We start from the raw sequence: 44,808 nt of genomic DNA, 5'->3' as shown, positions 1-44,808 counted from the left end.
TCGAATTGGCAAACGCACTCGTCCAGCAAAACCGCAAATGGACACCGAAAACAGCTTGATCAAGACGGATACTCTAAGCGTCCACCGTTACTTGCGGTATCACAGCAGAGACAAAGACCGAACTGCCTGTACTCACATTGAATCCCGGCACTGTTTTTCGCGCCTTGTGAGAAACCTTAGCCCAGATTTTGCGATACGCAAAGGGCAATCCCGTTGGGGTTGAGTAGCAGGGCATAAACGCACTGCGCCCCGGAAAGACCGGGGCGCAGGCTAATACTGTCCAAGCGAGGGCCGGTCAGTTGGCCTTGGCGAGGTTGCGCAGCACGTAATGCAGCACGCCGCCATGTTCGATATATTCGATCTCGATGGCGGTATCGATCCGGCATTTCAGCATGATCTTCTTGGTGCTGCCGTCGGCCATTGTGATCTCGCACGGGACTTCCTGCAGCGGCTTGATGCTATCCAGCCCGGTGATCGACACGGCTTCCTCGCCGGTCAGACCCAGCGACTTGCGCGTGTCACCGCCGGTGAATTCGAACGGGATAACGCCCATGCCGACGAGGTTCGAGCGGTGGATGCGCTCGAAGCTCTCGGCAATTACCGCTTTCACACCCAGCAGTGCCGTACCTTTGGCAGCCCAGTCGCGTGATGATCCCGCGCCGTATTGTTCGCCGCCAAAGATCACCAGCGGCGTGCCCTGTTCCTGATAGGCCATCGCGGCGTCAAAGATGGATGTCTGCTTGCCGTCCGGGCCGTAGGTATAGCCGCCCTCGACGTTATCCAGCATCTCGTTGCGGATGCGGATATTGGCAAATGTGCCGCGCATCATCACCTCGTGGTTGCCGCGGCGCGATCCGTAGGAGTTGAACTCGCGCACCGGCACTTGGCGTTCACGCAGATACTGACCGGCTGGCGTGCTTTCCTTGAAGCTGCCGGCGGGGCTGATGTGGTCGGTCGTGACCATGTCGCCCAGCAGGGCCAGAACGCTGGCGTTCTCGATATTGGCGATCTTGCCCGGTTCCGCCGGCATGTCCTTGAAATAGGGCGGGTTCTGGACATAGGTCGATTGCGGCGGCCAGTCATAGGTTTCGCCCTCGGAGGTCTCGATGGCCTGCCATTTCTCATCGCCCTTGAACACGTCGGCATATTTCGACTGGAACGCCTCGCGTGTGACGGTCTGTTCAACCAGATCGGCGATTTCTTTCGTGGTAGGCCAGATGTCCTTGAGGTAGACATCCTTGCCATCGGGCGTTTGCGCGATCGGATCACGAGAGATGTCGATATTCATGTCACCGGCCAGAGCATAGGCCACCACGAGCGGCGGCGAGGCCAGATAGTTGGCCCGCACGTCTGGCGAAATGCGGCCCTCGAAGTTGCGGTTGCCCGACAGAACCGAGGTAGCGATCAGGTCACCTTCGGAAATCGCTTCCGAGATTTCAGGCTGCAGCGGGCCAGAGTTGCCGATGCAGGTGGTGCAACCGTAACCCACAAGGTTGAAGCCGATCTTGTCGAGGTCCTCCTGAAGGCCGGCGGCCTCAAGATAGGCGCTGACGACCTGGCTACCGGGCGCCAACGAGGTTTTCACCCACGGTTTGCGGTTCAGACCCAAGGCTGCAGCCTTGCGCGCCACAAGGCCGGCGCCGATCATCACATAGGGGTTCGAGGTGTTGGTGCATGACGTGATCGAAGCAATCACGACAGAACCATCGCGAAGCTCGTAGTCCTCGCCTTTGACTTTTTGCGATTTGCGCGGGTCAGCCGGGGCGGTGATCGTGTCGCCTTCGGATACCATGTCGCAGGCTGCTTCGTGGGTATCAGTACCGCGATAGTCATGGACCACATCCAGAAAAGCGGAGGAGGCATGAGTGAGCGCTACATAATCCTGTGGGCGTTTCGGACCAGAGATGGCAGGGACGATGGTCCCCATGTCCAGATGCAGCGTGTCCGTGTAAATCGGTGCGTAATCATCGCCGCGCCAGAGCCCGTTCGCCTTGGCATAGGCCTCGACCAGTTGCACACGAGCCTCGTCGCGCCCGGTGTTGCGCAGGTAGCGCAGCGTTTCGCCGTCAATCGGGAAGAAGCCGCAGGTCGCGCCATATTCCGGCGCCATGTTGGCGATGGTTGCCCGGTCTGCAAGCGGCAGGGTATCAAGGCCCGCACCGTAGAATTCGACGAATTTGCCGACCACGCCGCGCGCACGCAGCATCTCGACAACTTTCAGCACCAGATCGGTGCCGGTGGTGCCTTCGACCATCTTGCCTGTCAGCTCAAACCCGACGACTTCGGGGATGAGCATCGAGATCGGTTGACCCAGCATCGCGGCCTCGGCCTCGATTCCGCCGACGCCCCAGCCCAGAACGGCGGCGCCGTTGACCATGGTGGTGTGGCTGTCGGTGCCCACCAGCGTGTCGGGATAGGCCACTTCCTCGCCGTTCTGGTCCTTGTCGGTCCAGACCGTTTGGGCAAGGTATTCCAGGTTGACCTGGTGGCAGATGCCGGTGCCGGGCGGCACGACGCGGAAGTTGTTGAACGCGCCCTGACCCCATTTGAGGAACTGGTAACGCTCGATGTTGCGCTCATACTCGCGGTCGACGTTCATCTGAAAGGCGCGCGGGTTGCCGAATTCGTCGATCATCACCGAGTGGTCGATCACCAGATCAACGGGGTTGAGCGGATTGATCTGCTCGGCCTTGCCGCCCAGTGCCACGATGCCGTCGCGCATCGCCGCAAGGTCCACGACCGCGGGCACGCCGGTGAAATCCTGCATCAGCACGCGGGCCGGGCGATAGGCGATCTCGCGCGGGCTCCGGCCGCCATTGGCCGCCCAGTCCGAGAATGCCTTGATGTCATCGGTGGTGACGGTCTTGCCATCTTCAAACCGCAGCATGTTCTCCAGCACCACCTTGAGGGCAGCGGGCAGGCGGCTGAAATCGCCGAGACCGGCCTTTTCGGCGGCTTCGATCGAGTAGTAGGCGACGGATTGGTCGCCCGAGGTCAGTTTCTGGCGGGCTTTGGCGGTGTCATGTCCGACATTGATCGGCATAGGAGCATCCTTTCGTCTGGCATTTGAGCTGGCTTGGTCGGGTTCTGGCCCATTTGCACAAGGGCGGCAAGGGGTTTTACCCGTTTTCGGTATACTATTGCACACAATTATCCTTGTCCAGCCACCCCACGGCAGTATCGCGAAACATTGATTGGTTTTTTGGGGGCTGCATGGCTAGATGGGGGACATGTTACGCCTGACCCAGCCCGAAGAGCCCACATGATGCGATTCCTGACCTATCTGATCCTTGTCCCGTTCCTGTGGGTCAGCAGCGCAAGCGCCGGGGAGCGGCCCGTGCTGGTGGAGCTTTACACCTCGCAAGGCTGTTCGTCCTGCCCGCCGGCGGACGCGCTCTTGCTCAAGTTGGCGGCGCGCGACGATGTGATCGCGCTGTCGCTGCACGTGGATTACTGGGATTACATCGGCTGGAAGGACATCTTTGCCGACCCGGCCCATACGGCGCGCCAGCGTGGCTATGCCAAGGCTGGGCACAGGAAAATGGTCTACACGCCGCAAATGATCATCAACGGCACCGATCACGTGGTCGGCAACCGGCCCAAGGATGTGAATGCGCTTATCCGCCGTCACCAGGCGGCGCCGGACCGCGTGGCACTGAGCGTGGTCCGCAAGGGCGATCAGGTGCAGATCGAGGCGCGGGCGACCGCGGCCATCAACACGCCGCTGGTGGTGCAGATCGCCCGGTTCACCCCGCAGCGCACGGTGGCCATTGAGCGCGGCGAAAATGCCGGTCTGACCCTGAGCCATGCCAATGTGGTGACGGACCTGAGCGAGTTGGCGCGCTGGAACACGGCCCGGCCTCTGACGTTGAAAACGCCGGTCAATCCGGATCAGCCGGTGGTCGTGATCGTGCAGCGCCCGGGATACGGCGCGGTTGAGGCGGTGGCGCAGCTGCGCTGACGCGGCTCACTCCTCGCCCAGCAGCTTGGCGATGCGTTCGGCGCCGCGATCGGCCATGTCGCCGGTGCCATCTTTCCAGCGGCGGTGAATCCAGAACCACTGATCCATGTGGGCGCGGACCTGGGCTTCGAGCCGGTCATTGAATTCCTGGGTCATGGTGACGGGGTCGGACGGCTCAATCGGCGCTTCGACAATCACATCGAAATCCAGCCCGTTGGCGCGCCGGATGCCCCAGACCGGCACCAGCGGCGCGTCGAATTTCAGCGCCAGTTCGGCGGTGACGAGCGAAGTCAGCGCCGGTTTGCCGAAGAAATCCAGCGGCACGCCGCCATGGGCGTTGATGTCGGTCAGGATCGCCAATGTACCGCCTGCACGAAGATGCCGGGTCATCTGGACCATGCCGCGCTTGCTCTGTTCGAACATCGGCTGACTGAGCGCGGTCATCGCCTTGGAGTAATGCGCGTTGAAATAGCGGTTCTTGAGCGGGCGATAGAAACCGCCCAGCTCGATCCCCTGTTCGACCATGGCGACGCGCGCGGCGTTGAAGCTGCCGAAATGGCCGGTCACGAAGATCAGGGGCCGCCCTGCGGCCTTGGCGGCGCGCACCGCGTCCATGCCGGGGCCGGTCATCGGTGAATGGCGGGCGCGGGCGGTGAAGGCGCGGGTCGAATACATCTCGATCATGCCGCGCCCGGCATTGTCGGGCACCGCGCGCATCAGGCGGCGCACTTCGGCCTCGGGCAGGTCGGGGCAGACATGCGCGAGGTTATCGCGCACGCGGGCCGAATAGCCTGCCAGAGGGGCGACGATCCGCGAGGTGATCCAGCCCATCGCGGGCACGCGCCAGCGATAGGGCATCAGCCCGGCCAACCCGATCAGCCCGCGCAGGATCAGATTGACGCCATATTCGCCCGCTCGGATATGAAATGGATCGCTTGGGGTACTCATCTGCGCCGTCATTCATGGACTCGCCGCAAGACATAGAGCCGGGCAGGGCAGGGTACAAGCGCCGGGTTGCGGGTGGCAGGACCGGCGGCCTGCGCGTGTGGCGGCTGCGTGGATCAGGCGGCTTCTTCGCCGTCCTCCACGGTGGCCAGCACAAGGTTGCCTGCCGCTTCGAGCCTGCGGATGGTGTTGACGACCTCTGTCATGGCGTCTTCGCCCGGACCTTGCTTGACCGCGCCGCGCTCCTCCATTTCCTCGCGCAGGGTATCGGTCAGGCGGCGCGACATGTTGTTGAGCAGGAATTCGACGACGTTTTCCTGCCCCGTGGATTTCGCCGCGGTGAGCGCGGTGATGAGCACCGATTGCTCCAATGCGCGGATGACCTGCGGCACGTCGGTCCGCGCCAGCCGGTCAGGTATGTGCTGAAAGGTAAAGATCGCGCGCCGGACCTGGCTGGCGAAATCGCCGTCCGTTTCGTCCAGTCCCGAGAGGACATCATCACGCAAGGCGGAACTGGAGGAGTTGAGGATCGCACCGACGCGCTGCACCGGACCGTCGTCAAAGGCGATGGGCGGGCGATCATCGATCTGCGCGGCGAGCACCAACCCGATCCGGTCGACCGCTTCGGGCGTGACGGCCACTGTGCGGGAGATCGCAACGGTGATACGGCGCGCCTTGTCCCCCGGCAGACGGCCGAGCAGTTTGGCCGCGAAGGGCACGTCAAGCTTGGACAGGACCACGGCGGCCACCTCGGCGCTTTCGGCCAGGATGATCGGCACCAGCGTGTCGAGATCGGTGCGCTGGATCTGCTCCCACGGATCGCCGTATTGGCGCACGCCGGCTTCCTTGCGCAGGCGTGCCGCGGTTTGCGGGCTGATCCGGCCATCGAGTGCGCTGATCGCGCCGGCGATCCCGTGCGGAAAGGTCAGGCCCATCCCCTCAAGCTCGCCCGCGAATTCGGATACGACGCTCATCAGCGTGGCGCGGTCAACATAGCACATGGTGCCCATCTGGGTGGTCAGCGTCGCCTGTAGCGCATCGGGCAGTTCGGACAGCGGTACATCGGCCCCCTCGTTGAGCAGGAACCGCACGATGATCGCGGCCTTCTGCCGACGCGTCAGACGGGCCGCTGTGCGGCCTGCGGGCGGCGTAGGTGCCACCCGGGCAAGAGAATTTGTCTGGCTCATTCTGCGCCCTCCATCGGTTTGGCCGACGATAGGCTGCAGAGCGTGAAAAAGCGCTAAGGCACTCTGTGAATCAAGGCATTTCCGCGCCGCGCCGATCAATTCCTTGGTGTCGGGGCGGCTGCTTTGCGGATTGCCCTAGCCGCTGACGACAGGAACGCAGGTCGCGGTGGCGGCATCGTACATCGTGCCGCCCGCGCAGGACTGGGACTGGGTCTGGGCCTCGGTGGAGCCGTGCGTACAGCCCATCGCGAGGACGGCGCCCGGCGCCAAGGTCATGAAAAAGGCGGCGGCGATCAATCTGGGGAACATGGTGGCCTCCTACAGCAGGTGCGCCAATCATAGCGCATCCTGCTGCATTTCACCAAATCACGTTTCGGCAGTGTCAATCCTTGCCGAATACCCGCGCAAAGATCGTGTCCACATGTTTGGTATGGTAGCCGATGTCGAATTTCTCTTCGATTTCCTCGGCGCTCAGTGCTTTCAAAACGTCCGCATCGGCCAGAAGCTCGGTCTTGAAATCCTTGCCTTGCTCCCAGACTTTCATCGCGTTGCGCTGCACCAGTTTGTAGGCATCCTCGCGGCTGACCCCGGCCTGGGTGAGTGCCAGAAGAACGCGCTGCGACATCACGAGGCCGCGGAACTTGTTCATGTTGGCCAGCATGTTGTCGGGGTAGATCACCAGCTTGTCGATGACATTGGTCAGCCGCGACAGCGCGAAATCCAGCGTGATCGTGGTGTCAGGCCCGATGTTGCGCTCGACCGATGAGTGGCTGATGTCGCGCTCGTGCCAGAGGGCGACATTCTCCATCGCGGGCACGACGGCCATGCGCACCAGACGCGCCAGACCGGTCAGGTTCTCGGTCAATACCGGGTTGCGCTTGTGCGGCATGGCGCTGCTGCCCTTCTGGCCGGCGGAAAAGAACTCTTCGGCCTCCAGCACTTCGGTCCGCTGCATGTGGCGGATCTCGATGGCGACGTTCTCGATGCTGCTGGCGACTACGCCGAGCGCTGCAAAGAAGGCCGCGTGCCGGTCGCGCGGGATCACCTGAGTGCTGATCGGCTCGGGTTCCAGCCCCAGTTTTTTGCAGACATGTTCTTCGACCGCCGGGTCGATATTGGCGAAGGTGCCAACCGCGCCGGAAATGGCGCCGGTGGCGATCTCGTAGCGGGCTTTTTCCAGCCGGTTCAGGTTGCGGTCCATCTCGGCGTAGAAGCGGGCAAAGGTCAGGCCCATCGTCGTGGGTTCGGCATGGATGCCGTGGCTGCGCCCGATGCGCACGGTATCCTTGTGCTCGTATGCGCGGCGCTTGAGAGCGGCCAGCAGACCCTTCATATCCGCGATCAGGATGTCGGTGGCACGCACCAATTGCACGTTGAAACAGGTGTCGAGCACATCCGACGAGGTCATCCCCTGGTGTACGAAACGCGCCTGGTCACTGCCCACATGCTCTGCCAAATGGGTCAGAAAGGCGATCACGTCATGTTTGGTCACGGCCTCGATCTCGTCGATGCGGGCTACATCGAATTCCACATCCTTGGCTTTCCATACGGCCTCGGCGTTGGCGCGCGGGATCACACCCAGATCGGCCATCGCGTCGCAGGCATGCGCCTCGATCTCGTACCAGATACGGAACTTGGTCTCGGGCGACCAGATGTCGACCATTTCGGGGCGGGAATAGCGGGGAATCATGTGTGTGGGCCTCTGGCTATGTCAAATGCGGATGCGCGCGGTGTAAACCGCGCGCAGGCTGGCAGCAAGCCGGGCCTCCTCGCGGTGGTGGTGTCGCCTCTTTTGGTCGCAAGTACCCCCGCCGCAGGCATCAGCGTGGCGCCTCGGGCGGGGAGACGTATGAAGACAGCGAAAACCTTTGCGCCCGGCGCCGCTCAGTCGGCCAATATGGTTTCGATACGTGCGCTGGCCTCCAATGTGCGGTGCACCGGGCATTTGTCGGCAATCGCCAGCAGCCGCGCGCGTTGATCGTCGCTGAGGTCGCCGTCTAGGTACACGGTCCGCTTGAACATATCCGCGCGGGCGTCCTGGCCGGCTTTGGCGTCCTGGGCATGGACCTTGTCATGGCAGACCTCGACCCGGACCTGGGTAAGGGGCCAGCCTTTGCGCCGCGCATACATGCGGATCGTCATCGACGTGCAGGCCCCCAGCCCGGCCGAGAGGAAGCCGTAGGGCGACATGCCCCGGTCGGTGCCGCCATAGGCCGCAGGTTCATCCGCCAGCGTATGGTGGCGAGGCCCGGAATAGACGTCTTGCAGGAACCCGTCGGGGTCCGCCTCGGTGACGCGCACGATGCCTTCGGGCGCGCCGGGGGGCGGCGCGGGCGCCTTGATATCAAGGTAGCGCGTGGCCCATGCGGCGATCACCTGGGCGGCGTATTCGGCGTCACGCGGTCGGGAGATCAGATGGTCGGCCTCGTCGAGTGTGACGAAACTCTTGGGGTGTTTGGCGGCGCTGAAGATACGCCCGGCGTTTTCGATCCCTACCACGGCGTCGCGCGGCGCGTGCAGGATCAGCAGCGCGCGGTGCAGCTGGGCGATTTCGGTCTGGAGCGTTTCGGCATTCACGTTTTCCACGAAATCCTTGCCGATGCGGATGGGGCGGCCGCCAAGATTGACCTCGGCCACGCCGTTCTTGTCGATCTCGGTCAGGGCGTCGCCGAAATTATGGGTCACATGGGCGGGGTCAAAAGGCGCGCCGATGGTGACCACGGCGCGAACGCTGTCGATCTTGCGTGCGGTGGCCAACACCGCGGCTCCCCCCAGCGAGTGGCCGATCAGCAGTGAAGGCGCCATGTCGCGTGCCGCCAGCGCCTCGGCCGCCAGCAACAGGTCGGTCGTGTTGGAGGTGAAAGTGGTATTCTCGAACTCGCCGCCCGAATGGCCAAGCCCGGTGAAATCAAACCGCAACACGGCGATGCCCGCGCCGGCAAGGCGGGCGGCGATCCGGCGTGCGGCGGGGATATCCTTGGAGCAGGTGAAGCAATGCGCAAAAAGCGCGGTGGCCAGGTGCGGCCCCTCGGGCAGATCGAGCCGCGCGGCCAGTTCGGAGCCATCATGGCCGGTGAAAGTCAGGCGTTCGGTGGGCATGGGGTGGTCCTCTTGTGCTACGGCTCAAGAGTAAGCGGCCACAAGTCCGGTTGCCAGACATGTGTCAGCGGCGTCACACGAAGGTGAGGTTTGGGCCGGGTTGGGGATCAGGCGTCTTGGTGCCGATACAGCCGGTCATCGCCCAGGTTGCCCAGCAGACTGTAGCCCAGATCGTGCAGCAGGGTTTCGGCGCTTGCGGTGCCTTCGTGGCCGCGAAACGCGTCTTCGCGCCATTCCAGGTAGATCAGTTTGGGGCGCACCTTGCCGATGCTGCGCAGCACCGACAGTTCGGCCCCTTCGATATCCATGTGCAGCAGGTCGATCCCGTCGATGCCTGCCTCGGCGCAGAATGTGTCAAAGCGTTTGCCGTCCACCTCTATCGGGTCTTCGGCCTGTTTCACGAAGGTGAACCGCTTTTGATACGCGTCGCTGTGCTGATAGAGCGAGCCCTGGGCATTGGTTTCGCCGTTGACCGTGGCGGTATACCATTCCACCGGTCCGTCCTGATCGCAGGCGGCGAAGTTGTAGATTTCCACATCCGAGGCTGCAAGAGCCGCGCGCACGATGTTGATCCGGTCGGGATCTGCCTCGACGGTGATCACGCGGGCGTTCGGAAAGGTCTGTTTCATCCGCCAGGCGTCGCCGCCGTCGAACGATCCCAGATCAACAATCACCTTCGGGTCGATCCCGGCCTCAGGCAGCCAGTTCAGATTGAAGCGTGAATGCTGCACCTCGTGCGGGGTGCCGTTCACGTCGATCCGGTACATCCGCTCGCGCAGGGCGGGGGATTTCAGGCCGTTCAGCCGCATTTTCAGGCGGGAGATGAGGCGGTTCAGCATGATGGAACTCCGAGGATCAGACCCCTATGCGGGTAGAGAAACATGGGCCGGAGATCAAGAGATGGCTTCGGCTTTGGCTATGACTGCGCCGTGCGGTTCACCGGGGGAAGGACGGGGAGCCAAGGGCGCGGCGGCGAGCGCGCTGGCTGCTTTTGTCACAAAACATCAAGGATTGTGATGTTTTGGCAAATTATAATTCATTTTGCGAATGTTCTGGGGCGCACTAGCTATTTCTTACAACTGCTATTGAACCCTGAGGAGGGCACCATGCTCCAGAATATCACGCTCTTTCCCCCGCTGCGGCGGAAGTCGTTGTCGGTCAGCGCAATCACCTTTCTGTTGGCCGGTTTGCTGGTCGGACTCCTGTTGTTGTCGCTGGCATCGCAACAGGCGGCAATTGACCCCGGCCAGCCCACGAACGCGGGCCTGCCGGACTGGCATGGCAACGTCATGCGCTCTGCGCAGTAGAAGAAAAGGGGGCTGGCTCGGGCTTGGGTCAGCCCCCCATCAATGCCGTGTCGAACGGGTATTTCGTCAGGTTTTCATACCCGTCCTCGGTGATCAGAACCTGATCTTCGAGCTTGATCGAGAAAGAACCGCCCTCTTCGCTGACGAGCGCCTCGACGCAGAGCGTCATTCCGGGCTCGAGCGGGTAGTCAAACGCGCCGGCCACGGCTTGATCGGGGTAGGCGACCAATGGCCACTCGTCGCACAGGCCGACGCCGTGCATCAGGCAGCCATATTTCTGTTTTTGGTACCTGGCGTCCAGCACATGGGTGTTTGCGGTCAGTTCGGGTATCATCACGCCGGGTTTCAGCATCTCCATGTTGGTCTGGATATGCTCGACGGCGTGCTGCATCGCATAGACCATGTCGGCAGGAGGCTTCTGATCGCCGATCCACCAACTGCGCGAGATGTCGACGCAGATACCGTAACTGCCGATCAAGTCGGTGTCGAAACTGACGATTTCGTTCATTCGGACGATGCGCGGGCCGCATTCCTGAAACCACGGGTTGGTGCGCGGGCCGGAGGAGAGCAGGCGGGTTTCGATCCATTCACCGCCGCGGCGGATGTTTTCGGTATGCAGAACGGCCCAGATGTCATCCTCGGACATGTTGCCCTGCGGAACGCCGGCACGGGCGGCGTCCTCCATTGCCTTGACCGCGATTTCGCAGGAATGCGACGCGCAACGCATTGCCAGTATTTCGTCCGGGCCTTTGACCGAGCGGGATTTTTCGGTAACTTCCTCGCCTTCCATGATCTCGAACCCTTGCGCCTCGAGCGCGCGCAATCCGTGCACCATTGGCTTGTCCACGGCGAGGCGCATGTTGCCCGGAGCGTGTTCGGTCATCAAAATGCGCACCTCGTTGGCGAACACGTCGGCGGCGATGTCGATCTTGTCACCCCGGTCGAAATAGAAGAGATCCGCGCCCGACCTTTGTTCGCGGACCAGCGGATTGAAAGCGCTGAGAAACGGCGAGTTCTTGTAATCCCAGATCAGCATGTAGCCATCCGCGCAAAGCAGGACCGCGCGGAACGGGTTGTGTGTGTTCCAAAGCTGCATGTTGGTGCTGTCGGTGGCGTAGCGGATGTTGAGCGGGTCGAACATCAGCAACCCGCCATAGCCACGATCCACGATGTGCCGGGTCAGGCGTTGCCACCGGTATTCGCGCATCGCCTGAAGGTCGGGCAACTGCAGACCCGCGGCCTGCCATTCCGCAAAGGCCAGTTGCGTCGGCCCGATTTCGATCCGGTCGGCGTCGTTGGGGGTGTTGTCGCCAAGACGGTCTCCGCGTGTCGGGTCGATCTTGCGCGTGTCGCGGTAGTGATTGTTCATTGCAGGCTCCGTCGCGTGTTTTCTCGCGAAGTCTGCTGTGGCGCGCCGGGACTGTCCGGTCTGATTGCGACATGGGCCCGTTTTTTTGAACTACCCGAGGCGACGCGGTGAGTTTTGCGAAAATATAGGCGCCGCAAGGGGTTCGCTGCACCGATCGTGCAAGTTTATGGGGCTGATCCGAGTGGATGTGGTCAAGCAACGACGCCAAGAGCCCCTGTTTCAAGGCTCTTGGTAAACAGCTGGGTCAGGGCACTCGCGATGCCGGATTCAGAGCGCGATGGACGAGATCAACTGGATGGTCTGGGCTGTGGCCCCGACGCTGTTGAGGCCGACAAACAGCCCCGTGAGCGCCGCCGTCTGTGCCGCCAGCCGGACGCTTTCGCCCTTGAACAATGTCAACAGGATCAATGTGGTGCCGACCGGCAGGGCGATCATCGACACTGTCAGTGCCATGGCCCAAGCGGTCAGCCGCTGCGGAATTTCCTCGACGATATCCGGGTCTGGCAATTCCCAATGAATCTGGGTCTGGGGGCCATGGTCCACGCCGTCCTCGCGCGGGGCCATCCCGAAGGTGTCGAGACGTGCGCTCAGGTGGTCGCAGGTATCCTCGATCCCGGGCAGGGTGCGGCGAGGCACAACGAGGTCGGTCATGTCGACCGGCTCTGGAGCGGCGGCCGATTCTGCGGGGGCAACCCGTTCGATTCGCGGGCGCTGCCCGGCCTCGACCGCTTCGCGGAAACCCGCAATCGGCAACCAGACCGCATGCCCGTCCCATTGCACCAGTTCCACGGGCAATGTGCAGATCAGCCGTGCCAGCATTGCGCCGGCCTTGCCCAATCCGGTTTCGGGGTTGATCGGATGTATGACCAGCCTCATGACAGGTGCCGTCGTCGATCCATCCGACTTCTTGCCGACGCCCTGGGTGATCCAGAGCACGTGCTGTGGCGTTACCAGACAGGCCGAGCGATCCGTCAGAACCCGACCCTGGCAAAAGCCCGGATCCAGATCTTCGGTATTGCACGAAATCTGATGAAGCATATCCGCGATCGAAACGGTATTTGCTTTCGGCATGATAAGCCACGCCGTTATGATTTCATTTTTATGCGTCATATGCCCGTGTTTCGATTTTTACCTCAATCGCACCATGCCGAAAAAAATTGTTTCCGTTAGGACCGAATCATGACGGGTTTCGGGCAAATGTTCGTCAGGCCATCTTCATAGGAAAGGGCGCCCGAAGACGGACGCCCTTTAAAACTTAGGCTTGAGGCAATTTCGCGAAACTCGCGTTTAACGTGTGTGGCGAAATTGTGGCAGAAATCCTCAGCAGCTGTAGTACATCATGAACTCGACCGGGTGCGGCGTGTGCTCGTAGGTTTGGACTTCCTCCATCTTGAGCGCAACGTAGCCGTCGATCTGGCTCTGGGTGAAGACATCACCTGCCAGAAGGTAGTCATGATCGGCCTTCAGTTCTTCCAGCGCTTCGCGCAGGCTGCCGCAGACGGTGGGGATGCCTTCCAGCTCTTCGGCGGGCAGGTCATAGAGGTTCTTGTCCATCGCTTCGCCGGGGTCGATCTTTGATTTGATGCCATCAAGACCGGCCATCAGCAGCGCTGCAAAGCACAGGTAGGGGTTGGCAGCCGGATCGGGGAAGCGGGCCTCGACGCGCTTGGCCTTGGGGCTCTCGGTCCACGGGATACGCACACAGCCCGAGCGGTTGCGCGCGGAATAGGCGCGCAGCACGGGGGCCTCGAAGCCGGGGATCAAACGCTTGTAGCTGTTGGTTCCGGGGTTGGTGAAGGCGTTGAGCGATTTGGCGTGCTTGAGGATGCCACCGATGAAATACAGCGCTTCCTGGCTGAGATCGGCATATTTGTCGCCCGCAAAGAGCGGCTTGCCGTCCTTCCAGATCGACATGTTCACATGCATGCCGCTGCCGTTGTCGCCATAGATCGGCTTGGGCATGAAGGTTGCGGTCTTGCCATAGGCCTGTGCCACGTTGTGGATGACGTATTTGTATTTCTGCAGTTCGTCGGCCTGCTTGGTCAGCGAGCCAAAGATCAGGCCCAACTCATGCTGGCAGCTGCCGACTTCGTGGTGGTGCTTGTCCACTTTCATGCCAAGGCGCTTCATCGTGCTCAGCATCTCGCTGCGGATGTCCTGCGCGTCGTCGGTCGGGTTTACCGGGAAATACCCGCCCTTGAGGCCAGGGCGGTGGCCCATGTTGCCCATTTCATACTCGGTATCGGTGTTCCAGGACCCATCCTGCGCATCGACCTCGTAGGAGACCTTGTTGATCGAGTTCGAGAACCGCACATCGTCAAACAGGAAGAATTCCGCCTCGGGGCCCATATAGGCCACATCGCCGATACCCGTGGATTTCAGATAGGATTCTGCTTTCTGGGCGGTGCCGCGCGGGTCGCGGTCATAAGCTTCGCCGGTATCGGGCTCGACCACCGTGCAATGCACGCACAGGGTTTTTTCGGCATAGAACGGATCGACATAGGCGCTCTCGGTGTCCAGCATCAGCTTCATGTCCGAGGCTTCGATGGATTTCCAGCCGGCAATGCTGGAGCCGTCGAACATGAAGCCTTCTTCGATGAAATCCTCATCGACCAGATCCGAAACAAGCGTCACGTGCTGCAGCTTGCCGCGCGGGTCGGTGAAACGGATATCGACATATTCGATCTGTTCATCTGCGATGGTCTTGAGCAGGTCTTGTGCGCTCATGTCTGTGTTCCTTTGGTTTTGTATTGTTCGAATGGATGATGCGGGGCAGGCGTTACAGTGCCTCGGAGCCGGTCTCACCGGTCCGGATGCGGATCGCCTGCTCGACCGGGCTGACAAAAATCTTGCCGTCGCCGATCTTGTCGGTCTTGGCCGCGTTCACGATGGCCTCGATGGCGGCATCGACCTGATCATCGTCGAGAACCACGTCGATTTTCACCTTGGGAAGGAAATCCACGACATATTCCGCGCCGCGATACAGCTCGGTATGGCCTTTCTGGCGGCCAAACCCCTTGACCTCGAGCACGCTCAGGCCCTGAATGCCGGCCTCCTGCAGCGCCTCTTTCACTTCGTCCAGTTTGAACGGTTTGATGATTGCTTCGATCTTTTTCATCACTTGGCCCCTTCGCCCTTGCGTCGCGCCCGTCAGAGCACTTCTCTTGATGAGGCTCAATCGGGTAGGCTGTGCAGGGCGGTGCTGCGCGGGTGATGTATTCCGTTATGCCTAAAAAATAGGCAGAGTGCTGGCCGAATGGGCAAATTTGAATCGCTGACATGAGGAAACCATGACCGAACTGTTAACCGCAGCGCAGATGCGGGCCATTGAGCAGGCCGCGATCAACTCGGGTTCCGTGAGCGGGCTGGAGCTGATGGAACGGGCCGGGCGCGGCGTCGTCGAGGCGGTTTTCGAGGAGTGGCCCGAACTGGCCGCGACGTCGTATCGGGCGCTTGTGCTGTGCGGGCCGGGCAACAATGGCGGCGACGGCTTTGTTGTTGCGCGGTTGTTGAAGGAATGGGGTTGGGAGGTGGAACTCTTTCTTTACGGAGAGGTCGAGAAATTGCCGTCGGATGCCAGGGCGAACCATGAGCGGTGGTGCGCATTGGGGCGCTGCCAGACGTGGGACGACTCCCTGATTGAAGATCTGCTGGCGCGCCGGTCCGCGGACCTGGTGGTGGACGCGCTTTTCGGCACCGGGCTAACGCGCCCGATGCCCAAGGATACCGAGAAAGCCCGGCGCGGGTTCGTTTCCGCGATGTCCGATGACGTTTCTGCAACTCGTCCGAAATTCGTGGCGATCGATGCGCCCAGTGGGTTGTGTACGGATTCAGGTGCGAATTTCGGGACGTTTCCCGCAGATCTGACCGTCACGTTTCATCGTGCGAAACTGGGGCATTTCCTTTTGCATCAGGGGCACGAGGGGGGCGGCCCCGGGCTGAGCGGAAAAATTCGCGTCAAGGATATCGGCCTTGGCGGACAGCCTGAGGGGGACGCGGTGCGCCTGCTGTCAGGCGCGCCGAACATCCGGCCCAAAGGGGCCATCGCGCATAAATACGCGCACGGTCACGCGCTGATCCTGTCGGGTGGTTCTGGCAAGACGGGCGCGGCGCGGCTGGCAGCCAGAGGCGCGCTCAGAATCGGGGCAGGGTTGGTGACGCTGGGCGTGCCGCCCGCCGCGCAGTTGGAGGTGGCGGGGCAGATCACGGCGCTGATGCTGACGCGGGTGGCGGACAAGGACGGGCTGGCCGAAGCGTTGCAGGATCAGCGGATCAATGCGCTCTGCCTTGGTCCGGGAATGGGGGTAGAGCGTGCCCGGGACGCGCTGGATGTGATCCTCGGCTCTGCCGGGCCGGAAGTGCGACCAACGGTGCTGGATGCCGATGCGCTGACGGCGTTGGCGGGGGATGCTGCGCTCTTTGGCCGGCTTCACGGCCGTTGCGTGCTGACCCCGCATGGCGGTGAGTTTGCACGCCTTTTTCCGGATATCGCGAAGAAGCTCGGGGAGGCGCCGACGCGCGGCCCTGCCTATTCTAAGGTTGATGCGACCCGGGATGCGGCACGCCGTGCTGGCTGTACTGTCCTGTTCAAGGGGCCGGACACGGTGATCGCTGCGCCGGATGGGCGATGCAGCATCAACTCGGCGCATTTCGAGCGCGCGGCACCCTGGCTGGCCACCGCCGGGTCAGGCGATGTGTTGGCCGGATTCATTACCGGGTTGCTTGCCCGCGGGGTGATGCCGATGCAGGCGGCAGAGACGGGCGCCTGGCTGCATGTCGAATGCGCACGCAGCTTTGGCCCCGGCCTGATTGCCGAGGATATTCCCGAAGAATTGCCAAAGGTGTTCCGCGCGCTCGGCCTTTGATGCCGCGCTTTCGCGCCCTGCGGGCGGCCTGTCAGGCGACTTGGGACCGTGCCTCGGGGCTGGCCTGCGCGGCGAGTTCCAGACCGTCCGCATAGATCACATGCGGGGCATCGAACCACAGCTGATACAGGGTCAGCGTTCGCAGCCCGTCATGGGTGATGAATTCGCCATCCACCAGCGCGCGCGCGGGCGCCATCGCCTGCGCCTTGCCAAAGAGCGCCATTGCGCGCCAGTCGCGGATCAGCAGTTTCTGGTCGGCGGGCAGAACCACATCGCGGTCAGGGCGGGTGTCGCCCAGCGAACCGGCAAGCACACGCACGGTGTGGGTCGTCAGGCGGCACTTGCGGATGTCATCCACCGTGGCCAGACCGCAATCGCGGGTGATGATCCGATCCCCCGGCGCGATGTCCTCGACCAGCGTTTCGCCAGCTTGCGTCAAAAGGATGCTGCCGGGGCCGACCCCGGCGCATATGGAAGGCGCCCGTGCGGGATATGTCCCGCCGCTGCGCCCGACCGTTTTCGGTTTCATGGCGACCTGCTATTTTTTTAGTCTGCTCGTTATTGAGGCCGATGATATGTCAAGTTTCGGTAAATGTCCTGCCTTTTTCATCACCGCGCCGGGGCAATGGGTTTTTTGCTCGCATCCCGGCGCGGGCTTTGCTAGGAGACACGTCAGGTTGCGGCCCATGGGGCCGCGCCGAACGCGGGTGTGGCGGAATTGGTAGACGCACCAGATTTAGGTTCTGGCGCCGCAAGGCGTGGGGGTTCAAGTCCCTTCACCCGCACCACTAAAACACATTAAAGTGTTGTTTTTATAGGAAAAAAGTGAGCCGAAGTCGCGGCCCACCAGCTGGCCTACCAGGGCACGCCTTGCTAGGCGTCAGCCGCCTCGATCAGTGTCACGGGAGCGCTTCGATTTTTACTGACCCAACCTGTTCAGGTCGGGTGCGGCGCCTTGAAGTGTGATTGAAGGCTTCAGCATTGTTCATGCAATGTGGCGTTCGGACGACATGGAATTACCAGATCAGGCAATCCCGTAGCGAAGCTGTAGCCGTCGAACCATCCGCCGGTAGAGCCGATGCGTCAGACCGTTCAGGCCCAAACGGATCAACACCACGCAGGGCAGGATAGTCCCCCAATAGATCCCGCGCAGGACACGCCCCCCGGCCGCATCTGCGTTGATCGCGCGACAAATCTGTGGCCCGAGGCGATAGTATTCGCCGATCTCGCGTGCGCCCTCGGTCGAGGCGGCCAGATAGCCATCGCGAAACCGGCGAAGGGTCGATAGTTCCAGCCCATTGTCCGGGCGCCCGTAGTGCCCGCAACAGGCCGTGGTCAGAAAGCATCCTTCCTCTTGATAACAATCCGCACCCTCGGATTGCTGGGAAAGACGCGCGCCCATCTGGTCGGAGGCACGGCTTGCGGCCAAGAGATCATCAACACTGATGTCGCTATGCCAAATCTGAACCATGGCGCCGTCGTGTTCGATGTAATAATTCAGGTCGACCGCATTTTCGCGCTCAAGCGCATCAAACAAAGCGAAAATGTCATTCAAATCGCGACCAAGATCAATCGACGGCGAAACATAGCCGGTATAATTAAATTCCAGGCTTCCATATCGGGTCCAGAGGAAATCGCTGTTTCTTCCGCGAAGATCGACCCGTACTCGCGCTTCGTAATTGCCCGACTCGGACTGTTTCGCGCGGGCCGTGAATTCTTCCTTGATGCTCTGGATATACTCGAATTCATCAATGCCTGAGGCCCAAATCGACATGCCGCCTACAGGGGCTTCAGAGCTGCGTTGAAGTATGTTGATCTGAAGGCCGCTGGTTGTGTCACGCAGCCTTTGGCTCCACACCTCAACGGGGACGCCACCGTAGTCGAGCTCCTGTACCCGTGTGAAAGTGGCCGCCCAGATGCCGAAATTCTGTTCGACTGTGCAGGCGTCATCGAACGCATAAGATGGCGCCGCAAGTGTTCCCATCGTCATCGCAGCCGCGCCGCCCATCATGCTCCGGCGATTCATAAGGGGTCCAGTCATCTCTCGCTCCTTTTTCGGACGGCACAGATGTGTAAAAAAGTGATCTGCGAAGGCAAGGAAAAATTCGCGCGCCCCGGGCTTGCCCGATGGCAAGCTGTGGTTTCGGCAGATGGTACCGGGCAGAAACCTATGGCATGTTACGTAAATGGAAGAACTGCACCGAACGATCAGGTTGCTCTACACGGGTCAGAGCCAGCGTGCCCGTCGGTTTCGCTATGGGTTGATCGTTTTCGATGCGCTGACGGTCGTCTATTTCATTGCAACGGCTGCGCTGCCCACGACACCGGTGACGACAGCGCTGAACACCGGGCTGGGACTGCTCATCGCTCTGGACCTCGCGGCCCGGTTCTGGATCTCTGACAACCCGCGCCGTGAGCTGATGCGCATCTACACCATTGCTGATCTGATTGTCGTGCTGACCCTGCTACTGGCGCCGCTTGTCACCGCGAACTTCGCCTTCCTCCGCGTGCTGCGGGGCCTGAGGCTGATCCACGCCTATCAGCTGCTGCGTGACCTTCGGCGCGAGAGCCTGTTCTTCCGTCGCCACGAGGACGCGATCCTCGCGGTGGTCAATCTCTTTGTCTTCATCTTCGTCACCGCGTCATTCGTCTTCGTGCTGGCCTTTGATGAAGAGGCGGGCATCCCCGGCTATGTTGATGCGCTCTACTTCACGGTGGCGACGCTCACGACGACTGGCTTTGGCGACATCACCATGACGACAACCGGGGGAAAGCTGCTGTCGGTTTTCATCATGGTCGTGGGCGTCGCGCTTTTCGTCCAATTGGCGCGCGCCATCTTTCAGCCCTCGAAAATCAGGCACAAATGCCCGAAATGCGGCCTGAACCGGCACGACACGGATGCGGTTCACTGCAAGCATTGTGGCGAACCGTTGATGATCGAGACGGAAGGCGACACTGGGACATGAAGCTGTCGCAGTCTACGGTTTACCGTCCGTCATTGCAGTTGAGTGGACTGTAAGGCGAGGGGGGACGCCCGGCCATGTTATCCCAGCGCGCGAGCTTCTCGGTGATCTTTACTATGAGCTGGGTCGCATCGACTCCGCCGCTGAATCTTATCGCGAAACGCTTGTTCTTTCGCCAAACCGCGCTCGAAGTCTCGCTGCTTTGAAGTGATCCGCGAGGAGCGCGCGCCACGGTGTGATTGATCTCTCCTCCACACGGGTGCGGTGCGCTCCGACCGCGCCAAGGCCGCAGAACGGCCTATGACATTCCGGGATATCTTTGGCGGCTCTGTTCGGGCCATCTGGCCCTGCATCATGGCAGCGGGTAACATAGGGGCATGACCAAGCTGCTGATTGTTTACCACTCCCGGACCGGCGGCAGTCGGCAGATGGCCGAGGCCGCTGCCGGGGCGGCGCGCGCTGAGGCGGAAGCCGTACTGAAACGCGCGGAGGATGCGGGGCCGGACGACCTGCTGAATGCCTGCGGCTATATCTTCTGCGCGCCCGAAAACCTTGCGGCGATGTCGGGGGTGATGAAGGATTTCTTTGACCGCTGCTATTACCCTGTGCTGGGCCGGATCGAGGCGCGGCCCTATGCGCAGATGATCTGTGCGGGATCGGACGGCGAGAATGCCGTGCGTCAGATCGCGCGGATCGCCCAGGGGTGGCGATTGCGGCAGGTGCAGGAGCCGCTCATTGTCTGCACCCATGCCCAGACGCCCGAGGAAATACTGGCCGAGAAGACAATCCCCAAGGCGGAACTGGAGAAGTGCCGCGATCTGGGCATGGCGCTGGCGGCCGGGTTGAGCATGGGCGTGTTCTGAGGCGAGCGACAGGTTTCAATCCGCGACCTGAGACGTATCGGCCAAGGCGGCTGCAAGGGTTCGTACAGCGGTGTCGATATGCGCGCTCAACAGGCTGATAGCGCGATCCGCGTCGCGAGCCCGGCAGGCGCGCAGGATCGCGTGATGTTCGCTATGCGAGGCCCCGGCATAATCCAGTTTTTCCACCGCACGCCGCAAGTAACGCTCGGACAGCAAGCCGAGCGCGTCGATATGCCCGATCAGGCGCGGGCGCCCGGCAGGCAGGTAAAGCTGACGGTGAAAGGCGGCGTTGAGTTCTGCGAATGCGGCAGGGGGTGCGGCCTCCATCCGGGTCTGGATGGCCTCTGCCGCAGCGATCTGTGCATCGCTGAGATGGGGCATCGAGCGGCTGAGCGCCAAGGTTTCGGCGGCGACGCGCATTTCGCCCAACTCGATCAGATCGGCAATGCGCAGGCGCGTGACCCGCGCGGTCTTGTTCGGCTCGATCTGCACCAACCCATCATGTTCCAGAAGACGCAGGGCCTCGCGCACCGGCAGGCGGCTGACGGAGAATCGCGCGGCGATCTCTTGTTGTCCCAATGCCGTGTCGGGGGGCAGGACGCCAGACAGGATGTCGGCACGCAGGGCGGCGGCGATCTCGGCGGCCTGTTCGCCGCGTATCGGGAAGGGAGGACGCATACCGGGCTTTCTTTGGTGTTGCCGAATAGTGTATCCAAAAAATAGGATTGGATACAAGTTGAGAATCGCCATGCGTATTTCCATCATCATTTCCGCTCTTGTCGCGGTGCTTGTGGGGTTCGGCGGCTCGGTCGCGATCGTCCTGTCGGCGGCGGACGCGCTGGGCGCGAGCGAGGGGCAGAAGGCCACGTGGATCACCGTCCTGTGCCTGTCGATGATGGTCACGACCGGATATCTAAGCCTGCGCCACCGGCTGCCCATCGTCACCGCATGGTCCACCTCGGGGGCGGCATTGCTGGCCGGGGTCAGCGGCACATCGCTGGAGGTGGCGGCGGGGGCGTTCCTGCTGGCCGCGCTGATGCTGATCGCTACCGGGCTGGTGCCGATGCTGGAGCGGGCGGTGTCTCGGATCCCCGGCGCGGTGGCCTCGGCGATGCTGGCCGGGGTGCTCTTTGCCTTTGTCGCCGATGCATTTCGCGTGGTGCCGGGAGCAGAGGCGCTGGTGCTGCCGCTTCTGGCGCTGTTCTTCGTGGTGCGATTGTTCTCGCCGATCTGGGCGGTGCTGGCCGTGCTGGCGGCGGGCGTGCCGCTGGCTATGGTGCTGGGGCTGGCGCAGCCGCTCTGGCAGGGCGGGTTGCCACCAATGGAAATCATCGTGCCAAAGTTCGAGGCGGGGGCGGTGCTGGGCATCGCCGTGCCGCTCTACCTCGTAACGATGGCCTCGCAGAACCTGCCGGGCTTTGCCGTGCTGCGAGCCGAGGGGTACCCGGTGCCGGGCCGCTCGATCCTGCTGGTCACGGGGGCGGCCTCTGCCATCTCGGCGTTTTGGGGCGCGCATTCCAGCAACCTGGCCGCCATCACCGCGTCGATCTGCACCGGGCCTGACGCGCATCCCGATCCGGCGAAACGCTGGTTGACCGGGCCGGTCTACGCGGCGGGCTATGCCGTGATCGCGCTGATAGCGATGCCTCTGGTCCTGCTCTTTGCCAGTTTCCCGCCTGCCTTGATCGCGGTTGTGGCGGGCGTGGCGCTGCTGGGACCGTTCATCGCTTCGTTGGGCGCTGCATTGGCGGAAGGCGCGCACCGGGCCCCTGCGGCAGTCACCTTTGTCGTGACCGCATCCGGCCTCAGCCTGATGGGTATCGGTGCTGCGTTCTGGGGGTTGGCGGCGGGGCTGGTGCTGGTGGTGATCGAAAGTGTCCAGCGTCCTGCGCCCCGGTGAGCGCCGTTATACAGGCCACGATGCGCAAAGACTCTGCTTGCGCCTGCACCCGGCCACCCATAGAAAGCCCCTGATTTTGACCGCTGCGGACGCCTCCGCGGCCCAATGCAATGGATGAGGACGAACAATGCAGGTCACCGAGACCCAGAACGAGGGGCTGAAACGCGCCTACACGATGTTGCTGACAGCCCAGGAGCTGGACGCGAAAGTCATCGAAAAGCTGAAAGAAGCGCAGCCCGAAGTCGAGATGAAGGGCTTTCGCAAGGGCAAGGTTCCGCTGGCGCTGATGCGCAAGAACTTTGGCCAGCGCGTGATGGGCGAGGCCATGCAAGAGGCCGTCGACAGCGCGATGAAGGCACATTTCGAGGCCAGTGGTGACCGCCCCGCGGGCGAGCCGTCGGTCAAGATGACCAACGAGGACTGGAAAGAGGGCGACGACGTCCAGGTGGAAATGTCCTACGAGGCGCTGCCCGAGATCCCCGAGCTGGACATGAAATCGGTCAAGCTGGAGCGGCTGAAGGTTATCCCCGACGACGCAGCGGTGGACGAGGCGCTGGCCAACCTGGCGGAAAGCGCTCAGGAATTCGAAGATCGCAAGAAAGGCTCCAAGGCCAAGGACGGCGATCAGGTCACGATGGATTTCGTGGGCCGCGTCGACGGCGAAGCGTTCGAGGGCGGTTCGGCTGAGGATTATCCGCTGGTGCTGGGATCGAACAGCTTTATCCCCGGCTTCGAGGAGCAGCTGGTCGGCGTGAAGGTTGACGAGGAAAAAGACGCGACCGTCAAATTCCCCGACGATTATCAGGCCGCGCATCTGGCTGGCAAAGAGGCCGTGTTCAGCTGCACGATCAAGGCCGTGAAGGCCCCCAAGGCTGCCGAGATCAACGACGAATTGGCGCAGAAATTCGGCGCCGAGGATCTTGAAGCTCTCAAGGGTCAGATCCGCGAGCGGCTGGAGGCGGAATACGCCGGTGCTGCACGTGCCGTGATGAAGCGCGCGCTGCTCGACCAGCTGGACGAAATGGTCGATTTCGATCTGCCGCCGTCGATGGTCGACTCCGAGGCGAACCAGATCGCGCACCAGCTGTGGCATGACGAAAACCCTGACGTGCAGGGCCACGATCACCCCGAGATCGAGCCTACCGAAGAGCACATCAAGCTGGCAAAGCGGCGCGTCCGGCTGGGCCTGTTGCTGGCCGAACTTGGCCAGCGCGCCGAGGTGCAGGTGACGGATGCCGAGATGACGCAGGCGATCATGGAGCAGGCCCGTCAGTATCCGGGCCAGGAACGCCAGTTCTTTGAGTACGTCCAGCAGAACCCGCAGATGCAACAGCAGATGCGCGCACCGCTCTTTGAAGAGAAGGTTGTCGATTACGTGGTCGAACTGTCCACCGTGACCGAGAAAGAGGTCTCGAAGGACGAGTTGCAAAAGGCCATCGAGGCGCTTGACGACGAGTGATCGCAGCGGCGTGAGCCCTGTGGAAAACGGAAACGGGAGGCTTGATGCCTCCCGTTTTTTTGTTTGCTACGCCAATGTAGCTCAATGTGAGTAAGTCCGCGATATGCGGAATATCTGCATTTTCCGGCGGGTATTATGTGGGCGAAACGGCCCCCGTAGTTGAGAGGGCCGCATCAAAGCGTATCGTCTTAAGCCTGAGCCATCAGTCAAAGGCGAAACGCTCTAGCGGCAATGTCGCGCGATTTCGCGTTCCAGCAGGCCGGTCTCTACCAGTTGGCAGCGGTCACGCGCCTCGTAGTAGTAGCCGCGTGCGTACCACATCACGGCCTCGTCCATGTCACCGTCCGACACCAGCCATGCGCCGCGCAGGTATTTCACCGCCCACCGCAGATTGGTTTCCGCATCCAGCAGGTCCTTTGGCTGGCCTTGAAATCCCATGCCGCGCGCCGTGGCGGGCAGGATCTGCATCATGCCGTAATAGGGGCCGTTGCGCGCCTTGGGGCGGTAGTCGCTCTCGCGCTGGATGACCTTGTGCACCAGCGGGCGGGGGACTTCGTAGTGATCGGCATACTGGTTGACCAGTTGGCGGATCTGCGGCGTCTCGCCCGGGTAGAGGTCGAGGCGGGTCGTGGTCTCGGGCTCATTTATCGCGCCGCAGGCGGCGAGGAGCAGAAGGCAGGCGGGGATGCAGAGGCGTGCGAACATTTGCGGTCACGTGTCCCGTGATGGTTGATCGCCGCACAAAGGCCGCAGAACCGCGTCAAGATCAAGCACCCTGAACCGGGCTTGGCGGCTTTCCGCCAGCGCAGGTCGCGCGCCCGGTCAGTCGCGGGTGCCGGAAAACCGCGTTTGCCAATCCTCGCGCTGCTCGTCCGTGATCTTGGCAAAGAGCACTTCGGGCACGGTAAAGGCATGGCCGGGTGGCAGGGCTTGCAATGCGGCGGGGACATCATCGGGCCAACTGTCGTCATCCGTCTGCATGCCGGCCAGCATCGCGGCGGCAGCGTCGGGGATGAAGGGCGCGCTGAGCACCGCGTAGACCCGGATCAGGTTGAGCGCGAGGCGGATCTGCGCGGCGGCGCGGTCCGGGTCGGTCTTGAAGGTGGTCCAGGGGGCGACGGTTTGCAGATACTCGTTGCCCGCAACCCAGATGGCACGCAGCTCTGCGGCGGATTTGCGGACCTCCATCGCCTCCATATGAGCCTCGTAGGCGCGGATGCGGGTGGTCAGTGTCTCGATCAGCGCGGCTTCGTCCGGCCCCGGCGTGCCGTTCTCGGGCACGCTCTCGCCGAATTTTGCGCGGCAGAACTTGGTCACGCGGGACACGAAATTGCCCAGCACGTCTGCCAGGTCCTTGTTCGCGGATGTCTGGAAGTTCTCCCAGGTGAATTCGCTGTCGCTGCTTTCGGGCGCGTGGCTGAGCAGCCACCAGCGCCAGTAATCGGCTGGCAGGATCTCCAGCGCCTGATCCATGAATACACCGCGCCCCTGGCTGGTGCTGAACTGGCCGCCATCGTAGTTGAGGTAGTTGAATGACTTGATGTAATCCACCAGCTTCCACGGCTCGCCGGACCCGAGGATCGTCGCGGGAAAGCTGAGGGTATGGAAGGGTACGTTATCCTTGCCCATGAACTGGGTGTAACGCACGTCATCCGCGCCCATGTCGGTGCGCCACCAGCGTTGCCAGTCGGCGTCGGTCAGGCCGTGGGCCTGTGCCCATTCACCGGCGCAGGCGATGTATTCGATGGGCGCATCGAACCAGACATAAAAGACCTTGCCCTCCATGCCGGGCCAGTCTTCGGTGCCCTTGCGCACCGGGATGCCCCAGTCCAGATCGCGAGTGATGCCGCGATCGCGCAGGCCTTCACCATCGTTGAGCCATTTGCGCGCGATCGACGTGGTCAGAATCGGCCAGTCTGACTTGCTGTCGATCCAGTCATTGAGCTGGCCGCGCATGCCGGACTGCTTGAGGTAGAGATGCTTGGTTTCGCGCACTTCCAGATCGGTAGAGCCGGAGATGGCGCTGCGCGGTTCGATCAGGTCGGTCGGATCCAGTTGCTTGGTGCAGTTCTCGCACTGGTCGCCGCGGGCCTTGTCATAGCCGCAGTTGGGGCAGGTGCCCTCGATATAGCGGTCGGGCAGGAACCGGCCATCGGTATTGGAATAGACCTGCTTTTCGCTGACTTCGGCGATCAGCCCGTTCTCGGCCAGCTTGCCGGCGAAATGCTGGGTCAGAGCGTGGTTCTGCGGGCTGGAGGAGCGCCCGAAATGATCAAAGCTGAGCCGGAAACCGCGTGCGATTTCGGCCTGAACGGCGTGCATCTCGGCGCAATAGTCGGCGACCGGCTTGCCCGCCTTGGCGGCGGCCAGTTCGGCGGGGGTGCCGTGTTCGTCGGTGGCGCAGAGGAACATCACCTCGTGACCGCGCTGGCGCTGGTAGCGCGCATAGAGGTCTGCGGGCAGCTGACTGCCGATGAGGTTGCCGAGATGTTTGATCCCGTTGATGTAGGGGATCGCCGATGTGATCAGATGTCGTGCCATTTTGTGCCTGTTCCTGCGTCGCGCCGCCATCCTTTAACGCAGCTTGCTCAAGGGTGCCAGAGCGCGGTTAGTCAGAGTCCGGTGAGTCATGGTCGCGGCTTTGCTTTGTAAGGCGCCCAATGATGAAAGATGTGCGCGGCGACCAGACATAGCGGGTGCGATAACCGCGGGTGGGGCGTGCGCGCATCCGGGTGAGGCCAAAGAGGATGAGGGCGGCGTGTCCTACGGCGATCATCACGAACATGGCGGACGGGCCGAAATCTTCGATCAGTTTGGACGCTGCCAGTGGTGCCGCGATGGCCCCTATTGCGTAGAAGAACATCAGCGCTGCCGACAGTTCCACCCGTTCGTCGTTCTTGGCAAAATCATTGGCATGGGCCGCAGAGACCGAATAGATCGGAAACGAGGTGAGGCCAAAGAAGAATGCGGCCCACATGACGCCGTTCCGCCCCAGATCGGGAAGAAGCGCGGTCGCGATGCAGCAGATGATTGCCGCGCCCGACAGGCCGATCAGCACATGGCGCCGGTCGAACTTGTCCGCCAGCCAGCCCGCAGGATACTGCGCCAGCGCTCCGCCCAACACGAATGCCGCGAGGAACCAGGCGATCTGGTCGACCGCCAGCCCGACCTGCTGGCCATAAAGCGGGCCGACCATGCGAAAGGTCGAACTGGAGAGGGCAGCGACCACGACGCCGAAGGCCGCCAGCGGAGAACACGCGATGGCGAGGCTGGGGCGCAGGCGCGGTGCGGTGGGGGTTTCGGGCTGCCGCGCCTTGGTCAGCGTCATCGGCAGCAGCGCGGCACAGCAAATCAAAGCGAGGATGTTGTAGGAAACATACGAGGCAGGCTCCAGCACCGAGATCATCATCTGCGCCACAAGTGACGCCCCCATATCCGCCACGCGGTAGATGCCCATCGTGCGGCCGCGGCTCTCGTTCGTGACCTTGGACTGTAGCCAGGCCTCGATCACCGTGTAGCAACCGGCCACGCAGATGCCGGTTGCTACACGCATCAGAGCCCAGGCGTAGGGGTCTATGACCAGCATATGCGCCATCAGCCCGATCGTGCCCGCCGCCGTCAGTGCGGCGAAGGCACGGCTGTGCCCGACGCTGCCCATCAGCCGCGGCGCCCACCAGCACCCTATGAAGAATCCCAAAAAATGCGCCGAGCCGAGAAGGCCGATCTGTGCCGTGGTGAAATCAAGCGCGAGGCCGCTCAGGGCATCGAGCGGTCCGACACCACCTGACGAGAGCTGCATGAAGATCACGGATAAAAAGAGGGCGGCGAAGGAAATAATTGTGCGCATAATTTCGCACATTGTCACGAAGCGCGGCGGGCGCGCCATGTGTATTCGACATCAGGGGGTCGTTTTCAAACTTTTCCCTCTGTCGAGCCTTACCTTTCGATCTGTACGATGATCCGCAGATCAATCTGGTCGCCGACAAACCCCGAAAACCCGCCCGCGCCAAAGGCCGCGCGGCTGACCGTGCCGGTCAACATCACGGTCAGCTTGTCCCGGCTGCCCTCGGGCGTGCCGCGCTGACGGTAGAGCCCTGCCTCCAGAGTCACCGGCAGCGTCACGTCACGGATCGTCAGATCGCCCGAAATTCGCGCCCCGGCCAGATCGCCCACGATCCGGGTCGAGCGGAACCGGATATTGGGAAAGCGCGCGGTATCGAGCACTTCGGGCCCTTTCATCGTCTGAGTGAGAAAGAAGGCGCCCATTCGCGCCCCAGCCGCATCGAGGGTCACATCAACCTTGCTGGCCGGTACGTTGTCCAGATCGATCAACATCTTCGCTGCCTTGACGGGCATGACGCCTGATTGCCGGGACCCCTCCGCGACGATGGTAAAGCGGACTTCGCTGCGGTCGATGTCGAGCCGATAGGGCTGCGGGGCGGCGAAGGCCGCCTGCACGGTGAGTGTCAACGCAAGTACGGTGGCCGCTATGCGAGCGAACATGAGGGATCCTTTGTTTGGGGCTAGACGACAGTATGGGGCATGGAGCGTGAAAGTAACAGGAAACATTGCCGATGCGCCGCGCCGCCGGTGAACGGCGGGTACGATGCCAGTGGCGACGTTTGCGGGTGACGCGCGGCGCAAATCCGTTAAGTTGCGCCCCGAACCGAGATTGAACGCACATTTGCAGGAGCGCGAAATGAAGATGAATCCGCTGGGCCGCACCGGCCTGCTGGTGAGCGAGCTGTGCCTGGGCTCGATGACCTGGGGCACCCAGAATACCGAAAGCGAAGGCCACGCGCAGATTGATCGCGCATTGGAACGCGGCGTGAACTTCATCGACACCGCCGAGATGTATCCGGTCAACCCGCTCAGTGCGGAAACGCAGGGCCGCACCGAAGAGGTGATTGGCAACTGGTTCGCCAAGTCGGGGCGGCGCGGTGATGTGATCCTGGCCACCAAGGTTTCGGGTGCGGGCTACAAGAACGTGCGCGATGGCGCGCCGATTTCGCCCGCGACCGTGCGGCAGGCTGTCGAGGGGTCGCTGCGCCGGTTGCAGACGGATTACATCGACCTCTACCAGCTGCACTGGCCCAATCGCGGCAGCTACATGTTTCGTCAGAACTGGCTGTACGATCCGTCGCAGCAGAACCGCACCGAGACGCTGGCGCATATGGAAGAGACGCTGGATGCGCTGTCCCGCGAGGTCGAGCGCGGCACCATTCGCCATATTGGCCTCTCGAATGAGAGCGCCTGGGGTACGGCTCAATGGCTGCGGATCGCCGAGGCGCAAGGCGGACCGCGCGTGGCGTCGATCCAGAACGAATATTCCCTTCTGTGCCGCTTCTTTGACACCGATCTGGCCGAACTCAGCGCCCATGAGGATGTCGGGCTGCTGGCCTACTCGCCGCTGGCCGCCGGGCTGTTGACCGGGAAATATCAGGGCGGCGCAGTGCCTGACGGCTCGCGGATGTCGCTGGTCAGCGATCTGGGTGGGCGCAAGACCGACCGGGCCTTTGTGGCCGTGGACGCTTATCTGGCGATTGCGCAGCGTCACGGGATCGATCCGGTGCATCTGGCGCTACGGTTCTGCCTTTCGCGGCCCTTCATGGCCTCGGCCATTTTCGGGGCGACGGACATGGTGCAACTGGACCGCGCACTGGGGGCCAGTGAGGCCGTGCTCAGCGATGACGTGCTGCACGAGATCGACACGGCACATCGGGCCAATCCGATGCCTTACTGATCCGCCTGGTCCATTTTGGCTATGATACCGCGCAGGTGGCCGGGCATGTCGCGGGCGGTGATGGCAGCCTCGCGCACGAGGTGGTCGAAATGTTCGGTGATGGCGCGGACACGTTCGGTATCGCGGAACGCCATGTAGTTGCGCCCGATATAGAGCACCGCAAGCAGCGGGCCGAAGATCGTGATCGGCGCGGAATAGACCCGGCGCGCATCATAGAGGTAAAGCCGCAGGCTCGGGTAAAGCTGCTCTGTCATCTCGATCAGACGGCTCATCTGGGCGCGCCGGATTTCGTAGGGCAAATCGCGATAATACCCCTCACCCTGCGCGCAACTTTGAAGCTCGTGGATCGGCAGGGCGATTTCATAGTCTGACTGCGCGCTGCGCATCCAGGTCAGGCGATCCTGCGACGCGCCGATGACCTGATCGGTACTGCGGCCCAGATGGGGGGTGTATTCCCATTCCAGCATGGCGCGGGTTTTCAGCATATCGGGCAAGCCGGCGGGCACGTGGCGGATCTTGTAGCCTGCAGCCTCCTTGTGCCACTGAAAGATCTGCTCATCCACCAGCGCGCGGGGGGCCTCGGTCAGGGATAGCGAGTTGGCCAAGATATCGGCGGCGGTTTCGGGCCGGTCGGTGAGGCCCAGCAGCCAGTCCGCAGAGATACCCAGCACCCGCGCGCATTCGCCGACCACCTGTGCATTTGGCAGGCGCGGGCTGTCGCCCGACAGAAGCTGCGAGATTGTCGAGCGGTCGACCCCGACGGCACGGGCCAGCGCGCTCTGGTTCATGCGGGTGCGCTGCATCGCTTCGGTCAGACGCCCGCGAAAGAGCAGGGATCGGATGCGTTTATCAGTTTTTTCCAACATAAGTTTAATATAATCACAGTTGCGGAAGAATGTTAACTAGATACGGAATGCCCTCCTGTCAGTTTCTGACGTAACGCTTTTGTGAGCAGTCAGTGGAAACCGGAACAGGAGGACGTATGGAACGACCCGTGGAATGGCCAACGCTGATCATGCTGGCGCTGGTCTATCTGCTCTGGGCGCTGGGGGTTACGTGGATCGCCGCGCTCTGGCTGCCGCTGGGGATGGTGGTTGTGACGCTGTGCATCGCGCAGCATTCTTCGTTGACGCATGAGGTGTTGCACGGTCATCCGTTCCGCAATCAACGCCTGAACGAGGCGCTGGTGTTTCCCTGCCTCGGGCTGCTGGTGCCTTACCTGCGGTTCCGGGATCTGCATCTGGAGCATCACCGCGATTCACTGCTGACCGATCCCTATGACGACCCGGAAACAAACTACATGGACCCCAAGGTCTGGCACCGGTTGCCGCGCTGGATACGCGCGGTGCTGATGTTCAACAACACGCTGCTGGGGCGGGTGGTCGTTGGCCCGCTGGTTGGACAGATCATGTTCATGCGCGCCGACTGGCGGGCGATCCGATCCTGCGATGCGGCGGCGCTGCGCGGCTGGCTGTGGCACATTCCGGCGGTGGCGCTGGTTCTGTGGGTTCTGAGCTACGGCGTGATGCCGATTTGGTCTTACCTGATCTGCACCTATGTCGCCTTTTCGATCCTGAAAATCCGCACGTTTCTGGAACATCGCGCCCATGAACGTTGCAGCGGGCGGACGGTGGTGATCGAGGATCGCGGGCCGCTGGCGCTGATCTTTCTCAACAATAACTATCACGTGGTGCATCACATGCACCCCAAGGAGCCGTGGTACCGGCTGCCCGGTCTCTATGCGCGCAACCGGGCGCATTACCTGAATCGCAACGACAATTACGTCTATCTCAGCTACGCTCAGATTATCCGACGCTATTTCCTGCGCGCGAAGGATCCTGTGCCGCATCCGCTCTGGCCTAAGCCCTAGTTTAGGTGCATGTGGGGCGGATGGAAGCCTGGATCATTCTTGCCATCGCCGCCGCCGCGTTTCAGACGCTGCGCTTCATGCTGCAAAAAACGCTGAGCACCGCCACGCTGTCGGCCGGTGGCGCGACCTTTGCGCGGTTTTTCTATTCCGTGCCTTTCGTCCTCACGCTGGCCGCCGGGTATCTGGTGTGGACAGGGACTGCGCTGCCGGGGTTTTCGGGGCGGTTCTGGATATTCGCACTGGCAGGTGGGCTGGCGCAGGTTCTGGCGACATGGTGTGTTGTGGCGCTGTTCTCGCAGCGCAACTTTGCGGTCGGCATCACGTTCAAGAAAACCGAAGTCGTGCAGACGGCAATTGTCGGCCTCATCGTGTTGGGGGACCGGATCAGCCTGCTGGGCCTCAGCGCGATCGTGCTGGGCCTTGTAGGGGTTCTGATCCTGTCCGATACGCCAGATCTGACCGGGCGCTGGCACCGCCGGATCGTCAACCGGGCGGCGGGGCTTGGTCTGTTGTCAGGCGCGCTCTTCGCCATATCCGCGGTGGGCTATCGTGGTGCCACGCTGGAGATCGCGAGCGACGATGCATTGATGCGGGCGCTGATTACGCTGGCGGCGGTTACTGTCTCGCAGACAATCGGCATGGCGGCGTGGCTGGCGTGGCGTGAAAAGGGGCAGATCACCAGCGTGGTCGCGGCGCGGCGCACGGCGGTCTGGATGGGACTGACCGGCATGTGCGGCAGCCTGTGCTGGTTTACTGCCTTCACGTTGCAGAACGCGGCCTATGTCTTTGCGGTGGGGCAGGTCGAGGTGATCTTCTCGCTGGCAGCGTCGGTCTTGTTCTTTGGCGAAAAGGTGACGGCGCGCGAAGGCGTCGGGATCGCGCTGATCACTCTGTCGGTGATGGCTGTGGGCGTCTTCCTTTAAGGCGCAGGAAGAGGCTTTCTTCGTCATCGTTGCGAAAGAACGGAACCGATGCAGGCGGTTCGGGATCACCGGCGCGCGCCGCGATTTCGGCCAGTACAACTTCGGTGATGAAGGGCAGGTCAAAACGCCGCGCGTCCTTCAGCGGCACCCATTGCAGATGCGACAGCTCTTCGCAGGCGGCGCTGAAATCGTCGAGGTCGCTGGCTATGTGGTCTGCATCCGCAAGAAAGAACCGCGCGTCAAACCGGCGTGGTCGGCCCGGCGGGGTGATCGCCCGAAAGACGAACTGCAGCCCCGAGGCATCCGGCAAATGCCCGGTCTGCGCGTAGCTCTGCCAGTCGGTCGGGACTGTACCGTCCCAGTCGCCCGGCTGGCCAAGGATCAGGCCGGTTTCCTCCCACAGCTCGCGAATCGCGGCGACAGCCAGCGGGTGCGCAAGGTCGCGCGCCGTGTCCTCGCAGAGCCGTTCGGCGCAGAGCGGGGGCAGGGGGCGGGCCAGAGGTATATCCGTGTCCCCGGCATCGACCGCGCCGCCGGGAAACACGAACTTGTTGGGCATGAACGCCGCCTGCGCGCCACGCTGTCCCATGAGGACATGCGGCGCGGAGGTCGGATCGCGCAGGACGATTACGGTTGCGGCATCGCGAAGCCTGGATTTGTCTACTGTCATGCCCGCCTTCTTTCCGTATAGGATCGGCGTCAGGTGTTGTTTCCGAACCCGTGCATCTGCCGAGCCCATTGAAACGCCACGACGCAGCCTTTCAGTCTGGGCAGAAGGTAGAGTGACAAGCTGACGCAGCCAATAGCGAATATGGTGAAGAGCACCATAGGTTCGGGCCGGAACTGCACGAAAGCGATATGCAGCAACGGGGCCATGATGTGCCCGACGATCAGGATGGTAAGGTATGCCGGGCCATCGTCAGCGCGGTGGTGCGACAGGTCCTGGCGGCACACGGTGCAGGTGTCGCGGACCTTGAGATAGCTTTTCATCAATGGACCAGAGCCGCAATTGGGGCATTTGCGGCGAAACCCCCGGCGCAGCGCAGGCCAGAGTTCGCGCTCTTGCGCGGGTGCATCAATGATTTCGGCGGTGTTATTGGACATCGGGAGCCTCTGATTTATCTACTTGGAAAATGGTCGATCACGCGCCTGAATGAAAGGGGTTGCGACGCCTTGCGTCGCCATGTCGCGCGTTCGACGGCGTGATCAGGCATCGGTGATCGTCAAGATTCCGGAGGGTCGCGTCGCCCACCGGGCTGCCAGAACTTGCCGAGGCGACGCGGTAGAAGTTGTCCGAATCTGTTACGGGGGCATCGTGCCGATAGCGAAGCGGCGCAAGCCGCGCAGCATCCGAAGCCGCGCCTCAGGCGGCGGATGTGGCGCTGTAGGTGACCGTGTTGCGCCCGCGGGCCTTGGCCCCGTAGAGCGCGCGGTCGGCGTCCTCAAGCACGTTATCCAGGTCGAGCGGTCCGCGTGCGCCTTCAGCGCGATTGTCATGGACCAGTGTCACGCCGATGCTGACCGTCACATGTGCGGGCGGGGCACCGCCCGGCAGAGCGATGGCCGCAGCGCCGATGATCTGGCACAGCCTGTCCGCCGTCCCCCGCGCCACGGCGCTGGGTGTGTCGGGTAGCACGATTAGAAACTCCTCTCCGCCGATGCGCGCGATCATGTCACCGTCACGCAGATTTCCCTGCAAGAGCGCCGCCACCTGGCGCAGAACGGCGTCGCCCGCCACCTGGCCGAACGTATCGTTAACCTGTTTGAAATGATCGAGGTCGGCAACCATCACCGCGAAAGGCTTGGGGTGTTCATCCGGTGTCTCGATCAGTTGCCGCAGGAATGGCATGGCAAAACGGCGATTGTAGAGTCCGGTCAGCGGGTCGATCAATGCGGCCCGCAGCCCGTCCTGAACACGACACCGGAGATGATCGGCAACCTTTTTGCGCTGCATCTGGTTGTTGATCCGCAGCGCCAGTTCGGATGCATCGGTGGACCCGGTCATGATGTCGCTTGCTCCCATGTCGAGCAATGTAGCGGTCAGGCGCGGGGCGGTATTCTGGACGACGACGATGATCTTGCTGTGGCGTGTGTCAGGTGACGCCCTCAGTTCTGCCATGACTTTCAGCCCGGTCTCGCGGTTTTCCCAGTTGGTGAGGATCACGAAGATGTCGGTCCGGCGCGCGCCGACCTGCGCCGACATGGGTTGATCGGTGGCGATGATCGCCAGGCGGTGCGTGGTGCACTGCGCCAGCCTGGCCCGCAGGGCCAAGGCCTCTGCCCGGTTCTGGGCGACGATGGCAATCTGGCCGCGGTTGGCAAAACTGCTTTGGGCCTCGGCGAACCCGGCGGCACCGCCGGGGCCGGCGTTGAGGCGCAACTCCTGCAGGTTGTGATGCTGTCGCAGGAGGCTGCGGATTTTTGCCATCAGGACACGCTCATCCATCGGCTGCGACAGAACATCGTTTGCCCCGGCCCTCAGGGCGGCGATGCGGCCCGGCTGATCATCGACGTTCAGCAGGATGACGACGGGAATGGCGGCCAGATCGGGCCGCGCGCGCAATCGTTCGATGAACGCAGCACTGTCCGCGTCGGGCAATGTCGCACTTGCAATGATCATATCGGGCGGGGTGATCGTGGCCGCGCGCAGCGCTTCGGCGGCGCTGGCGGCCTGGCTGACGCGGAAATGAGCCGCGGTCAGCTTGACCTTCAGGACGATCCTGTTGGTCGCGACGGCGTCGACGATCATGATGTTCCCTGACATGGGCCGTTGCCTTTCTGACTTGCCCTTTTTGCAAGTCCGACTATCCATGGGAGAAGTTAAGAAAACCTTTCCGGGATTGTTAAGAATGGCTCAAACGCAAGAGTCCGCCGAAACGATCGGCCTGAAATGTCTGGCCTGGCTGATCGGCAACGAGGATTTGCTGCCGGTCTTCATGGGCGCATCAGGCGCGTCCGAGGCCGATCTGCGGGCCGGTGCGAACGATCCTGCCTATCTTGGGTCGGTGCTGGACTTCGTGTTGATGGATGATGCCTGGGTGATTGGTTTTTGCGAGGCCGAAGGTCTGCAATACGAGGCATTGCGCCACGCACGCGCGGCCCTGCCGGGCGGACAAGAGGTAAACTGGACATGAGCAGCGCACGCGATATCGGCGGGATCGTCTTTGACAAGGACGGTACGCTGTTCGACTTTCACACCACCTGGGCTGGTTGGACGCTGCGCCTGATGCAAGCGTTGTCAGAGACCCACGGCGTTCCGATGCAGCGCCTTGCCGATGCGGTCGACTTTGACCTGGTTGCGGCGCGCATCTCTCCCAGCAGCCCGCTGATCGCCGCCACCAATCGCGACTGTGCCGAGGCGTTGGCCGCCGCCCTGCCGGGCATTGATATCGACGCGCTGGAGCGTGAAATGATGCTCAGTTCGGCGGATGTGCCACTGGCGCCATCCGTACCGCTGTCGCCTTTCCTCGTCGGGCTGCGCGGGCGTGGTCTGCGCCTTGGCGTGATGACCAATGACACAGAGTACGGCGCGCATGCCCATCTGCGCAGCGCGGGTGTGCAGGACCTGTTCGATTTCATCGCCGGTTTTGACAGTGGCCACGGGGCCAAGCCCGCGCCTGACCCGCTGCTGGCCTTTGCCCGCGCCGCCGGGGTCGCGCCAGAGCGGGTCGTGATGGTCGGCGACAGCACCCATGACCTGATCGCGGGCCGCCGTGCGGGTATGCATACGATCGGCGTGCTGACCGGCATCGCCGCGCAAGATGAGCTGGCGCCGCATGCCGATGTCGTGCTGCCCGATATCGGCCATATCCCTGCCTGGCTGGACGCGTGACGCGGCATCCGCTCTTTGGGCTGGGGCTGGCGCTCTTCGGGGCGCTGGTGCTGACGCCGGATGCGATGCTGATGCGCCTGTCGCAGATGGACGGCGTGCAGATGATGGCCTGGCGCGGGCTGAGCATGGGCAGCGTGATGGTCGCCGGATGGGCCCTGTTCAGCCGCACGCGGCGCGCGGATATCGCGGCTGGGGCCACGTGGTTCGGCGCAATGATCGTGCTGTGCCAATCCGTCAATTCGGCGCTGTTCTGCCTCGGCATCGCCACTGCGCCGGTTGCAGTCGTGTTGTTCGGCGTGGCCACCGTGCCGGTATTTTCCGCCCTCTTTGCCTGGGCTCTTCTGGGAGACTGGGCGCGCCCGGCCACCTGGCTGACGATTGCGGCAGTGCTGACCGGCATCGGCGTCGCGGTCTTTGGAAGTCATTCGGGTGAGATCGGGTTCGATTGGGCATCAGCGCTCGGGGCAGCGGCCGGGCTGGGGGTCGCCATGGCGCTGGCGCTTAACTTTGTCGTGCTGCGGGCGCAGCCCGATCTGCCGATTGCGCTGTTGATTGGGCTGGGCGCGCTTTGCAGCGGGGTGATCGGCATAGTGCTGACGGACATAGAGGCGATGCCCGATGGCCGGCTTTGGGCGATGATCCTGACCGGGGCGGTGGTGCTGCCGATCTCGTTCTTCTCGCTGTCGCTTGCTACGCGTTACACGCCCGCGTCCAATGTCAGCTTGCTGTTGCTGCTCGAGACGGTGTTGGGGCCGCTCTGGGTGTGGCTGGCGCTGGGTGAGGCGGCGAGCCCCACGATGCTGTTGGGCGGCGCGATTGTGGTGCTGAGCCTGGCGCTCTATCTGCTGAACGAACGTCGCGTGGTTCTGCGGTAGCGTTGCGTCGGCTGAACAGCCACGCCTCGGCGCGCGATCGCGTTGAATGCGTTTTTATCCTCCAAAAGCGACCGGTTTCGTCGCAAAGCGTCGAACTGCGCCGCGTTCAGCGTGCTTGTCTTGGGGCAGGCAATGGATGAGGAGACCAAGCATGGCCGATTCCCCCAAACGCAGGAAACGTGGCGGCGGCCGCGCGGGCAACGCAGACCGTCGTGGCAGCGCCGTGATCGAGCAGATGCCTTGGGCGCCGCCGATCAACCTGGACCGCCCCACCGAACCGCTGGATGAAGAGGGGGTCATGGCGATCCATGACGGCGCCATGCGGATCCTCGAAGAGATCGGGATGGCAATCCTCAACCCCGAGGCGCTGGAGGTGTTTCGCGCTTCGGGGGGCTGTACCATCGACGGTGAAAACGTGCGGATGGGCCGCGATTTCGTGATGGAGCATGTAGCCAAGGCCCCGGAAGAGTGGACGATCACCCCGCGCAACCCGGACCATGCCATCACCCTCGGCGGCAGGCATCTCAACTTTGGCAACGTCTCTTCGCCGCCCAGCTACTGGGACATGGAGATCGGCAAGAAGGTGACCGGCACGCGCGAAATGTGCCAGAACTTGTTGAAACTGAGCCAGTATTTCAACTGCATCCATTTCGTCGGCGGGTACCCGGTGGAGCCGCAGGACATCCATGCCAGCATCCGCCATCTCGATGTGCTCTATGACAAGCTGACACTCACGGACAAGGTGGCGCATGCCTATTGCCTGGGCCGCGAACGGGTCGAGGACGTGATGGAGATGGTGCGCATCGCCGGGGGGCACAGCCACGAAGAGTTCGAGACCGGCCCCAAGATGTACACCAACATCAATTCGACCTCGCCGCTCAAGCATGATTACCCGATGCTGGACGGTTGGATGCGGCTGGCGCGACGCAATCAAGGCCTTGTTGTTACACCATTTACCCTGGCTGGCGCGATGGCGCCGGTCACGATGTCGGGCGCCGTGGCGCAGAGCATCGCAGAGGGGCTGGTGGCGGTGGTGCTGGCGCAACTGATCCGCCCCGGAGCGGCCTGTGCCATCGGCACATTCACCTCTAACGTAGACATGAAATCAGGGGCGCCGGCGTTCGGCACGCCGGAATACATGCGCGCCACGCAGATGACCGGGCAACTGGCGCGGTTCTACAAGCTGCCAATGCGGGCCTCTGGTGTTTGCGCGGCCAACGTCCCCGACGGGCAGGCGATGTGGGAAACATCCAACAGCATGTGGTCAGCTGTGCAGTCGGGCGCGCATATGGTCTACCACGCGGCCGGCTGGCTGGAGGGCGGGTTGATTGCCAGCCCGGAGAAATTCGTGATGGATTGTGAAATTCTCCAGCATATCCAACGCTATATGGATCCGTCTTTGACTGCGACCGGCCCGGACGAGATCGCGCTGGAGGCGATCCGCGAAGTGGACGGAAAAGGGCATTATTTCGGCATCCAGCACACGCAGGACCGGTACACGACAGCGTTCTACCAGCCCTTTCTCAGCGACTGGCGCAACTTCGAGGCATGGGAGGCCGCCGGGGCGGTTTGGACGGCGCAACGGGCGCATCAGACCTACCGAGACATCGTCTCCAGCTTCGAGGCGCCGCCGATGGACGAGGCGATCCGCGAGGAACTGGCAGCGTTTGTTGCGCGGCGCAAATCAGAGGGTGGGGCGCCGACGGATTTCTGACGATCCCCTGAAATGCAGCGTCGGTAACGCGTCGGTATTCTGTCGGTCTCACGTCGGTGCGGGGCCTCAGATGTTTTGCCGGATCATCCCATCTTCATTTTGCTAAAAATACTCAAAGCGCATTCTCGCCGCCGCGTGTCCGGTCGAGGGTCGCGCGGCATGCCCGGTCCACGGCGGCATGCAGCAGCACCGTGAACACCGCCAGCACGATGAGGGCTGCGAACATCAGGTCGGTCTTGGCGCGGCCATTGGCCAGCAGCATGAGATAGCCGAGCCCTTTGGATGCGCCCACCCATTCGCCGATGATTGCGCCGATGGGGGCATAGACAGCCGCCAGCCGCAGGCCAGAGGCAAAGCCGGGCAGGGCGCTGGGCACCTGGATGCGCCACATGATGCGCGCGGGCGTGGCCCCCATCACGCGCGCCATGTCGAGCCACGGTTGCGGCGTCCGCATCAGCGCGTCAAAGAAGGCCGATGTGACCGGGAAATAGATGATCAGCAGCGCCATCACGATTTTTGACCCCATCCCGTAGCCGAACCAGAGCGTCAGGATCGGGGCCAGGGCAAAGACCGGCACGGCCTGGCTGAAGACCAGCATCGGGCGCACCAGTTGTCGGGCAATGGCAGAGGCCGCAAGGCCGATGGCCGTGGCACCGCCCAGCACACCGCCAAGGACCAGACCGGCCAGCACCTCGACCATCGTGACCCATGCGTTCTCCGCGATGATCTGGCGGCTGGTCCAGAGCGTTTCGGCCACGCGCAGGGGGCCGGGCAGGATGAAGGGCGGCATGCCCCCGAGGGTGACTACCGCCTGCCAGAGTGCCAGCGCGAAAAAGGTCGAGGCGAATATGGCGGTGTTACGGCTCATGGTGCCTCTCGCAAGCGTGCCAGCAGGCGGCCCTGGGTTTGCAGTGCTTCGGGATCGTCCACGTGGCGCGGGACGGGCGAGGCCGGGGCCGGGTGATCCTCGATCCCGGTTTCGGTCAGGATTGCAATCTGGTCACCCAGACGTGCGGCCTCGGCCGGATCGTGGGTGACCATGATCACGGTGCGGCCGCGCAGCCGGTCCGCGGTCATTTCCTGCATCAACAGGCGCGTACGGGCATCGAGCGCCGAGAATGGCTCGTCCAGCAGGACGATGGGCCGATCCTCCATCAAGGTCCGCGCAAGGGCGGCTCGCTGACGTTGCCCGCCCGACAGCGTGTCTGGACGTTTGTCAGCGTGATCGGACAGGCCCACGGAAGCCAGCACGTGGTTTGCGCGATCGGTATCGGGACGCTCGCCGCGCAATCGGCTGCCGAGCATGACATTGTCGGTGATGCTGAGCCACGGCATCAGCAGCGGGTCCTGCGCCATCATCGCGATGCGGCCCGCGAGGGGCGCGCCATCGGTGGCGGTGATCTGTCCGTCAAGCGTGGCCTCGTCCGCGACCCCGGCGATCAGGCGCAGCAGGGTCGATTTGCCCACGCCCGAGGGGCCGAGCAGGCAGGTCCAGCGCCCGGCAGGCACTTCGAGCCGGATCGGGGCAAGCACCGGCACTGTGCCGATGCGTGCTGATCCGTTGATGATGAGGCCGGGCGCGTTCATGTCACGGTGCCAGTCCCATGTCCCAGAACCGCACTTCCAGCCGCGTGGCCGTGGTGAATCGGTTCTGGATCGCGGCCCAGCGGGGGCTGGATTGCGGCTGCGGGCCAAGGCGGCGCAGCACGGCCCCGTCGATGAGGGCGCCGACCTCCCTGCAGACGCGCTGATTGTCAGCCCCTGCATAGGTGTCGATCCATTCGCGGTAGGGCGTTTCGCCCGCCTCGGCCCCCAGACGTGCGCCAATTTCGCCATATCCCATGACGCAAGGCGCGAGTGCGGCCAGCAGATCGAGGAAATCGCCGGAATGGCCCGCGTCCAGCACATAGCGGGTATAGGCGAGGTTTTCCTCGCGCTCGGAGGCGGCGAACACGTCTTCTTCTTTCAGCCCTTCGCGGGCGCAGGTCTCCACATGCAGCGCGATTTCCTCGTTCAGCAGGGCATCGAGCGTGCGGGTGGCAAAGCGCATTTCCTCGACCGTTTCGGCCTTGGTCACGGCCAGCGCCCAGGCGCGCGAGAAGTGGACCAGGAAGCTGTAATCCTGCACGAGGTAATGCAGGTAGGCCTCCCGGGGCAGAGTGCCATCGCCCAGCCCTTCGACAAAGGCGTGGTGCGTATAGGCGCGCCAGTGCCCTTCGGCTCCGGCGCGCCATGCGGCAAAGGTTTGGCCGTAGGTGGTCATTCGGCACCCAGATCGATGGCCAGTTCGGAAACGGGGCGCACGGTGTCGATCAGTCCGGCCTCGGCCAGGAATGCCTCGAACCCGGCGTAGCGCGCGGAATCGACTGCCGAGGGGCGCAGGGCAAAGCGCGGCAGGGTGTCGGTCCATGCGCGTTTGTTCAGCTCGTCGTCCAGTTCTGCCGAAGTGGATTTGAAGATTTCCCAGCTCTCGTCAGGGTGGTTGACGATATATTGCGTCGCCAGTTCGGTGGCGCGCAGGAAGCGCAGGATCGCGTCGTCGTTGCGGGTGTCCGCGTTTGCAACGTAGATCAGCTCGTCATAGGGGGGCACGCCCTCTTCCTCGAGGAAGAAGCAGCGACCGGGTTGGCCTTCGATGTCCATCTGGTTGAGTTCGAAATTGCGGTAGGCCCCGAGGACGGCATCGACCTGACCGGACATGACGGACGGCCCGAGCGACCAGTTGACGTTGATCATCTCGACATCATCCAGCCCGAAGCCGTGGGGCCGGAAAATCGCGGCCAAGAGCGCCTCTTCGACGCCTGCGACGGAAAAGCCGATCTTGGCGCCTTTCAGTTCGGCGATGGACTTGATCGGGCTGCTGTCGAGCACCAGCAGGCAGTTGAGCGGGCTGGCGATCAGCGTGCCGACGCGCACCAGCGGCAGGCCTTCGGCGACCTGCAGATGCAGCTGTGGCTGGTAGGACAGGGCCAGATCGGCCTTGCCGGCGGCGACCATCTTGGGCGGGGCGGAGGGATCGGCGGGGGCGATGACCTCGACCTCCAGGCCCTGAGCGGCGAAATAGCCGCGTTCCTGGGCGATCACGATGGGGCCGTGATTGGGATTGACGAACCAGTCGAGGATGAGGGTCAGCTTGTCCTGCGCATGGGCGGGAGTTGTGACGGGGAGTGCGACCAGCAGGGCCAGCGCGAGGGTGAGCAGTCTCATGACATATGTCTCCTTGGGGAACAGGTCTTGAATGCGCCGGGCAAAAGCGGCGGCGCGCGTGCGGAACGGGGAACCGGGCGGGGGGGCAACAAGCTGCATCATCGTCTCCTCGCATGGGTCACGGGCAAGGAGGCGGGACATATGCGCAAGCCGGATTTCGGCCAATGCATGCTCCGTTCCCTACGCCGGTATTGACCGGATCAGGTTCGGTGGGTTGGCAGATTGCCTCTCAGCCCCTTTGCAGGAGCACCCCAACGGATGGCTGCGGTCTAGCAAGTGGCGCGGGCGGGGGCAAGCCCCGGGCGGTGATGTGGGCCGCAATGCACGCCGGACCTGTTCAAGGGGCTGCGCGCTTGGCATATATGCAGGGCAAAGATGCAGGTTGGGCAGGAGACGGGTGATGGCAGAGCAAACCGGCAACACGGTGATGCGTGGCTCTCTTGCGCTGACCGGCGCGGTGGCGGGGTTGGCGCTCTGGGCGCTGTTCGACGTGATCCCCGATCTGGTGACGAACGCGCGGCTGGTGCTGTTTCTGGTGGCGGGGGGATGCGCCTTTTTCGGCGTGCTGCTGGCGCTGATCGGGCCGGTGCGGCTGATCCCTGCGGTCATGGCGGCGGCGGCGCTCAGCGTGGTGGCCAGCTTGCTGCTGATCTGGGCCAGCTTTCGCTACGATCTGGCAGAGACGTTCCTGGACACCGAGCATCACGTGCTGGCCTTTGCCTACATGCTGGCGATTGCCGTGCCCTTCGTGTCGGCGGGCCTGCAGGAGGCCGGTGGCTGGCGTCAATACGATCTGTTGTTCGACACGTCCTGGACCATCGTTGTGCGTTCTGCGGCTGCGCTGCTCTTTGTGGCGGTGGTCTGGGGCGTGGTGATGTTGTCGGATGCGCTGTTGGGCCTTGTCGGGATCACCGCCATCGACTGGCTGCTGGAGATCGACCCGGTGCCGTGGCTGCTGAGCGGTCTGGCGCTGGGCCTGGGGCTGGCGATCGTGCATGAGCTGAGCGAGTTCATCTCGCCTTTCCTGATCATCCAGCTTTTGCGGGTGTTGCTGCCGGTGCTGCTGCTGGTGCTGGGCATCTTTATTCTGGCGTTGCCGTTCCGGGGCCTGGGCGGGCTGTTTGGCGGGTTCTCGGCGGCGGCGACGCTGATTGCGGTCAGCCTCGCGGCGATCACGCTGATCACGACCGCGGTGCACCGTGATGACGATCAGGCCGTCGAAGGCTACATGGTCGCGATGACCAAGGCATTGGCGCTTCTGATGCCGGTCCCGGCGCTGCTGGCGCTCTACGCGATATGGGTGCGGATTGGGCAATACGGGCTGACGCCGGACCGGATGGCGGGGCTGATCGCGGCGGCGGTGGTCGTGATCTATGCGCTGGCCTATGTGGGGGCGGTGCTGGGCCGGGACAGGTGGGCAGCGCGGCTGCGCGGGGCGAACCGGTGGATGGCCCTGATGACCATCGCGATCGCCGCGCTGTGGCTGACGCCGGTGCTGAATGCCGAGCGCCTGTCGGTCGCCAGCCAGGTGGCACGCGCCGAGGCCGGTGTGCCACCCAAGGAACTGGCCCTGTGGGAAATGACACATGAATGGGGCCGGGCGGGCCGTGCCGGTCTGGTGCGGGTTCTGGACCTGACGGATCGCCCCGATCACGCCGAACTGGTCGAGGCGGTGGCAAGCGCCCGGGCGGCCAAATCCCGCTGGGCTTATGAGCGCGGGCAGGACGACCTGAAGATCGACTCGCTGGACGACATCGTGCCGCTGCGCCCTGAGGGGGTCAGCCTGCCCGTCGGGGCCTTCGACAAGCTGAGCGAACGCGACCGGCGGCAGTTGCACGAGGCCTGCGCGCGTACGCTGCCGGGCGGCCATCCGGCCTGCGTTCTGGTGCTGGCCGATTATGATCCGCTGCGCCCCTATCCGCAGGCCATCGTCCTGTTCGCTCCGCAGGACGACCGGGTGCGGCTGCTGGCGCTGGACCTGCGCGGTGATACGCTGGTGGCGCGCGGCGCCCCCGTTCAGCCGGGCGCGGGTAGTCTGACGTTGCTGGAGCCGCAGAGCATCATCGACGTGCTGGAGGGCCGGTTCGAGATCACGCCGGTGCCGCGCAACGTGCTGGATATCGGCGGGATCAGGCTGATGCCGCAGGACTGACGCTGCGTCGGCGTTGAGGAGATGTTAAGCCTCTGCTGCGATCCTGCCTGTCGCATCTGAGACGGAGCAGGATATGCACGGGCTGATCAACCGGGCCATCGAAAGGTTCGTTCGCGACACCTATGGGCGCGATACATGGCATCATGTGATGCGCCTTGCCGGGCTGGAATTTACCGCGTTCGAGGCGATGCTGAGCTATGAGGAACATACCACGCTGGATGTGCTGGCCGCGGCGCAGGATGTGCTGGGCCGCCCGGTGCCCGACACCCTGGAGGATATCGGCACCTACCTTGTTTCACACCCCAAGACCGAAGCATTGCGCCGCCTGCTGCGGTTCGGTGGCAGCAGCTTTCCTGAATTCCTGCACTCGCTGGATGATCTGCCAGCGCGGGCGCGGCTGGCGGTGCCGGACCTGGAGCTGCCGCAGCTGGTGTCAACGCCGTTTGAACTTTCCCCAGAAGTGCCGAAGTAAAATTCCCCACTTGCACGGGTCCGGCGATCAGCCGGTTTCAGTGATCTGCCGCTCCATTTTTGGTTTTTGGGGGCCGTCCGCGGCGCTTCGGCGGCGGCGGCG

At 62.9% G+C, this 44,808-nt stretch carries 42 protein-coding genes, 1 tRNA gene and 1 riboswitch; of the genes, 17 read left to right on the top strand and 26 right to left on the bottom strand.

The genetic code is table 11. From position 1 onward, the window contains the following. Positions 1-295 precede the first annotated feature (295 nt). Positions 296-3,043 (bottom strand): aconitate hydratase AcnA, encoded by a 2,748-nt coding sequence (gene acnA / locus O3306_RS19850; protein ID WP_272010563.1) that lies wholly within the window; start codon positions 3,041-3,043, stop codon positions 296-298. A gap of 219 nt (positions 3,044-3,262) precedes the next feature. Between acnA and O3306_RS19845 the strand changes: the two genes are divergently transcribed. Next, positions 3,263-3,961, top strand: a complete 699-nt coding sequence (locus O3306_RS19845; protein ID WP_309501451.1) for a DUF1223 domain-containing protein — start codon at positions 3,263-3,265, stop codon at positions 3,959-3,961. Between the two features lie 6 nt (positions 3,962-3,967). Here the strand turns inward: O3306_RS19845 and O3306_RS19840 are convergent, their stop codons facing one another. The 6 genes from O3306_RS19840 to O3306_RS19815 form a co-directional block, all read right to left on the bottom strand. Then, complete coding sequence (locus O3306_RS19840) at positions 3,968-4,909, bottom strand: lysophospholipid acyltransferase family protein (RefSeq protein ID WP_272010561.1); 942 nt, start codon at positions 4,907-4,909, stop codon at positions 3,968-3,970. Positions 4,910-5,022: 113 nt separating this feature from the next. Then, positions 5,023-6,093, bottom strand: coding sequence for a flagellar motor switch protein FliG (locus tag O3306_RS19835; protein ID WP_272010559.1), 1,071 nt, complete (start codon positions 6,091-6,093; stop codon positions 5,023-5,025). A gap of 135 nt (positions 6,094-6,228) precedes the next feature. Continuing rightward, positions 6,229-6,402 carry an adenylosuccinate lyase gene (locus O3306_RS19830; RefSeq protein WP_272010557.1) on the bottom strand — a complete coding sequence of 58 codons (174 nt, stop codon included), beginning with the start codon at positions 6,400-6,402 and terminating at the stop codon, positions 6,229-6,231. A 73-nt stretch (positions 6,403-6,475) separates the two neighbouring features. After that, on the bottom strand, positions 6,476-7,783 hold the full coding sequence (gene purB, locus O3306_RS19825; protein WP_272010555.1) for an adenylosuccinate lyase: 1,308 nt from the start codon (positions 7,781-7,783) through the stop codon (positions 6,476-6,478). 194 nt (positions 7,784-7,977) lie between these two features. Then, entirely contained in the window at positions 7,978-9,192 is a 1,215-nt protein-coding gene (locus O3306_RS19820; RefSeq protein ID WP_272010554.1) for a bifunctional alpha/beta hydrolase/OsmC family protein, read from the bottom strand. 107 nt (positions 9,193-9,299) lie between these two features. Next, positions 9,300-10,031, bottom strand: coding sequence for an FkbM family methyltransferase (locus tag O3306_RS19815; protein ID WP_272010553.1), 732 nt, complete (start codon positions 10,029-10,031; stop codon positions 9,300-9,302). 267 nt (positions 10,032-10,298) lie between these two features. Here O3306_RS19815 and O3306_RS19810 point away from each other — a divergent pair, with 267 nt between their 5' ends. Beyond that, on the top strand, positions 10,299-10,499 hold the full coding sequence (locus O3306_RS19810; RefSeq protein ID WP_272010552.1) for a hypothetical protein: 201 nt from the start codon (positions 10,299-10,301) through the stop codon (positions 10,497-10,499). A 28-nt stretch (positions 10,500-10,527) separates the two neighbouring features. Here O3306_RS19810 and dddP read toward each other — a convergent pair whose 3' ends face one another. From dddP to O3306_RS19790, 4 genes are all read right to left on the bottom strand, one after another. Then, entirely contained in the window at positions 10,528-11,868 is a 1,341-nt protein-coding gene (gene dddP, locus O3306_RS19805) for a dimethylsulfonioproprionate lyase DddP (RefSeq protein ID WP_272010550.1), read from the bottom strand. 267 nt (positions 11,869-12,135) lie between these two features. After that, on the bottom strand, positions 12,136-12,939 hold the full coding sequence (locus O3306_RS19800; protein WP_272010548.1) for a hypothetical protein: 804 nt from the start codon (positions 12,937-12,939) through the stop codon (positions 12,136-12,138). Positions 12,940-13,188: 249 nt separating this feature from the next. Then, positions 13,189-14,595 (bottom strand): type I glutamate--ammonia ligase, encoded by a 1,407-nt coding sequence (glnA, locus tag O3306_RS19795; RefSeq protein ID WP_272010546.1) that lies wholly within the window; start codon positions 14,593-14,595, stop codon positions 13,189-13,191. A gap of 52 nt (positions 14,596-14,647) precedes the next feature. Then, positions 14,648-14,986, bottom strand: a complete 339-nt coding sequence (locus O3306_RS19790) for a P-II family nitrogen regulator (RefSeq protein ID WP_272010544.1) — start codon at positions 14,984-14,986, stop codon at positions 14,648-14,650. A gap of 172 nt (positions 14,987-15,158) precedes the next feature. Here O3306_RS19790 and O3306_RS19785 point away from each other — a divergent pair, with 172 nt between their 5' ends. Beyond that, positions 15,159-16,733, top strand: coding sequence for an NAD(P)H-hydrate dehydratase (locus O3306_RS19785; RefSeq protein WP_272010542.1), 1,575 nt, complete (start codon positions 15,159-15,161; stop codon positions 16,731-16,733). A gap of 31 nt (positions 16,734-16,764) precedes the next feature. Here the strand turns inward: O3306_RS19785 and O3306_RS19780 are convergent, their stop codons facing one another. Next, complete coding sequence (locus O3306_RS19780) at positions 16,765-17,262, bottom strand: Hint domain-containing protein (RefSeq protein WP_272010540.1); 498 nt, start codon at positions 17,260-17,262, stop codon at positions 16,765-16,767. A 174-nt stretch (positions 17,263-17,436) separates the two neighbouring features. Between O3306_RS19780 and O3306_RS19775 the strand changes: the two genes are divergently transcribed. Then, a tRNA-Leu gene (locus O3306_RS19775) sits at positions 17,437-17,521 on the top strand. Positions 17,522-17,757: 236 nt separating this feature from the next. Here O3306_RS19775 and O3306_RS19770 read toward each other — a convergent pair. Further along, positions 17,758-18,774 (bottom strand): CFI-box-CTERM domain-containing protein, encoded by a 1,017-nt coding sequence (locus tag O3306_RS19770; RefSeq protein ID WP_272010538.1) that lies wholly within the window; start codon positions 18,772-18,774, stop codon positions 17,758-17,760. Between the two features lie 145 nt (positions 18,775-18,919). On the opposite strand from O3306_RS19770, the gene O3306_RS19765 reads away from it, so the two are divergent. Both O3306_RS19765 and O3306_RS19760 read left to right on the top strand, forming a co-directional pair. Next, entirely contained in the window at positions 18,920-19,699 is a 780-nt protein-coding gene (locus O3306_RS19765; protein ID WP_272010536.1) for an ion channel, read from the top strand. Between the two features lie 374 nt (positions 19,700-20,073). Further along, positions 20,074-20,559: a flavodoxin family protein gene (locus O3306_RS19760; RefSeq protein WP_272010534.1), complete on the top strand. Its 486-nt coding sequence runs from the start codon at positions 20,074-20,076 to the stop codon at positions 20,557-20,559. A gap of 15 nt (positions 20,560-20,574) precedes the next feature. Here O3306_RS19760 and O3306_RS19755 read toward each other — a convergent pair whose 3' ends face one another. Further along, positions 20,575-21,237, bottom strand: coding sequence for a GntR family transcriptional regulator (locus tag O3306_RS19755; RefSeq protein WP_272010533.1), 663 nt, complete (start codon positions 21,235-21,237; stop codon positions 20,575-20,577). A gap of 70 nt (positions 21,238-21,307) precedes the next feature. Here O3306_RS19755 and O3306_RS19750 point away from each other — a divergent pair, with 70 nt between their 5' ends. Further along, positions 21,308-22,459 (top strand): benzoate/H(+) symporter BenE family transporter, encoded by a 1,152-nt coding sequence (locus O3306_RS19750; RefSeq protein WP_272010531.1) that lies wholly within the window; start codon positions 21,308-21,310, stop codon positions 22,457-22,459. 127 nt (positions 22,460-22,586) lie between these two features. After that, positions 22,587-23,918, top strand: a complete 1,332-nt coding sequence (tig, locus tag O3306_RS19745) for a trigger factor (RefSeq protein ID WP_272010529.1) — start codon at positions 22,587-22,589, stop codon at positions 23,916-23,918. A gap of 222 nt (positions 23,919-24,140) precedes the next feature. Here the strand turns inward: tig and O3306_RS19740 are convergent, their stop codons facing one another. The 4 genes from O3306_RS19740 to O3306_RS19725 form a co-directional block, all read right to left on the bottom strand. Beyond that, positions 24,141-24,623: a lytic transglycosylase domain-containing protein gene (locus O3306_RS19740; RefSeq protein ID WP_272010527.1), complete on the bottom strand. Its 483-nt coding sequence runs from the start codon at positions 24,621-24,623 to the stop codon at positions 24,141-24,143. Between the two features lie 117 nt (positions 24,624-24,740). Next, entirely contained in the window at positions 24,741-26,459 is a 1,719-nt protein-coding gene (gene metG, locus O3306_RS19735) for a methionine--tRNA ligase (RefSeq protein ID WP_272010525.1), read from the bottom strand. A gap of 67 nt (positions 26,460-26,526) precedes the next feature. After that, positions 26,527-27,765 carry an MFS transporter gene (locus O3306_RS19730; protein ID WP_272010523.1) on the bottom strand — a complete coding sequence of 413 codons (1,239 nt, stop codon included), beginning with the start codon at positions 27,763-27,765 and terminating at the stop codon, positions 26,527-26,529. Positions 27,766-27,854: 89 nt separating this feature from the next. Beyond that, complete coding sequence (locus tag O3306_RS19725) at positions 27,855-28,421, bottom strand: YceI family protein (RefSeq protein ID WP_272010521.1); 567 nt, start codon at positions 28,419-28,421, stop codon at positions 27,855-27,857. 196 nt (positions 28,422-28,617) lie between these two features. Here O3306_RS19725 and O3306_RS19720 point away from each other — a divergent pair, with 196 nt between their 5' ends. Then, positions 28,618-29,661, top strand: a complete 1,044-nt coding sequence (locus tag O3306_RS19720) for an aldo/keto reductase (RefSeq protein ID WP_272010519.1) — start codon at positions 28,618-28,620, stop codon at positions 29,659-29,661. Here the strand turns inward: O3306_RS19720 and O3306_RS19715 are convergent. Next, entirely contained in the window at positions 29,655-30,527 is an 873-nt protein-coding gene (locus O3306_RS19715; RefSeq protein ID WP_272010517.1) for a helix-turn-helix domain-containing protein, read from the bottom strand. The two genes, O3306_RS19720 and O3306_RS19715, sit on opposite strands and share 7 nt — an antisense overlap. A gap of 116 nt (positions 30,528-30,643) precedes the next feature. On the opposite strand from O3306_RS19715, the gene O3306_RS19710 reads away from it, so the two are divergent. Both O3306_RS19710 and O3306_RS19705 read left to right on the top strand, forming a co-directional pair. Beyond that, a complete protein-coding gene (locus O3306_RS19710; protein ID WP_272010515.1) occupies positions 30,644-31,531 on the top strand; it encodes a fatty acid desaturase in 888 nt (295 codons plus the stop codon). 20 nt (positions 31,532-31,551) lie between these two features. Further along, positions 31,552-32,454, top strand: a complete 903-nt coding sequence (locus tag O3306_RS19705; RefSeq protein WP_272010513.1) for a DMT family transporter — start codon at positions 31,552-31,554, stop codon at positions 32,452-32,454. Here O3306_RS19705 and O3306_RS19700 read toward each other — a convergent pair. The 3 genes from O3306_RS19700 to O3306_RS19690 form a co-directional block, all read right to left on the bottom strand. Next, positions 32,417-33,124 carry an NUDIX hydrolase gene (locus O3306_RS19700; RefSeq protein WP_272010511.1) on the bottom strand — a complete coding sequence of 236 codons (708 nt, stop codon included), beginning with the start codon at positions 33,122-33,124 and terminating at the stop codon, positions 32,417-32,419. The genes O3306_RS19705 and O3306_RS19700 overlap by 38 nt on opposite strands. A 29-nt stretch (positions 33,125-33,153) precedes the next feature. Next, positions 33,154-33,558: a DUF983 domain-containing protein gene (locus O3306_RS19695; RefSeq protein ID WP_272010509.1), complete on the bottom strand. Its 405-nt coding sequence runs from the start codon at positions 33,556-33,558 to the stop codon at positions 33,154-33,156. A gap of 259 nt (positions 33,559-33,817) precedes the next feature. Then, positions 33,818-35,218 (bottom strand): diguanylate cyclase, encoded by a 1,401-nt coding sequence (locus O3306_RS19690; protein WP_272010507.1) that lies wholly within the window; start codon positions 35,216-35,218, stop codon positions 33,818-33,820. A gap of 85 nt (positions 35,219-35,303) precedes the next feature. Here O3306_RS19690 and O3306_RS19685 point away from each other — a divergent pair, with 85 nt between their 5' ends. From O3306_RS19685 to O3306_RS19670, 4 genes are all read left to right on the top strand, one after another. Beyond that, complete coding sequence (locus O3306_RS19685) at positions 35,304-35,588, top strand: DUF3572 domain-containing protein (protein WP_272010505.1); 285 nt, start codon at positions 35,304-35,306, stop codon at positions 35,586-35,588. Further along, positions 35,585-36,286 carry an HAD family hydrolase gene (locus O3306_RS19680; protein WP_272010503.1) on the top strand — a complete coding sequence of 234 codons (702 nt, stop codon included), beginning with the start codon at positions 35,585-35,587 and terminating at the stop codon, positions 36,284-36,286. Before O3306_RS19685 ends, O3306_RS19680 begins: the two co-directional genes overlap by 4 nt. Continuing rightward, a complete protein-coding gene (locus O3306_RS19675; RefSeq protein WP_272010501.1) occupies positions 36,283-37,161 on the top strand; it encodes a DMT family transporter in 879 nt (292 codons plus the stop codon). The genes O3306_RS19680 and O3306_RS19675 overlap by 4 nt, the downstream gene beginning before the upstream one ends. A 151-nt stretch (positions 37,162-37,312) precedes the next feature. Further along, complete coding sequence (locus O3306_RS19670; protein WP_272010499.1) at positions 37,313-38,875, top strand: trimethylamine methyltransferase family protein; 1,563 nt, start codon at positions 37,313-37,315, stop codon at positions 38,873-38,875. A gap of 112 nt (positions 38,876-38,987) precedes the next feature. On the opposite strand, the gene O3306_RS19665 is transcribed toward O3306_RS19670, so the two are convergent. The 4 genes from O3306_RS19665 to O3306_RS19650 are packed head-to-tail and all read right to left on the bottom strand — an operon-like array spanning position 38,988 to position 42,082. Then, positions 38,988-39,743, bottom strand: a complete 756-nt coding sequence (locus O3306_RS19665) for an ABC transporter permease (protein WP_272010497.1) — start codon at positions 39,741-39,743, stop codon at positions 38,988-38,990. Further along, positions 39,740-40,462, bottom strand: a complete 723-nt coding sequence (locus O3306_RS19660; protein ID WP_272010495.1) for an ABC transporter ATP-binding protein — start codon at positions 40,460-40,462, stop codon at positions 39,740-39,742. The genes O3306_RS19665 and O3306_RS19660 overlap by 4 nt, the downstream gene beginning before the upstream one ends. A gap of 1 nt (position 40,463) precedes the next feature. Further along, on the bottom strand, positions 40,464-41,138 hold the full coding sequence (tenA, locus tag O3306_RS19655) for a thiaminase II (protein WP_272010493.1): 675 nt from the start codon (positions 41,136-41,138) through the stop codon (positions 40,464-40,466). Next, complete coding sequence (locus tag O3306_RS19650; RefSeq protein WP_272010491.1) at positions 41,135-42,082, bottom strand: ABC transporter substrate-binding protein; 948 nt, start codon at positions 42,080-42,082, stop codon at positions 41,135-41,137. The genes tenA and O3306_RS19650 overlap by 4 nt, the downstream gene beginning before the upstream one ends. 160 nt (positions 42,083-42,242) lie before the next feature. Further along, positions 42,243-42,346: riboswitch (TPP riboswitch) on the bottom strand. A gap of 136 nt (positions 42,347-42,482) precedes the next feature. Between O3306_RS19650 and O3306_RS19645 the strand changes: the two genes are divergently transcribed. Next, entirely contained in the window at positions 42,483-44,234 is a 1,752-nt protein-coding gene (locus O3306_RS19645; protein WP_272010489.1) for a DUF4153 domain-containing protein, read from the top strand. Positions 44,235-44,307: 73 nt separating this feature from the next. Beyond that, positions 44,308-44,706 carry a heme NO-binding domain-containing protein gene (locus O3306_RS19640; RefSeq protein WP_334312365.1) on the top strand — a complete coding sequence of 133 codons (399 nt, stop codon included), beginning with the start codon at positions 44,308-44,310 and terminating at the stop codon, positions 44,704-44,706. Positions 44,707-44,808 lie beyond the last annotated feature (102 nt).

This window comes from Roseovarius sp. ZX-A-9, assembly GCF_028369135.1.
Taxonomy (GTDB): domain Bacteria; phylum Pseudomonadota; class Alphaproteobacteria; order Rhodobacterales; family Rhodobacteraceae; genus Roseovarius.
The sequence above is the reverse complement of the archived record's forward strand: the minus strand, read 5'-3'. Positions and strand labels throughout refer to the sequence as shown.

What these genes read in the sequence shown, in the direction of transcription:
- acnA (WP_272010563.1), bottom strand. Translation starts at nt 3,043, where the DNA reads ATGCCGATCAATGTCGGACATGACACCGCCAAAGCCCGCCAGAAACTG.
- O3306_RS19845 (WP_309501451.1), top strand. Translation starts at nt 3,263, where the DNA reads ATGATGCGATTCCTGACCTATCTGATCCTTGTCCCGTTCCTGTGGGTC.
- O3306_RS19840 (WP_272010561.1), bottom strand. Translation starts at nt 4,909, where the DNA reads ATGAGTACCCCAAGCGATCCATTTCATATCCGAGCGGGCGAATATGGC.
- O3306_RS19835 (WP_272010559.1), bottom strand. Translation starts at nt 6,093, where the DNA reads ATGAGCCAGACAAATTCTCTTGCCCGGGTGGCACCTACGCCGCCCGCA.
- O3306_RS19830 (WP_272010557.1), bottom strand. Translation starts at nt 6,402, where the DNA reads ATGTTCCCCAGATTGATCGCCGCCGCCTTTTTCATGACCTTGGCGCCG.
- purB (WP_272010555.1), bottom strand. Translation starts at nt 7,783, where the DNA reads ATGATTCCCCGCTATTCCCGCCCCGAAATGGTCGACATCTGGTCGCCC.
- O3306_RS19820 (WP_272010554.1), bottom strand. Translation starts at nt 9,192, where the DNA reads ATGCCCACCGAACGCCTGACTTTCACCGGCCATGATGGCTCCGAACTG.
- O3306_RS19815 (WP_272010553.1), bottom strand. Translation starts at nt 10,031, where the DNA reads ATGCTGAACCGCCTCATCTCCCGCCTGAAAATGCGGCTGAACGGCCTG.
- O3306_RS19810 (WP_272010552.1), top strand. Translation starts at nt 10,299, where the DNA reads ATGCTCCAGAATATCACGCTCTTTCCCCCGCTGCGGCGGAAGTCGTTG.
- dddP (WP_272010550.1), bottom strand. Translation starts at nt 11,868, where the DNA reads ATGAACAATCACTACCGCGACACGCGCAAGATCGACCCGACACGCGGA.
- O3306_RS19800 (WP_272010548.1), bottom strand. Translation starts at nt 12,939, where the DNA reads ATGCCGAAAGCAAATACCGTTTCGATCGCGGATATGCTTCATCAGATT.
- glnA (WP_272010546.1), bottom strand. Translation starts at nt 14,595, where the DNA reads ATGAGCGCACAAGACCTGCTCAAGACCATCGCAGATGAACAGATCGAA.
- O3306_RS19790 (WP_272010544.1), bottom strand. Translation starts at nt 14,986, where the DNA reads ATGAAAAAGATCGAAGCAATCATCAAACCGTTCAAACTGGACGAAGTG.
- O3306_RS19785 (WP_272010542.1), top strand. Translation starts at nt 15,159, where the DNA reads ATGACCGAACTGTTAACCGCAGCGCAGATGCGGGCCATTGAGCAGGCC.
- O3306_RS19780 (WP_272010540.1), bottom strand. Translation starts at nt 17,262, where the DNA reads ATGAAACCGAAAACGGTCGGGCGCAGCGGCGGGACATATCCCGCACGG.
- O3306_RS19770 (WP_272010538.1), bottom strand. Translation starts at nt 18,774, where the DNA reads ATGACTGGACCCCTTATGAATCGCCGGAGCATGATGGGCGGCGCGGCT.
- O3306_RS19765 (WP_272010536.1), top strand. Translation starts at nt 18,920, where the DNA reads ATGGAAGAACTGCACCGAACGATCAGGTTGCTCTACACGGGTCAGAGC.
- O3306_RS19760 (WP_272010534.1), top strand. Translation starts at nt 20,074, where the DNA reads ATGACCAAGCTGCTGATTGTTTACCACTCCCGGACCGGCGGCAGTCGG.
- O3306_RS19755 (WP_272010533.1), bottom strand. Translation starts at nt 21,237, where the DNA reads ATGCGTCCTCCCTTCCCGATACGCGGCGAACAGGCCGCCGAGATCGCC.
- O3306_RS19750 (WP_272010531.1), top strand. Translation starts at nt 21,308, where the DNA reads ATGCGTATTTCCATCATCATTTCCGCTCTTGTCGCGGTGCTTGTGGGG.
- tig (WP_272010529.1), top strand. Translation starts at nt 22,587, where the DNA reads ATGCAGGTCACCGAGACCCAGAACGAGGGGCTGAAACGCGCCTACACG.
- O3306_RS19740 (WP_272010527.1), bottom strand. Translation starts at nt 24,623, where the DNA reads ATGTTCGCACGCCTCTGCATCCCCGCCTGCCTTCTGCTCCTCGCCGCC.
- metG (WP_272010525.1), bottom strand. Translation starts at nt 26,459, where the DNA reads ATGGCACGACATCTGATCACATCGGCGATCCCCTACATCAACGGGATC.
- O3306_RS19730 (WP_272010523.1), bottom strand. Translation starts at nt 27,765, where the DNA reads ATGCGCACAATTATTTCCTTCGCCGCCCTCTTTTTATCCGTGATCTTC.
- O3306_RS19725 (WP_272010521.1), bottom strand. Translation starts at nt 28,421, where the DNA reads ATGTTCGCTCGCATAGCGGCCACCGTACTTGCGTTGACACTCACCGTG.
- O3306_RS19720 (WP_272010519.1), top strand. Translation starts at nt 28,618, where the DNA reads ATGAAGATGAATCCGCTGGGCCGCACCGGCCTGCTGGTGAGCGAGCTG.
- O3306_RS19715 (WP_272010517.1), bottom strand. Translation starts at nt 30,527, where the DNA reads ATGTTGGAAAAAACTGATAAACGCATCCGATCCCTGCTCTTTCGCGGG.
- O3306_RS19710 (WP_272010515.1), top strand. Translation starts at nt 30,644, where the DNA reads ATGGAACGACCCGTGGAATGGCCAACGCTGATCATGCTGGCGCTGGTC.
- O3306_RS19705 (WP_272010513.1), top strand. Translation starts at nt 31,552, where the DNA reads ATGGAAGCCTGGATCATTCTTGCCATCGCCGCCGCCGCGTTTCAGACG.
- O3306_RS19700 (WP_272010511.1), bottom strand. Translation starts at nt 33,124, where the DNA reads ATGACAGTAGACAAATCCAGGCTTCGCGATGCCGCAACCGTAATCGTC.
- O3306_RS19695 (WP_272010509.1), bottom strand. Translation starts at nt 33,558, where the DNA reads ATGTCCAATAACACCGCCGAAATCATTGATGCACCCGCGCAAGAGCGC.
- O3306_RS19690 (WP_272010507.1), bottom strand. Translation starts at nt 35,218, where the DNA reads ATGTCAGGGAACATCATGATCGTCGACGCCGTCGCGACCAACAGGATC.
- O3306_RS19685 (WP_272010505.1), top strand. Translation starts at nt 35,304, where the DNA reads ATGGCTCAAACGCAAGAGTCCGCCGAAACGATCGGCCTGAAATGTCTG.
- O3306_RS19680 (WP_272010503.1), top strand. Translation starts at nt 35,585, where the DNA reads ATGAGCAGCGCACGCGATATCGGCGGGATCGTCTTTGACAAGGACGGT.
- O3306_RS19670 (WP_272010499.1), top strand. Translation starts at nt 37,313, where the DNA reads ATGGCCGATTCCCCCAAACGCAGGAAACGTGGCGGCGGCCGCGCGGGC.
- O3306_RS19665 (WP_272010497.1), bottom strand. Translation starts at nt 39,743, where the DNA reads ATGAGCCGTAACACCGCCATATTCGCCTCGACCTTTTTCGCGCTGGCA.
- O3306_RS19660 (WP_272010495.1), bottom strand. Translation starts at nt 40,462, where the DNA reads ATGAACGCGCCCGGCCTCATCATCAACGGATCAGCACGCATCGGCACA.
- tenA (WP_272010493.1), bottom strand. Translation starts at nt 41,138, where the DNA reads ATGACCACCTACGGCCAAACCTTTGCCGCATGGCGCGCCGGAGCCGAA.
- O3306_RS19650 (WP_272010491.1), bottom strand. Translation starts at nt 42,082, where the DNA reads ATGAGACTGCTCACCCTCGCGCTGGCCCTGCTGGTCGCACTCCCCGTC.
- O3306_RS19645 (WP_272010489.1), top strand. Translation starts at nt 42,483, where the DNA reads ATGGCAGAGCAAACCGGCAACACGGTGATGCGTGGCTCTCTTGCGCTG.
- O3306_RS19640 (WP_334312365.1), top strand. Translation starts at nt 44,308, where the DNA reads ATGCACGGGCTGATCAACCGGGCCATCGAAAGGTTCGTTCGCGACACC.